Origin of the sequence: Pseudomonas psychrophila HA-4 (assembly GCF_000282975.1) — a bacterium.
Taxonomy (GTDB): domain Bacteria; phylum Pseudomonadota; class Gammaproteobacteria; order Pseudomonadales; family Pseudomonadaceae; genus Aquipseudomonas; species Aquipseudomonas psychrophila_A.
Genome location: NZ_ALJC01000062.1, coordinates 112,811 through 170,481, shown reverse-complemented (window position 1 = coordinate 170,481; position 57,671 = coordinate 112,811). Strand labels below are relative to the sequence as shown.

Annotated in this window: 52 protein-coding genes and 1 pseudogene (2 of these 53 running past the window's edge); 40 read left to right on the top strand and 13 right to left on the bottom strand. The window is 55.8% G+C overall.

What is annotated here, in order from left to right:
• From rpmH to glmS, 22 genes are all read left to right on the top strand, one after another.
• A protein-coding gene (rpmH, locus tag B347_RS24750) for a 50S ribosomal protein L34 (protein ID WP_003213577.1) crosses the window boundary here: on the top strand, positions 1 to 72 show its 3' portion. Its footprint begins 63 nt before the window's first position; 72 of the gene's 135 nt are visible here — the last part of the coding sequence; the start codon falls outside the window, past its left edge; it ends in the stop codon at positions 70 to 72.
• A 16-nt stretch (positions 73 to 88) separates the two neighbouring features.
• The gene (rnpA, locus tag B347_RS0107735; RefSeq protein WP_026014053.1) at positions 89 to 490 is read left to right on the top strand and encodes a ribonuclease P protein component; all 402 of its coding nucleotides are present in this window, start codon (positions 89 to 91) and stop codon (positions 488 to 490) included.
• Positions 483 to 716: a membrane protein insertion efficiency factor YidD gene (gene yidD / locus B347_RS25830; protein ID WP_081498269.1), complete on the top strand. Its 234-nt coding sequence runs from the start codon at positions 483 to 485 to the stop codon at positions 714 to 716. Before rnpA ends, yidD begins: the two co-directional genes overlap by 8 nt.
• A gap of 13 nt (positions 717 to 729) precedes the next feature.
• Positions 730 to 2,412 carry a membrane protein insertase YidC gene (gene yidC, locus B347_RS0107730; RefSeq protein WP_019409129.1) on the top strand — a complete coding sequence of 561 codons (1,683 nt, stop codon included), beginning with the start codon at positions 730 to 732 and terminating at the stop codon, positions 2,410 to 2,412.
• An 82-nt stretch (positions 2,413 to 2,494) separates the two neighbouring features.
• Complete coding sequence (gene mnmE, locus B347_RS0107725) at positions 2,495 to 3,862, top strand: tRNA uridine-5-carboxymethylaminomethyl(34) synthesis GTPase MnmE (RefSeq protein ID WP_019409128.1); 1,368 nt, start codon at positions 2,495 to 2,497, stop codon at positions 3,860 to 3,862.
• 180 nt (positions 3,863 to 4,042) lie between these two features.
• Entirely contained in the window at positions 4,043 to 5,659 is a 1,617-nt protein-coding gene (locus B347_RS0107720; RefSeq protein WP_019409127.1) for an ABC-F family ATP-binding cassette domain-containing protein, read from the top strand.
• 504 nt (positions 5,660 to 6,163) lie between these two features.
• Positions 6,164 to 8,056, top strand: coding sequence for a tRNA uridine-5-carboxymethylaminomethyl(34) synthesis enzyme MnmG (gene mnmG / locus B347_RS0107715; RefSeq protein WP_026014052.1), 1,893 nt, complete (start codon positions 6,164 to 6,166; stop codon positions 8,054 to 8,056).
• Positions 8,053 to 8,697, top strand: coding sequence for a 16S rRNA (guanine(527)-N(7))-methyltransferase RsmG (rsmG, locus tag B347_RS0107710; RefSeq protein WP_019409125.1), 645 nt, complete (start codon positions 8,053 to 8,055; stop codon positions 8,695 to 8,697). The genes mnmG and rsmG overlap by 4 nt, the downstream gene beginning before the upstream one ends.
• An 18-nt stretch (positions 8,698 to 8,715) precedes the next feature.
• Complete coding sequence (locus B347_RS0107705) at positions 8,716 to 9,507, top strand: ParA family protein (RefSeq protein WP_019409124.1); 792 nt, start codon at positions 8,716 to 8,718, stop codon at positions 9,505 to 9,507.
• A 9-nt stretch (positions 9,508 to 9,516) separates the two neighbouring features.
• A complete protein-coding gene (locus tag B347_RS0107700) occupies positions 9,517 to 10,389 on the top strand; it encodes a ParB/RepB/Spo0J family partition protein (protein WP_019409123.1) in 873 nt (290 codons plus the stop codon).
• Positions 10,390 to 10,536: 147 nt separating this feature from the next.
• Positions 10,537 to 10,944: a F0F1 ATP synthase subunit I gene (locus B347_RS0107695; RefSeq protein WP_019409122.1), complete on the top strand. Its 408-nt coding sequence runs from the start codon at positions 10,537 to 10,539 to the stop codon at positions 10,942 to 10,944.
• Between the two features lie 16 nt (positions 10,945 to 10,960).
• On the top strand, positions 10,961 to 11,830 hold the full coding sequence (atpB, locus tag B347_RS0107690) for a F0F1 ATP synthase subunit A (RefSeq protein WP_019409121.1): 870 nt from the start codon (positions 10,961 to 10,963) through the stop codon (positions 11,828 to 11,830).
• Between the two features lie 120 nt (positions 11,831 to 11,950).
• Positions 11,951 to 12,208: a F0F1 ATP synthase subunit C gene (gene atpE, locus B347_RS0107685; protein ID WP_002555987.1), complete on the top strand. Its 258-nt coding sequence runs from the start codon at positions 11,951 to 11,953 to the stop codon at positions 12,206 to 12,208.
• A 57-nt stretch (positions 12,209 to 12,265) separates the two neighbouring features.
• Positions 12,266 to 12,736, top strand: a complete 471-nt coding sequence (locus B347_RS0107680) for a F0F1 ATP synthase subunit B (RefSeq protein ID WP_019409120.1) — start codon at positions 12,266 to 12,268, stop codon at positions 12,734 to 12,736.
• Between the two features lie 12 nt (positions 12,737 to 12,748).
• The gene (locus B347_RS0107675) at positions 12,749 to 13,285 is read left to right on the top strand and encodes a F0F1 ATP synthase subunit delta (RefSeq protein WP_019409119.1); all 537 of its coding nucleotides are present in this window, start codon (positions 12,749 to 12,751) and stop codon (positions 13,283 to 13,285) included.
• Between the two features lie 21 nt (positions 13,286 to 13,306).
• Positions 13,307 to 14,851: a F0F1 ATP synthase subunit alpha gene (atpA, locus tag B347_RS0107670; protein ID WP_019409118.1), complete on the top strand. Its 1,545-nt coding sequence runs from the start codon at positions 13,307 to 13,309 to the stop codon at positions 14,849 to 14,851.
• 50 nt (positions 14,852 to 14,901) lie between these two features.
• Positions 14,902 to 15,762 (top strand): F0F1 ATP synthase subunit gamma, encoded by an 861-nt coding sequence (gene atpG / locus B347_RS0107665; protein ID WP_019409117.1) that lies wholly within the window; start codon positions 14,902 to 14,904, stop codon positions 15,760 to 15,762.
• Between the two features lie 27 nt (positions 15,763 to 15,789).
• A complete protein-coding gene (gene atpD, locus B347_RS0107660; protein ID WP_019409116.1) occupies positions 15,790 to 17,169 on the top strand; it encodes a F0F1 ATP synthase subunit beta in 1,380 nt (459 codons plus the stop codon).
• Positions 17,170 to 17,222: 53 nt separating this feature from the next.
• Positions 17,223 to 17,642: a F0F1 ATP synthase subunit epsilon gene (locus B347_RS0107655; protein WP_402865679.1), complete on the top strand. Its 420-nt coding sequence runs from the start codon at positions 17,223 to 17,225 to the stop codon at positions 17,640 to 17,642.
• 115 nt (positions 17,643 to 17,757) lie between these two features.
• Positions 17,758 to 19,125: a bifunctional UDP-N-acetylglucosamine diphosphorylase/glucosamine-1-phosphate N-acetyltransferase GlmU gene (gene glmU / locus B347_RS0107650; protein ID WP_019409114.1), complete on the top strand. Its 1,368-nt coding sequence runs from the start codon at positions 17,758 to 17,760 to the stop codon at positions 19,123 to 19,125.
• Positions 19,126 to 19,454: 329 nt separating this feature from the next.
• Complete coding sequence (locus B347_RS0107645) at positions 19,455 to 20,222, top strand: DeoR/GlpR family DNA-binding transcription regulator (RefSeq protein ID WP_019409113.1); 768 nt, start codon at positions 19,455 to 19,457, stop codon at positions 20,220 to 20,222.
• Positions 20,223 to 20,231: 9 nt separating this feature from the next.
• Positions 20,232 to 22,067, top strand: coding sequence for a glutamine--fructose-6-phosphate transaminase (isomerizing) (glmS, locus tag B347_RS0107640; RefSeq protein ID WP_019409112.1), 1,836 nt, complete (start codon positions 20,232 to 20,234; stop codon positions 22,065 to 22,067).
• Between the two features lie 13 nt (positions 22,068 to 22,080).
• On the opposite strand, the gene B347_RS0107635 is transcribed toward glmS, so the two are convergent.
• Both B347_RS0107635 and B347_RS0107625 read right to left on the bottom strand, forming a co-directional pair.
• Positions 22,081 to 23,043, bottom strand: a complete 963-nt coding sequence (locus tag B347_RS0107635; protein WP_026014051.1) for a bifunctional GNAT family N-acetyltransferase/nucleoside diphosphate kinase regulator — start codon at positions 23,041 to 23,043, stop codon at positions 22,081 to 22,083.
• Positions 23,044 to 23,375: 332 nt separating this feature from the next.
• Positions 23,376 to 23,942 carry a hypothetical protein gene (locus B347_RS0107625; protein WP_019409109.1) on the bottom strand — a complete coding sequence of 189 codons (567 nt, stop codon included), beginning with the start codon at positions 23,940 to 23,942 and terminating at the stop codon, positions 23,376 to 23,378.
• 184 nt (positions 23,943 to 24,126) lie between these two features.
• Here B347_RS0107625 and B347_RS0107620 point away from each other — a divergent pair, with 184 nt between their 5' ends.
• The 8 genes from B347_RS0107620 (at position 24,127) to cfaB (ending at position 33,884) form a co-directional block, all read left to right on the top strand.
• Positions 24,127 to 24,549, top strand: coding sequence for a RidA family protein (locus tag B347_RS0107620; RefSeq protein WP_019409108.1), 423 nt, complete (start codon positions 24,127 to 24,129; stop codon positions 24,547 to 24,549).
• A 1-nt stretch (position 24,550) separates the two neighbouring features.
• Positions 24,551 to 24,916: a hypothetical protein gene (locus B347_RS0107615; RefSeq protein WP_026014050.1), complete on the top strand. Its 366-nt coding sequence runs from the start codon at positions 24,551 to 24,553 to the stop codon at positions 24,914 to 24,916.
• Between the two features lie 163 nt (positions 24,917 to 25,079).
• Positions 25,080 to 26,414, top strand: coding sequence for a serine hydrolase domain-containing protein (locus B347_RS0107610; protein WP_019409106.1), 1,335 nt, complete (start codon positions 25,080 to 25,082; stop codon positions 26,412 to 26,414).
• 240 nt (positions 26,415 to 26,654) lie between these two features.
• Positions 26,655 to 28,592: a protease modulator HflK gene (gene hflK, locus B347_RS0107605; protein ID WP_019409105.1), complete on the top strand. Its 1,938-nt coding sequence runs from the start codon at positions 26,655 to 26,657 to the stop codon at positions 28,590 to 28,592.
• A gap of 11 nt (positions 28,593 to 28,603) precedes the next feature.
• Complete coding sequence (gene hflC, locus B347_RS0107600; RefSeq protein WP_026014049.1) at positions 28,604 to 29,617, top strand: protease modulator HflC; 1,014 nt, start codon at positions 28,604 to 28,606, stop codon at positions 29,615 to 29,617.
• Positions 29,614 to 30,672 carry a protease modulator HflK gene (gene hflK / locus B347_RS0107595; protein ID WP_019409103.1) on the top strand — a complete coding sequence of 353 codons (1,059 nt, stop codon included), beginning with the start codon at positions 29,614 to 29,616 and terminating at the stop codon, positions 30,670 to 30,672. The genes hflC and hflK (B347_RS0107595) overlap by 4 nt, the downstream gene beginning before the upstream one ends.
• Complete coding sequence (locus B347_RS0107590) at positions 30,669 to 32,615, top strand: cation-translocating P-type ATPase (protein ID WP_019409102.1); 1,947 nt, start codon at positions 30,669 to 30,671, stop codon at positions 32,613 to 32,615. The genes hflK (B347_RS0107595) and B347_RS0107590 overlap by 4 nt, the downstream gene beginning before the upstream one ends.
• Before the next feature lie 87 nt (positions 32,616 to 32,702).
• Entirely contained in the window at positions 32,703 to 33,884 is a 1,182-nt protein-coding gene (cfaB, locus tag B347_RS0107585) for a C17 cyclopropane fatty acid synthase CfaB (RefSeq protein WP_026014048.1), read from the top strand.
• A gap of 63 nt (positions 33,885 to 33,947) precedes the next feature.
• On the opposite strand, the gene cls is transcribed toward cfaB, so the two are convergent.
• Positions 33,948 to 35,387: a cardiolipin synthase gene (gene cls, locus B347_RS0107580; protein ID WP_019409100.1), complete on the bottom strand. Its 1,440-nt coding sequence runs from the start codon at positions 35,385 to 35,387 to the stop codon at positions 33,948 to 33,950.
• A 136-nt stretch (positions 35,388 to 35,523) separates the two neighbouring features.
• Here cls and B347_RS0107575 point away from each other — a divergent pair, with 136 nt between their 5' ends.
• Positions 35,524 to 36,042, top strand: coding sequence for a DUF3617 domain-containing protein (locus B347_RS0107575; protein ID WP_019409099.1), 519 nt, complete (start codon positions 35,524 to 35,526; stop codon positions 36,040 to 36,042).
• A 103-nt stretch (positions 36,043 to 36,145) separates the two neighbouring features.
• Here B347_RS0107575 and folE2 read toward each other — a convergent pair whose 3' ends face one another.
• The gene (gene folE2 / locus B347_RS0107570; protein ID WP_026014047.1) at positions 36,146 to 37,042 is read right to left on the bottom strand and encodes a GTP cyclohydrolase FolE2; all 897 of its coding nucleotides are present in this window, start codon (positions 37,040 to 37,042) and stop codon (positions 36,146 to 36,148) included.
• A gap of 151 nt (positions 37,043 to 37,193) precedes the next feature.
• On the opposite strand from folE2, the gene zigA reads away from it, so the two are divergent.
• Genes zigA through B347_RS0107555 form a run of 3 tightly spaced genes read left to right on the top strand, consistent with a single transcriptional unit; the run spans position 37,194 to position 40,064 of the window.
• Positions 37,194 to 38,402 carry a zinc metallochaperone GTPase ZigA gene (gene zigA, locus B347_RS0107565; protein ID WP_019409097.1) on the top strand — a complete coding sequence of 403 codons (1,209 nt, stop codon included), beginning with the start codon at positions 37,194 to 37,196 and terminating at the stop codon, positions 38,400 to 38,402.
• The gene (locus B347_RS0107560) at positions 38,399 to 39,049 is read left to right on the top strand and encodes a DUF1826 domain-containing protein (protein ID WP_026014046.1); all 651 of its coding nucleotides are present in this window, start codon (positions 38,399 to 38,401) and stop codon (positions 39,047 to 39,049) included. The genes zigA and B347_RS0107560 overlap by 4 nt, the downstream gene beginning before the upstream one ends.
• A 40-nt stretch (positions 39,050 to 39,089) precedes the next feature.
• The gene (locus B347_RS0107555) at positions 39,090 to 40,064 is read left to right on the top strand and encodes a CobW family GTP-binding protein (RefSeq protein ID WP_026014045.1); all 975 of its coding nucleotides are present in this window, start codon (positions 39,090 to 39,092) and stop codon (positions 40,062 to 40,064) included.
• A 248-nt stretch (positions 40,065 to 40,312) separates the two neighbouring features.
• Here B347_RS0107555 and B347_RS0107545 read toward each other — a convergent pair whose 3' ends face one another.
• On the bottom strand, positions 40,313 to 40,720 hold the full coding sequence (locus B347_RS0107545) for a DUF3301 domain-containing protein (RefSeq protein WP_019409093.1): 408 nt from the start codon (positions 40,718 to 40,720) through the stop codon (positions 40,313 to 40,315).
• A gap of 113 nt (positions 40,721 to 40,833) precedes the next feature.
• On the opposite strand from B347_RS0107545, the gene pdxY reads away from it, so the two are divergent.
• Positions 40,834 to 41,706 (top strand): pyridoxal kinase PdxY, encoded by an 873-nt coding sequence (gene pdxY, locus B347_RS0107540; RefSeq protein WP_019409092.1) that lies wholly within the window; start codon positions 40,834 to 40,836, stop codon positions 41,704 to 41,706.
• 27 nt (positions 41,707 to 41,733) lie between these two features.
• Here the strand turns inward: pdxY and B347_RS0107535 are convergent, their stop codons facing one another.
• Entirely contained in the window at positions 41,734 to 42,219 is a 486-nt protein-coding gene (locus B347_RS0107535) for an acyl-CoA thioesterase (protein WP_026014044.1), read from the bottom strand.
• 287 nt (positions 42,220 to 42,506) lie between these two features.
• On the opposite strand from B347_RS0107535, the gene B347_RS0107530 reads away from it, so the two are divergent.
• On the top strand, positions 42,507 to 44,267 hold the full coding sequence (locus B347_RS0107530) for a cation:proton antiporter (RefSeq protein WP_019409090.1): 1,761 nt from the start codon (positions 42,507 to 42,509) through the stop codon (positions 44,265 to 44,267).
• 72 nt (positions 44,268 to 44,339) lie between these two features.
• Here the strand turns inward: B347_RS0107530 and B347_RS0107525 are convergent, their stop codons facing one another.
• The 4 genes from B347_RS0107525 to uvrD all read right to left on the bottom strand — a co-directional run bounded on the left by B347_RS0107525 (position 44,340) and on the right by uvrD (position 48,616).
• Positions 44,340 to 44,747, bottom strand: a complete 408-nt coding sequence (locus B347_RS0107525) for an SMI1/KNR4 family protein (RefSeq protein WP_017739032.1) — start codon at positions 44,745 to 44,747, stop codon at positions 44,340 to 44,342.
• Positions 44,748 to 44,881: 134 nt separating this feature from the next.
• Positions 44,882 to 45,751: a Tim44 domain-containing protein gene (locus B347_RS0107520; protein ID WP_019409089.1), complete on the bottom strand. Its 870-nt coding sequence runs from the start codon at positions 45,749 to 45,751 to the stop codon at positions 44,882 to 44,884.
• Between the two features lie 202 nt (positions 45,752 to 45,953).
• Positions 45,954 to 46,394 (bottom strand): EamA family transporter, encoded by a 441-nt coding sequence (locus tag B347_RS0107515; RefSeq protein WP_019409088.1) that lies wholly within the window; start codon positions 46,392 to 46,394, stop codon positions 45,954 to 45,956.
• Positions 46,395 to 46,432: 38 nt separating this feature from the next.
• Positions 46,433 to 48,616 carry a DNA helicase II gene (gene uvrD / locus B347_RS0107510; protein ID WP_019409087.1) on the bottom strand — a complete coding sequence of 728 codons (2,184 nt, stop codon included), beginning with the start codon at positions 48,614 to 48,616 and terminating at the stop codon, positions 46,433 to 46,435.
• A 455-nt stretch (positions 48,617 to 49,071) separates the two neighbouring features.
• On the opposite strand from uvrD, the pseudogene B347_RS24745 reads away from it, so the two are divergent.
• The 3 genes and pseudogenes from B347_RS24745 to B347_RS0107495 all read left to right on the top strand — a co-directional run.
• Positions 49,072 to 50,751 (top strand): annotated as a pseudogene (locus B347_RS24745) (putative bifunctional diguanylate cyclase/phosphodiesterase); the annotation flags it as partial.
• Between the two features lie 157 nt (positions 50,752 to 50,908).
• A complete protein-coding gene (hexR, locus tag B347_RS0107500) occupies positions 50,909 to 51,775 on the top strand; it encodes a transcriptional regulator HexR (protein WP_019409086.1) in 867 nt (288 codons plus the stop codon).
• A 283-nt stretch (positions 51,776 to 52,058) separates the two neighbouring features.
• Complete coding sequence (locus tag B347_RS0107495; RefSeq protein ID WP_019409085.1) at positions 52,059 to 52,988, top strand: IS110 family transposase; 930 nt, start codon at positions 52,059 to 52,061, stop codon at positions 52,986 to 52,988.
• A gap of 88 nt (positions 52,989 to 53,076) precedes the next feature.
• Here B347_RS0107495 and B347_RS0107490 read toward each other — a convergent pair whose 3' ends face one another.
• The 3 genes from B347_RS0107490 to B347_RS0107480 all read right to left on the bottom strand — a co-directional run bounded on the left by B347_RS0107490 (position 53,077) and on the right by B347_RS0107480 (position 57,055).
• Complete coding sequence (locus B347_RS0107490) at positions 53,077 to 54,885, bottom strand: ABC transporter ATP-binding protein (protein ID WP_026014043.1); 1,809 nt, start codon at positions 54,883 to 54,885, stop codon at positions 53,077 to 53,079.
• A 120-nt stretch (positions 54,886 to 55,005) separates the two neighbouring features.
• Positions 55,006 to 56,394, bottom strand: a complete 1,389-nt coding sequence (locus tag B347_RS0107485; protein WP_019409083.1) for a sensor histidine kinase — start codon at positions 56,392 to 56,394, stop codon at positions 55,006 to 55,008.
• Positions 56,372 to 57,055: a response regulator transcription factor gene (locus tag B347_RS0107480; protein ID WP_019409082.1), complete on the bottom strand. Its 684-nt coding sequence runs from the start codon at positions 57,053 to 57,055 to the stop codon at positions 56,372 to 56,374. Before B347_RS0107480 ends, B347_RS0107485 begins: the two co-directional genes overlap by 23 nt.
• A 188-nt stretch (positions 57,056 to 57,243) precedes the next feature.
• Here B347_RS0107480 and B347_RS0107475 point away from each other — a divergent pair, with 188 nt between their 5' ends.
• Positions 57,244 to 57,671 carry the 5' portion of an MATE family efflux transporter gene (locus B347_RS0107475; RefSeq protein ID WP_019409081.1) on the top strand. It continues 928 nt past the right edge of the window, so the window shows 428 of its 1,356 coding nt (coding positions 1-428); it begins with the start codon at positions 57,244 to 57,246; the stop codon falls past the right edge of the window.

Below are 57,671 nucleotides of genomic sequence, written 5' to 3'. Positions count from 1 at the left end.
ATGGCTACTAAAAACGGCCGTGCAGTCCTGTCGCGTCGCCGCGCCAAAGGCCGTGCGCGTCTGGCAGTTTGATAATCAGACAATGGTGGTGAGTCAGGACTTCAGTCGGGAAAAGCGGTTACTCACTCCCCGACATTTCAAGGCAGTCTTTGACTCCCCCACCGGCAAGGTTCCGGGGAAAAATCTCCTGCTCCTTGCGCGCAGCAACGATCTTGATCACCCCCGCCTGGGGTTAGTGATCGGGAAAAAGAGCGTAAAGCTCTCCGTTCAGCGCAATCGCCTTAAGCGTTTGATGCGTGAATCGTTTCGTCTCCACCAGGATCAACTGGTCGGTTGGGATATCGTTATCGTCGCGCGCAAAGGTTTGGGTGACGTAGAGAACCCCGAATTGATTCAGCATTTCGGCAAACTCTGGAAACGCCTGGCCCGTAACACGCCAGTTCCAGCGGTTAAAACCGAAACTGTAGGGGTAGGCAGTCCTGATGCGTAAACTGGCGATCCTTCCGATCCAGTTTTATCGTTATGCCATTAGTCCTTTGATGGCCAGCCACTGCCGTTTCTACCCCAGTTGTTCCTGCTACGCGATGGAAGCCATCGAAAATCATGGCGTTCTTCGCGGCGGCTGGCTGACCTTTCGTCGTTTAGGTCGCTGTCACCCGTGGAATCCCGGTGGTTACGACCCGGTTCCACCTATCCCTACCTCCCGTTCTTCTTGATGGCCGAGTAATCATGGATATTAAACGCACGATCCTGATCGTCGCTCTAGCAGTCGTGTCCTACGTTATGGTTCTGAAATGGAACCAGGATTACGGCCAAGCTGCCCTGCCGACTCAGAATGTTGCCGCCAGCTCCACTCCACAGGCTTTGCCTGATACGGTGCCAGGTAACAACGCTTCGAACAGTGCCGATGTACCCAGCGCCAATACTGATAGCAGCACACCAACTGAAGCACCGGTTGCTGCCAGCAAAGACCTCATCCACGTAAAAACGGATGTTCTGGACATCGCGATTGATCCACAGGGTGGTGACATTGCCCAACTGCGTCTGCCGCTTTATCCACGTCGCCAAGACCACCCGGATGTTCCTTTCCAGCTGTTCGATAACGGCGGTGAGCGTACCTATCTGGCACAAAGTGGCCTGACTGGCGTTGACGGACCGGATGCTCGGACTGCCGGTCGTCCGGTTTTCAGTGCAGACAAAAAGACGTTTGAACTGGCTCCAGGCCAGGATCAGTTGGTCGTTGACCTGAAATTCAGCGAAAACGGCGTCAACTACATCAAACGTTTCACGCTTAAGCGTGGCCTGTACGATGTTCAAGTCAGCTATTTGATTGATAACGAGAGCAGCAAGCCGTGGACCGGTAACCTGTTCGCGCAATTGAAACGCGACGCCAGCTCTGATCCTTCTTCCAGCACCGCCACCGGCACTGCGACTTACCTGGGCGCAGCCCTGTGGACAAGTGCAGAACCGTACAAAAAAGTGTCGATGAAAGATATCGACAAGGGCCAACTGAAAGAAACCGTTCAAGGTGGCTGGGTTGCTTGGCTGCAACACTACTTTGTGACTGCGTGGATTCCTCAGAAAGGCGATAACAACGTCGTTCAGACCCGCAAAGATAGCCAAGGCAACTACATCATCGGTTTTACTGGCCCAACCTTGACCGTTGAGCCAGGCAAAACTGCTGAAACCAGCGCTACGTTGTACGCAGGTCCAAAAAGCCAGGGTGTACTCAAAGAGTTATCCCCAGGTCTGGAGCTGACTGTCGACTACGGCATTCTGTGGTTCATTGCTCAGCCAATTTTCTGGTTGCTGCAACATATCCACAGCTTGGTGGGTAACTGGGGTTGGTCGATTATCTTCCTGACCATGCTGATCAAAGGGATTTTCTTCCCATTGTCGGCCGCCAGCTACAAATCGATGGCACGCATGCGCGCTGTGGCACCAAAACTGGCCGCTCTGAAAGAGCAGTTCGGTGATGATCGCCAAAAAATGTCGCAAGCGATGATGGAGCTGTACAAGAAAGAGAAGATCAATCCACTGGGCGGCTGCTTGCCGATTCTGGTGCAGATGCCGGTGTTCCTGTCCTTGTACTGGGTACTTCTGGAAAGTGTTGAAATGCGCCAGGCGCCGTTCATGCTCTGGATTACCGACTTGTCGATCAAAGACCCGTTCTTCATTCTGCCGATCATCATGGGCGCAACCATGTTCATCCAGCAGCGTCTGAACCCGACTCCTCCGGATCCGATGCAGGCCAAGGTAATGAAGCTGATGCCAATCATCTTCACCTTCTTCTTCCTGTGGTTCCCGGCTGGTCTGGTGCTGTACTGGGTTGTGAACAACTGCCTGTCCATCGCTCAACAGTGGTACATCACACGTAAGGTTGAAGCCGCTACCAAAAAAGCAGCTGCTTAACTTACTCTGTTGATCACCACTCAAAACGCCCCCTAGTGGGGCGTTTTGCTATCTGTCACTTTTGTTTTTGAGGCCTGTCTTTATGAGTGTTCCGGCACAAACTATTGCTGCTGTGGCGACTGCCCAAGGCCGAGGCGGTGTGGGGATCGTGCGTATTTCCGGGCCACTCGCCAGTATCGCCGCACACGCCTTCACTGAGCGCGAACTGAAACCGCGCTATGCCCATTACGGGCCGTTTTATGGTGAAAACAGTGAAGTGCTGGACGAAGGCATCGCGCTTTATTTCCCGGGGCCAAACTCGTTTACTGGCGAAGACGTGCTGGAGTTGCAAGGTCACGGTGGCCCGATCGTTCTCGATATGTTGCTGCAACGCTGTATTCAACTGGGTTGCCGCTTGGCCCGCCCAGGCGAATTCAGTGAACGTGCATTTTTGAATGACAAACTCGATCTGGCGCAAGCCGAGGCGATTGCCGACCTTATCGAAGCCAGTTCTGCACAAGCGGCACGCAACGCATTGCGCTCCTTGCAGGGCGCTTTCTCCCAACGTGTGCATAAGTTGACCGAGCAACTGATCAGTTTGCGCATCTATGTCGAAGCAGCGATTGACTTCCCTGAGGAAGAGATCGACTTTTTGGCTGATGGCCATGTATTGGGCATGCTCGACAACGTGCGCGAAGAGTTATCCACCGTTAAGCGCGAAGCGGGTCAGGGCGCATTGCTGCGCGATGGCATGACGGTGGTGATTGCCGGCCGTCCCAATGCCGGTAAATCCAGCTTGCTCAACGCGCTGGCCGGACGTGAAGCGGCCATCGTGACGGAGATCGCCGGTACTACCCGCGACGTGCTGCGTGAACATATCCACATCGACGGCATGCCGCTGCACGTGGTCGACACTGCTGGCTTGCGCGACACCGACGACCAGGTCGAGAAAATCGGTGTGCAGCGGGCGCTCAAAGCCATTGGTGAAGCGGATCGCGTGTTGCTGGTGGTGGATGCGACAGCACCGGAAGCTGATGATCCTTTCGCGTTATGGCCCGAGTTTTTGGAACAGCGCCCGGACCCCGCCAACGTCACCTTGATTCGTAACAAGGCGGACCTTAGCGGTGAAGCGGTGAGCCTTGAAGTCAGCGCCGATGGCCATGTAACGATCAGCCTCAGTGCCCGATCAACGGAGGGTCTGGATTTACTGCGTGAGCACCTTAAGGCCTGCATGGGCTACGAGCAGACTTCCGAGAGCAGCTTCAGCGCACGTCGTCGTCACCTAGAGGCGTTGCAGCACGCCAGCGATGCCCTTGAGCATGGGCGTGCACAGCTGACGCTGGCGGGCGCCGGAGAGTTACTGGCCGAAGATTTACGTATGGCGCAGCAATCGTTGGGCGAGATTACGGGGGCATTCAGTTCGGATGACCTGCTGGGGCGGATCTTCTCCAGCTTCTGTATCGGTAAATAATGCCCCGCAACCTGTAAGGACAAGCTTGCCTCGCGATCTTTTGATCTGTTAAAAGATCGCGACACCAGCCTTTTCCTACAGGTACTAGTCCAATGCGCCATTGATGCCGCCGCAATTTTTGCGGCCAGTTCTTAATTCCCCTGCAACAGGGGGGTAGATCTGTGCATCTCTGGAGTGCGTATGACTCACGCTACCTGTGTCACGCTGGAAGGCGTTTCCTATCAGTTGCCTGATGGCAGCTCGCTATTTTCTGACCTCAACCTACATCTCGATCAACGCCATACCGGCCTGGTCGGGCGTAATGGTGTGGGTAAAAGTGTATTGGCCCGTCTGATTGCCGGGGATATTTCTCCTACCGCTGGGCGTTGCCTGCGTACCGAGAAGGTGTATTACCTGACGCAGCACATCACCCATGCACCGGGGCAGACAGTCGCCGATCTGGCCGGCGTACGACCTCTCATCAACGCGCTGGAACGCATTGAACAAGGCAGTACTGCACAAGCGGACTTTGACGCTGTAGGCGAGCAATGGAACATTCGTCAGCTGTTACTCGACCAATTGGCGCACAACAACCTCGAGCACCTCATGCCTTCAACCCCAACCTCACGGCTCAGTGGGGGCGAAGCCATGCGTGTCGCACTGATGGGGGCGTTTATGACACAGGCCGATCTGCTGATTCTGGATGAACCGACCAATCATCTGGACCGTGAGCAGCGTTTGGTACTGCAGGCGCAACTCAGCCATTGGCCCAAGGCGTTGCTGGTGATCAGCCATGACCGTGAGTTACTGGAGCCCATGACGCGCATCCTCGAACTCTCAGCCTTGGGGCTGGCCAGCTACGGCGGTGGTTATTCGTTTTATGCACAGGCCAAAGCGCAGCAAAAAACCGTCGCCGAGCAGCAACTGGCCCACGCAAAACTTGAACGAAATCGACAAGAACAACGGTTGCGCGAGCAGGCGGAACAGCTTGAACGCAGACGGTCACGGGGCAGCAAGTCCGCCAGCACCGGTAATCAGGCGAAGATTTTGCTGGGCCGGCAAAAGGAGCGAAGTCAAAACAGCAACGGCAAATGGCAGCAGCATCAGCAAGCCGCGCGCGAAGCGCTATCGGTGCGCGTCCGGCAGGCTGCCAGCCAGGTTGAAGGGCAGCAGCCCGTGTTTGTCTATGCCCCCACAGCGAGCCAGCACAGCGCTGCCCATATCGCTGAGTTGGTTGAAGCACGCCTGCCTTGTGGCGTCGAACCGCTGCGCACACTCAGCCTGACGCTTAGTCGGGGCCAGCGGGTTGCCTTGCTCGGACCCAATGGCTGTGGCAAATCAACGGTACTCAAGGTATTGGCTGGCCAGGTACCGATCCTGGCAGGGCTGGCGGATATCCGTGTTAAAACGACCTATCTCGATCAGCATCTGGCATTGCTGAACCTTGAATCTTCAGTTCTGGAGCAGTTGCAGGCACTCAATCGGCAATTCACGGAGAGTGAATTGCGTACCCGGTTGGCGCAACTAGGGCTTGGTGCAGAGCATGTTAATCGTCCCTGTGCACAACTCAGTGGCGGCGAACGGCTAAAGGCTGCAATGGCCTGTGTGTTCTATGCCGAGCAGCCTGCGCAGTTGTTACTGCTGGATGAACCCGTCAATCACCTCGATCTCGCGTCTGTGCAGGCGCTAGAAAGCATGCTCAACCAATACCCCGGTACCTTGGTCGTGACCTCACACGACGAAAATTTTTTAGATGCGATTGGAATTACCCACAGGCTCTCTGCATCTCCCCAAGGGTGGTCGATCGAACCTATTTAAGCCTCACTCAGACTGCCGTTCATCACATTAATCCCTTCCCGATCGACTGACCGCCTGATGAATGACTCATGCAGACGGCTTTCGGCTGCCTGTTTAACGAGCAACAACTGCTAATTTACTCAAATAAGCCCTGTGTATAACTGGCCATCAGCTCAGTGGGTAAGTAGGCCTTAAAACTGATGATAACCACCCCTGTGGATAAGCGCCTGTTTTACCCACAGGCTTAAACCACTTATTCACGGCCCTTATTGGCACATGACCACAGACTTTTGAATCTCTGTACAGTACGTAAAATAAGGCTTTCAGAAATCTATCCACAGAAAGCTGCCTGCATAGAAATAAACATAAAAACAAAGCTTTAAATATTTCTTCTCTATTTATTTATCTATCTTGCCTTATCCACAAGCTGGTTAAATTTTGTGCAGAGGGTTCTTTAAGAAGGGCGAAGTCCCTATACTTCGCGGTCTATCCAAAAAACCCCTAGTAACAGGCACGAGGTGCGTGGTGAATTTCCCTTCCCGTTTTGCAGTGATCGTCATCGGTGGCGGTCACGCCGGAACCGAGGCTGCACTTGCTTCAGCACGTATGGGCGTAAAAACCCTACTGCTGACCCACAACGTGGAAACCCTCGGGCAAATGAGCTGCAATCCTGCAATTGGCGGGATTGGTAAAAGCCATCTGGTTAAAGAAATCGACGCCCTCGGCGGCGCGATGGCCATTGCTACCGACAAAGGCGGAATCCAGTTCCGCGTACTCAATGGGCGTAAAGGCCCAGCCGTGCGAGCAACACGTGCACAGGCAGATCGCATCCTCTACAAAGCGGCCGTACGCGAAATCCTGGAAAACCAGCCCAACCTGTGGATATTTCAACAAGCGGCTGATGACCTGATCGTTGAACAGGATCAAGTACGCGGTGTGGTTACACAGATGGGCCTGCGTTTCATGGCCGATGCCGTGGTTTTGACCACTGGCACGTTCTTGGGTGGACTTATCCACATCGGCTTACAAAACTACTCAGGCGGACGAGCTGGTGATCCACCTTCAATTGCCCTAGCACACCGTCTGCGTGAACTGCCTTTGCGTGTGGGTCGCCTAAAAACCGGCACTCCACCGCGTATTGATGGCCGTTCGGTTGATTTTTCAGTCATGACAGAACAACCCGGCGACACGCCTATCCCGGTCATGTCGTTTATGGGCAACAAAGAACAGCACCCACAACAAGTGAGCTGCTGGATCACCCATACCAATGCCCGTACTCACGAAATCATTGCTGCCAACCTTGATCGTTCACCGATGTACTCGGGTGTCATTGAAGGGATTGGCCCACGTTACTGCCCTTCGATTGAAGACAAGATTCATCGTTTTGCTGACAAGGAAAGCCACCAGGTGTTTATCGAACCGGAAGGTTTGACCACCCATGAGCTGTATCCGAACGGCATTTCGACCTCGTTGCCTTTCGATGTGCAGTTGCAAATCGTGCAATCGATTCGCGGTATGGAAAATGCCCACATCGTGCGTCCAGGCTATGCCATCGAATACGATTATTTCGACCCTCGTGACTTGAAATACAGCCTCGAAACCAAGGTGATTGGGGGGTTGTTCTTTGCTGGACAAATCAACGGCACCACCGGTTACGAAGAAGCGGGCGCGCAAGGTTTGCTCGCGGGTTCCAACGCCGCTTTGCTCGCACAGGGCAAAGACAGCTGGTGCCCGCGTCGCGATGAGGCGTACATCGGCGTGTTGGTTGATGACCTGATTACCTTGGGGACCCAAGAACCGTATCGGATGTTCACCTCTCGCGCCGAATACCGTTTGATCCTGCGCGAAGACAACGCGGACATGCGTTTGACCGAAAAAGGTCGCGAGCTTGGTTTGGTCGATGACGCCCGTTGGGCAGCGTTTTGCACCAAACGCGAAAGCATTGCCCTTGAAGAACAGCGTCTGAAAAGCACATGGGTTCGTCCAGGCACAGAGCAAGGTGAAGCGATTGCGGCTAAATTTGGCACGCCGTTGACCCATGAATACAATTTATTGAATTTGTTGACCCGTCCAGAAATCGATTACGCCGGTTTGGTTGAAGTGACCGGGCAGGGCGCAAGCGATCCGCTGGTCGCTGAACAGGTCGAAATCAAGACCAAGTACGCGGGTTACATTGATCGTCAACAGGATGAGATCGCTCGTTTGCGGGCCAGTGAAAATACCAAACTGCCTGTGGATATCGATTACACGAACATCTCCGGGCTCTCGAAAGAGATTCAGAGCAAGCTCGGCGCCACCCGTCCAGAGACACTTGGTCAGGCTTCACGCATCCCCGGCGTTACCCCGGCTGCGATTTCCCTGTTGATGATTCACCTGAAAAAACGCGGCGCTGGCCGCAAGTTGGAGCAAAACGCTTGAGTTCGCTGGTCATTGCACAACACGCCGAAGAATTATCCACAGGCGCACGCCAATTGGGCGTCAACCTGACTGAATTTCAGCACCAGCAACTGCTGGGTTATCTAGCGCTGTTGATCAAATGGAACAAGGCCTACAACCTCACGGCTGTGCGTAACCCCGACGAGATGGTGTCGCGTCACCTGCTCGACAGTCTGAGTGTGATGCCCTTCATCGAAAACGGTCGTTGGCTGGATGTGGGCAGTGGTGGAGGAATGCCCGGCATTCCTTTGGCCATCCTGTTTCCTGAGTCACAGGTGACGTGCTTGGACAGCAACGGCAAGAAGACCCGCTTCCTGACTCAGGTCAAACTCGAGCTCAAACTGGACAACCTGCAAGTTATCCACAGTCGCGTCGAAGAGTTTCAGCCGGCGCTGCCGTTTACCGGAATTGTTTCCAGGGCTTTCAGCAGCATGGAGAACTTCAGCAACTGGACGCGCCACCTAGGCAACAGTGAAACACGCTGGTTGGCAATGAAGGGCGTCCATCCGGCCGATGAGCTGGTAGCATTGCCGTCTGATTTTCGTCTAGATAGCGAACACGCCTTGACTGTTCCAGGTTGCCAAGGCCAACGCCATCTGCTGATACTGCGCCGAACGGCATGATTGGGAACGCAAGCAAGAATGGCTAAGGTATTCGCAATAGCGAACCAAAAAGGTGGTGTGGGTAAAACCACCACCTGTATCAACCTCGCAGCATCGCTGGTCGCGACCAAGCGCCGCGTACTGCTGATCGACCTTGATCCACAGGGCAACGCCACCATGGGTAGCGGTGTGGATAAACATGGCCTTGAGAATTCGGTTTACGACTTGTTGATCGGTGAATGCGATTTGGCTCAGGCCATGCACGTCTCCGAGCACGGTGGTTACCAGTTGTTGCCAGCTAACCGCGATCTGACGGCAGCCGAGGTTGTGCTGCTAGAAATGCAGATGAAAGAAAGCCGTCTGCGGACTGCGCTGGCGCCGGTTCGTGAAAGCTACGATTACATCCTGATCGATTGCCCGCCGTCTCTGTCGATGTTGACCTTGAACGCACTGGTTGCAGCCGATGGGGTGATTATCCCCATGCAGTGTGAGTACTTCGCCCTTGAAGGCTTGAGCGACCTTGTGGATAACATCAAGCGCATCGCCGAGTTGCTGAACCCGAACCTGAAAATCGAAGGCCTGCTGCGGACTATGTACGACCCGCGTCTGAGCCTGATGAACGATGTGTCGGCCCAGCTCAAAGAGCACTTTGGTGAGCAGCTCTACGACACAGTGATTCCGCGCAACATTCGTCTGGCCGAGGCACCGAGTTACGGTATGCCTGCACTGGCCTATGATAAAAATTCCCGTGGCGCGATTGCTTACCTTGCCTTGGCCGGTGAGCTGGTTCGTCGTCAGCGTCGCTCCTCCCGCACTGCTCAGCCAACTTAAGGAAATTCCATGGCCGTCAAGAAACGAGGTCTAGGACGCGGACTGGATGCACTCCTGAGCGGTCCTACGGTCAGCTCGCTGGAAGAGCAGGCTGTCAAGGTCGATCAAAGCGAACTGCAGCATTTGCCACTGGACCTGATTCAACGCGGCAAATATCAGCCTCGTCGTGACATGGACCCGCAAGCGCTCGAAGAGCTGGCGAACTCGATCAAGGCCCAGGGTGTGATGCAACCGATCGTGGTGCGTCCGATCGCGGGTGACCGTTTTGAGATCATCGCCGGTGAGCGCCGTTGGCGCGCCAGCCAACAGGCTGGCAAAGACACCATCCCGGCGATGGTCAAAGATGTACCCGATGAAACCGCCATCGCGATGGCGCTGATCGAAAACATCCAGCGCGAAGACCTCAATCCGATTGAAGAAGCCATTGCCTTGCAGCGTTTGCAGCAAGAATTTCAACTGACTCAACAACAAGTAGCCGATGCTGTGGGTAAGTCCCGCGTGTCTGTGGCTAACCTGTTGCGGCTTATTTCTTTGCCGGAAGTGATCAAGACCATGCTGTCGCACGGTGACTTGGAAATGGGTCATGCGCGTGCATTGCTCGGTTTACCCGAAAATCAGCAGGTTGAGGGGGCGCGACATGTTGTCGCACGCGGCCTGACTGTCCGTCAGACCGAAGCCCTGGTTCGCCAGTGGTTGAGCGGTAAACAAGAGCCTGCTGAACCGGTTAAAGCAGACCCGGATATTACTCGTCTCGAGCAGCGTCTGGCCGAACGCCTAGGCTCTGCGGTGCAGATCCGGCACGGAAAGAAAGGAAAAGGCCAATTAGTCATTGGTTATAACTCCTTGGATGAGCTTCAAGGAGTGCTTGCTCACATTCGCTGAAACATTTCCTTATGTAGCGCGCAGTCGGAAATCACTACCTGACAGTTGAATAGGGGCTTAAGCGCCCCTATACTCTGCGCGCATTTTGTCGGCACAATTTATGCCAAGTTTTATTGTTTGGTAGCCGACCTTTGAGGAGCAATTGTGATGGAGACACGCACGCCAAACCGCTTGCCGTTCCATCGCTTGGTGGTTTTCCCGGTTTTGCTGGCTCAATTTGTCGTTTTATTGCTGGCTGCTTTGGCGCTCTGGCAATGGCATGGAGTCGTAGCCGGATATTCAGGACTCTGCGGAGGCCTGATAGCTTTGCTACCCAATGTGTATTTTGCTCACAGGGCTTTTCGGTTTACCGGTGCCCGAGCAGCGCAAGCCATCGTCCGGTCGTTTTACGCCGGTGAGGCAGGCAAATTAATTTTGACGGCAGTGCTGTTCGCGCTGACGTTTGCAGGTGTGAAGCCATTGGCGCCGCTAGCTGTATTCGGCGTCTTCGTGCTGACCCAACTGGTCAGCTGGTTCGCTCCCCTGCTAATGAGAACAACACTTTCGAGACCTTAGGGCGTTTGAGGCAACCATGGCAGAAACAACCGCTTCGGGCTATATCCAGCACCACTTACAGAACCTGACCTTCGGGCAGCTACCTGATGGCGGCTGGGGCTTTGCTCACACCGTTGCAGAAGCTAAAGCAATGGGCTTTTGGGCATTCCACGTCGATACCCTCGGCTGGTCGCTGTTTGTCGGCCTGATCTTTATCCTCATTTTCCGCATGGCGGCCAAGAAGGCGACTTCCGGTCAACCAGGTGCTCTGCAGAACTTTGTTGAAGTGCTGGTGGAATTCGTTGATGGCAGCGTAAAAGACAGCTTCCATGGCCGCAGCGCCGTGATCGCTCCTTTGGCACTGACCATTTTCGTCTGGGTGTTCTTGATGAACGCCATCGACTTGATCCCGGTTGACTGGATTCCTCAGTTGGCCATCTTGATCACTGGCGATGAGCACTTCCCATTCCGTGCCGTACCGACGACTGATCCTAACGCCACCATGGGCATGGCCCTGTCGGTATTCGCGTTGATCATCTTCTACAGCATCAAAATCAAGGGTATCGGCGGCTTCATCGGCGAACTGACCCTGCACCCATTCGGCAGCAAGAACATTTTTGTTCAAGCGCTGCTGATTCCGGTGAACTTCCTGCTCGAATTCGTGACGTTGATTGCCAAGCCAATCTCGCTGGCACTGCGTCTATTCGGCAACATGTACGCTGGCGAACTGGTATTTATCCTGATCGCCGTAATGTTCGGCAGCGGCCTGCTTTGGCTTAGCGGTCTGGGCGTGGTGCTGCAATGGGCGTGGGCTGTATTCCACATCCTGATCATCACCTTGCAAGCGTTCATCTTCATGATGTTGACCATCGTTTACTTGTCGATGGCGCACGAAGAGAACCACTAAGACCCGTCTCGGCGAGTCTGGTGCCCCTCTTGCCTCGGTAAGAGGGTGTCGCAAAATGATTTTGTTTTACCGCTTTAATCTAAAAACCTAAACCATACGACGTAAAAGTCGGGAGGAAAGATGGAAACTGTAGTTGGTCTAACCGCTATCGCTGTTGCACTGTTGATCGGCCTGGGCGCACTGGGTACCGCAATTGGTTTCGGCCTGTTGGGCGGCAAGTTCCTGGAAGGCGCAGCGCGTCAACCAGAAATGGTTCCAATGCTGCAAGTTAAAATGTTCATCGTTGCCGGTCTGCTCGACGCCGTAACCATGATCGGTGTTGGTATCGCACTGTTCTTCACCTTCGCTAATCCCTTCGTTGGTCAACTCGCTGGCTAATCACTCGAATTTTCGAGTTGATTAGAGTGATGGACAACGAACGAGCGAGGTGTTGGCGTGAACATTAATGCAACCCTGATTGGCCAGTCCGTTGCGTTCTTCATTTTTGTACTGTTTTGCATGAAGTTCGTGTGGCCTCCGGTCATCGCGGCATTGCAAGAACGTCAGAAGAAGATTGCGGCTGGACTGGACGCTGCTAACCGAGCAGCTCGTGACCTGGAGTTGGCCCAAGATAAAGCGGGTCAGCAACTGCGCGAAGCTAAGGCTCAAGCAGCTGAAATCATTGAGCAAGCCAAGAAACGCGGTAATCAGATCGTAGACGAGGCCCGTGAATTGGCTCGCGTTGAAGCTGACCGTGTGAAGGCTCAGGCTCAGGCCGAGATCGAACAGGAACTGAACAGCGTTAAAGACGCCCTGCGTGCCCAATTGGGTGGCTTGGCTGTTGAAGGCGCAGAGAAGATCCTGGGTGCCACAATCGATCAAAACGCGCACGCGGAGCTGGTTAATAAACTGGCTGCTGAAATTTAAGCGAGGGCGATCATGGCAGAATTGACCACGTTGGCCCGACCTTACGCTAAGGCAGCCTTCGAGCACGCCCAGGCCCACCAGCAACTGGCCTCTTGGTCAGCCATGCTCGGCCTGGCTGCAGCAGTGTCGCAAGACGACACTATGCAGCGCGTGCTCAAGGCCCCGCGACTGACGAGCGCAGAAAAGGCCGCCACGTTTATTGACGTGTGCGGCGACAAGTTCGATGTAAAAGTACAGAACTTCATTCATGTTGTAGCCGAAAACGACCGTCTCCCGCTGTTGCCGGAGATCGCCGCTCTGTTTGACCTGTACAAGGCCGAACGAGAGAAATCGGTAGACGTTGAAGTGACCAGTGCTTTTGCATTGAACCAAGAACAGCAAGACAAACTCGCCAAGGTTCTCAGTGCACGACTCGACCGGGAAGTGCGCCTGCAAGTTGCGGAGGATGCCAGCCTTATAGGTGGTGTCATCATCCGCGCCGGCGACCTGGTTATCGATGGCTCGGTTCGCGGGAAACTCGCAAACCTTGCCGAAGCATTGAAATCTTGAGTTTGAAGGGGCAGCAGAGCAATGCAGCAACTCAATCCTTCCGAAATAAGTGAAATTATCAAGGGCCGCATCGAAAAACTCGATGTGACCTCTCAAGCCCGCAACGAAGGCACTGTCGTCAGCGTATCTGACGGCATTGTGCGGATTCACGGTCTGGCCGACGTAATGTACGGCGAAATGATCGAGTTTCCGGGCAGCGTCTTCGGCATGGCTCTCAACCTGGAGCAAGACTCTGTAGGTGCCGTAGTACTGGGCGCATACACGACTCTGGCTGAAGGCATGAGCGCCAAGTGCACTGGCCGTATCCTGGAAGTTCCGGTGGGTAAGGAACTGCTGGGTCGCGTTGTCGACGCACTGGGTAACCCAGTTGATGGCAAAGGTCCGCTGAACAACACCGAGACTGATGCAGTCGAGAAAGTTGCTCCAGGCGTGATCTGGCGTAAGTCGGTAGACCAGCCTGTACAGACTGGCTACAAGGCTGTCGATGCCATGATCCCTGTCGGCCGTGGCCAGCGTGAGCTGATCATCGGTGACCGTCAGATCGGTAAAACCGCTCTGGCGATCGACGCGATCATCAACCAGAAGAACAGCGGCATTTTCTGTGTATACGTAGCGATCGGTCAGAAACAATCGACTATCGCCAACGTGGTTCGCAAGCTGGAAGAAAACGGCGCGTTGGCTAACACCATCGTCGTTGCTGCCAGTGCTTCCGAATCAGCAGCGCTGCAGTTCCTGGCACCGTACTCCGGTTGCACCATGGGCGAATACTTCCGCGACCGCGGTGAAGACGCGCTGATCGTTTATGACGATCTGTCCAAGCAAGCAGTGGCTTACCGCCAGATTTCCCTGCTGCTGCGCCGTCCACCAGGCCGTGAAGCTTACCCAGGCGACGTGTTCTATCTCCACTCCCGTCTTCTGGAGCGCGCATCCCGCGTATCCGAAGAGTACGTAGAGAAGTTCACCAACGGCGCAGTGACCGGCAAAACCGGTTCCCTGACCGCACTGCCGATCATCGAAACTCAAGCTGGCGACGTTTCCGCGTTCGTTCCGACCAACGTGATTTCCATCACCGACGGTCAGATCTTCCTGGAATCGGCCATGTTCAACTCCGGGATCCGTCCTGCTGTGAACGCCGGTGTTTCGGTATCCCGTGTGGGTGGTGCCGCTCAGACCAAGATCATCAAGAAGCTGTCCGGTGGTATCCGTACCGCTCTGGCTCAGTACCGTGAACTGGCGGCATTCGCCCAGTTCGCTTCTGACCTGGACGAAGCGACCCGTAAGCAACTTGAGCATGGTCAGCGCGTTACTGAGCTGATGAAGCAGAAGCAATACGCACCAATGTCGATCGCTGACATGGCGCTGTCGCTGTATGCCGCTGAGCGTGGGTTCCTGACTGACGTCGAAATCACCAAAATTGGCAGCTTTGAACAAGCGCTGATTGCTTACTTCAACCGCGATCACGCCGAATTGATGGCGAAGATCAACGTTAAAGGTGACTTCAATGACGACATCGATTCTGGCATCAAAGCCGGTATCGAGAAGTTCAAGGCCACCCAAACCTGGTAAGCCGCAGCGGGAGCCGCAAGGCTCCCGCTTGCTAACCTGATAGGTGTTACATGGCAGGCGCAAAAGAGATTCGCAGTAAGATTGCGAGCATCAAAAGCACGCAAAAAATTACCAGCGCCATGGAAAAAGTGGCGGTCAGCAAAATGCGCAAGGCACAAATGCGCATGGCTGCTAGCCGTCCTTATGCGGAGCGTATCCGCCAGGTTATTGGGCATTTGGCCAACGCCAACCCGGAATACCGCCACCCGTTCATGATCGACCGCCCAGTTAAGCGCGTTGGTTATGTGGTTGTGAGCAGTGACCGTGGTTTGTGCGGTGGTTTGAATACCAACCTGTTCAAGGCTTTGGTCAAGGACATGGCGGTAAACCGCGAAAACGGCGCCGAGATTGATCTGTGCGTGGTAGGTAGCAAAGGTGCGGCTTTTTTCCGTAACTTCGGCGGTAACGTCGTCGCTGCCATCAGCCATCTGGGTGAAGAACCGTCGATCAATGATTTGATCGGCAGCGTTAAGGTGATGCTGGATGCATACCTGGAAGGCCGTATTGACCGCCTGTCCGTGGTATCCAACAAGTTCATCAACACCATGACGCAACAGCCGACTGTGGAGCAATTGATTCCACTGGTGGCGACCCCGGATCAAGAACTCAAGCACCACTGGGACTACCTCTACGAACCAGATGCCAAAGAGCTGCTTGACGGCTTGATGGTGCGTTACGTGGAGTCGCAGGTGTACCAGGCGGTGGTCGAGAACAGTGCAGCTGAACAAGCTGCCCGGATGATCGCAATGAAGAACGCCACTGACAACGCCGGTGATTTGATCAGCGATTTGCAGCTGATCTACAACAAGGCGCGTCAGGCTGCGATCACCCAAGAGATCTCGGAAATCGTCGGCGGCGCTGCCGCGGTTTAACGGTTCAAATATTCAGAGGATCCAGCTATGAGTAGCGGACGTATCGTTCAAATCATCGGCGCCGTTATCGACGTGGAATTTCCACGCGACAGCGTACCGAGCATCTACAACGCGCTGAAAGTACAAAGCGCGGCCGGAACCACTCTGGAAGTTCAGCAGCAGCTGGGCGACGGCGTGGTTCGTACCATTGCGATGGGTTCCACCGAGGGCTTGAAGCGCGGTCTGGAAGTCACCGACTCTGGCGCAGCCATCTCCGTACCAGTCGGTAAAGCGACTCTGGGCCGGATCATGGACGTTCTGGGCAACCCGATCGACGAAGCTGGCCCGATTGACACCGAAGAGCGTTGGGGCATTCACCGCCCAGCACCGTCCTTCGCTGAGCAAGCAGGCGGCAACGACCTTCTGGAAACCGGCATCAAGGTTATCGACCTGATCTGCCCGTTTGCTAAAGGCGGTAAGGTTGGTCTGTTCGGTGGTGCCGGTGTAGGCAAAACCGTAAACATGATGGAATTGATCCGTAACATCGCCATGGAACACAGCGGTTATTCCGTGTTCGCTGGTGTGGGTGAGCGTACTCGTGAGGGTAACGACTTCTACCACGAGATGAAGGATTCCAGCGTACTGGACAAAGTGGCACTGGTTTACGGTCAGATGAACGAGCCGCCGGGTAACCGTCTGCGCGTAGCACTGACTGGCCTGACCATGGCCGAGAAGTTCCGTGACGAAGGTAACGACGTACTGTTGTTTGTTGACAACATCTACCGTTACACCTTGGCCGGTACTGAAGTATCCGCACTGCTGGGCCGTATGCCTTCAGCAGTAGGTTACCAGCCGACTCTGGCTGAAGAGATGGGTACTCTGCAAGAGCGCATCACTTCGACCAAAAACGGTTCGATCACGTCGATCCAAGCGGTATACGTACCTGCGGATGACTTGACTGACCCGTCGCCTGCGACCACATTCGCCCACTTGGACGCCACCGTTGTACTGTCCCGTGACATCGCCTCCCTGGGTATCTACCCAGCGGTTGATCCACTGGACTCGACTTCGCGCCAACTGGACCCGAACGTAATCGGCCAGGAACACTACGACACCGCTCGTGGCGTTCAATATGTGTTGCAGCGTTACAAAGAACTGAAGGACATCATTGCGATCTTGGGTATGGACGAGCTGTCGGAAACCGACAAGCAGTTGGTATCCCGCGCTCGTAAGATCCAGCGTTTCTTGTCTCAGCCGTTCTTCGTGGCTGAAGTCTTCACTGGCGCTTCGGGTAAATACGTTTCCCTGAAAGACACCATTGCTGGCTTCAAAGGCATCCTCAACGGTGACTACGACCACCTGCCAGAACAAGCGTTCTACATGGTCGGCGGCATCGAAGAAGCGATCGAGAAAGCCAAGAAACTGTAATTCGGGCGCCCGGAAACGGGCGCTAATCAGGTTGAGGCAATCAGATGGCTAATATGACAGTCCATTGCGATATCGTCAGCGCGGAAGGAGAAATCTTTTCCGGTCTGGTTGAGATGGTGATTGCGCACGGTGCACTGGGTGATCTTGGTATCGCTCTGGGCCACGCTCCGCTGATCACTAGTCTGAACCCAGGTCCGATCCGCCTGATCAAACAGGGTGGCGAAGCCGAGGTGTTTTACATCTCCGGTGGTTTCCTCGAGGTTCAGCCGAACATGGTCAAGGTACTTGCCGACACCGTGCAACGCGCTGCCGACCTGGATGAAGCCTCCGCTCAAGCAGCTGTTAAAGCTGCCGAGAAGGCCCTGAACGAAAAAGGCGCAGATTTCGATTACGGATCTGCTGCTGCACGTCTGGCCGAGGCCGCAGCTCAGCTGCGCACCGTCCAGCAAATCCGCAAGAAGTTCGGCGGTTAAGCGTCCTGCTTCATTGTGCGATTGATTAAAAAGGGTAGCCTCGGCTACCCTTTTTCTTTTTCCGCGAATTACTTTTTGGTCACAACCGCTGACCACCCAGGATTGGTAGCCAGTCATGTCTCTCGATATCGTTATTCTCGCCGCAGGTCAGGGCACCCGCATGCGTTCGGCCCTGCCCAAAGTTCTGCACCCCGTGGCCGGCAACTCCATGCTCGGGCATGTTATCCACAGCGCCCGCCAGCTTAAGCCGACCGGTATTCACGTTGTTATCGGCCATGGTGCGGAACAGGTCCGCGAACGCCTGGCCGCTGATGACCTGAACTTTGTGCTTCAAGACAAGCAACTGGGTACCGGTCACGCGGTGGCCCAGGCTTTGCCATTTCTGACGGCAGAAAATGTCTTGATCCTGTACGGCGATGTGCCTCTGATCGAAGTGGATACCTTGCAGCGCTTGCTCAAACAGGTTGCTCCCGAACAACTGGGCTTGCTGACCGTCAACCTGGCAGACCCGACCGGGTATGGTCGGATCGTGCGCGATGCTGGCGGCAATGTCAGCGCCATCGTCGAGCATAAAGATGCAACCGATGAGCAACGTGCTATCACCGAAGGCAACACCGGGATTTTGGCGTTACCGACGGCACGCTTGGCTGATTGGATGAGCCGCCTTTCAAACAACAACGCCCAAGGCGAGTATTACCTGACCGACGTGATCGCGATGGCGGTTAACGATGGTTTGGTCGTGGCCACCGAGCACGCCCATGACCCCATGGAAGTGCAGGGCGCCAATGACCGTAAACAGCTCAGCGAACTGGAGCGTCATTACCAGCTTCGCGAAGGTCGTCGACTGATGGCCTTGGGTGTGACCTTGCGCGATCCGGCGCGTTTTGATGTACGCGGCGAAGTGACCGTTGGTCGTGATGTGCTGATCGACATTAACGTGATTCTTGAAGGTCGCGTGGTGATCGAAGACGACGTGGTGATTGGTCCTAACTGCGTGATCAAAGACAGTACCTTGCGCAAAGGCGTCGTGGTCAAAGCCAATAGCCATCTCGACGGTGCAGTCATGGGCGAGGGCAGCGATGCCGGACCTTTCGCACGCTTGCGTCCGGGCAGCGTGCTTGATGCGCGTGCCCATGTGGGTAACTTTGTCGAATTGAAAAATGCCCACCTCGGCGAAGATGCCAAGTGCGGACACCTGACGTACCTAGGCGACGCCGAAGTCGGGGCTCGCACCAACATAGGCGCGGGCACCATCACCTGCAACTACGATGGCGCCAACAAGTGGAAGACTGTGCTGGGCGCAGACGTGTTCATCGGTTCCAACAATTCGTTGGTAGCGCCTGTGGATATCTCCAATGGAGCGACCACCGCCGCCGGTTCGACCATCAACCAAAACGTGTCAGCGGAGCAACTGGCCGTGGGCCGGGCGCGCCAGCGCAACATAGATGGCTGGAAACGCCCGGTTAAACTCTCAACGCCGTAACGTCATCGCCTCTGTAGCAACGAGCTTAGCTCGCGATCTTTTGATCTTAAAAGATCGCGAGCTACACGTTATCCACAAGCGAGCATTGTATTTAGTTACACTTTTAAGTCATCGTATAACTGTTTTAAATCAGTATGTTACGAAAACAAGCATCAACGACCTGTGGATAAGATTCCCTTTTATTGTCCATCAATGACCGAGCAATACCCCGGCAAATGGGGACAACAGTGAGTTATTCACAAAAATAAACCGCAACAATTTCTTGACGACTATTTCGAGATAGGGTTTTATTGCTTTCGTTATCTTTCGAATCGAAACTTAGAGTCGTCATGTCTAAACGCAACACGCCCCAGCGCAGACACAACATCTTGGCCTTGCTCGCAGAGTTGGGTGAAGTCAGCGTGGATGAATTGGCCAAACGCTTCGAAACCTCCGAGGTTACGATTCGCAAGGATCTGGCGGCACTCGAAAGTAATGGCTTATTGCTGCGTCGTTACGGCGGCGCCATCACCATGCCGCAAGAACTGGTGAGCGATGTCCCTCAGCCCGTTTCTCTTTATAAACAAGCCATTGCCCGTGCGGCCGTCGGTCTGATTAAAGAACATGCGCGCATCATTATCGACAGCGGCAGCACCACCGCTTCGATGATTCCACAACTGGGCCTGCAACCAGGCTTGGTGGTGATGACCAACTCCTTACACGTGGCCAACGCGCTCAGTGAACTAGAGCATGAACCTGTGCTGTTGATGACCGGTGGCACGTGGGACCCTCATTCCGAGTCCTTTCAGGGACAGGTTGCCGAACAGGTGCTGCGTTCTTACGACTTCGATCAATTGTTTATCGGCGCTGACGGGATCGACCTGCAGCGGGGCACGACAACGTTTAATGAGTTGTTGGGCCTGAGCCGGGTCATGGCCGACGTCGCGCGTGAAGTGATTGTGATGGTCGAGTCCGACAAGATCGGACGCAAAATACCCAACTTGGAACTGCCTTGGAGCAGCGTCCATACCCTTATTACAGATGATCGCTTGCCGCTTGAGGCACGCGAACAGATTCAGGCCCGGGGCATAACGCTGTTATGCGCGGCCCTAAGCTAGGAGACTCTTATGTGTGGAATTGTAGGCGCAGTCGCTGAACGCAATATCACGGCCATTCTGCTCGAAGGCCTGAAACGTCTTGAATACCGCGGCTATGACAGCGCCGGTGTGGCCGTATTTACCAACAACGGCACACTGGAGCGCGTACGTCGCAACGGTAAAGTAGCTGAGTTGGAACAAGCACTGGCCGGTGAGCCATTGGTGGGTCGCCTAGGTATTGCGCACACCCGTTGGGCTACTCACGGCGCGCCATGCGAGCGCAATGCTCACCCGCATTTTTCGAGCGCTGATCTGGCTGTTGTGCACAACGGCATCATCGAAAACCACGAAGCGTTGCGCGCACAGCTCAAAGGCCTGGGTTATGTGTTCACCTCGGACACCGACACCGAAGTGATCGCCCACCTGCTGCACCACAAACTTAAAGAGCAAAGCGACCTCACCGAAGCCTTGAAGGCCACGGTTAAAGAGTTGCACGGTGCTTACGGTCTGGCCGTTATCAATGCCAAACAACCGGATCGCTTGGTCGCCGCTCGCAGTGGCAGCCCGCTGGTGATCGGTTTGGGCCTGGGTGAAAACTTCTTGGCGTCCGACCAATTGGCCCTGCGCCAAGTGACTGACCGCTTCATGTACCTGGAAGAAGGCGACATTGCGGAAATTCGCCGTGACAGCGTGCAAATCTGGGACGTAAACGGCCAAACCGTTCAGCGCGAAGCTGTGCAATACCGCGACGGTGCCGAAGCTGCCGACAAAGGCGAGTTCCGTCACTACATGCTCAAAGAAATTCACGAGCAACCAAGCGTGGTGCAACGCACCCTGGAAAACCGTCTGGGCCAGGACCACGTACTGGTTCAGGCATTTGGCCCACAGGCCGCAGAACTGTTCGCCAAAGTGCGCAATGTTCAGATCGTCGCCTGCGGTACCAGCTACCACGCCGGGATGGTTGCCCGTTACTGGCTTGAAGCGCTGGCCGGTATTCCGTGCCAGGTCGAAGTGGCCAGCGAGTTCCGCTACCGCAAGGTGGTCGTCCAGCCAGACACCCTGTTCGTATCGATTTCACAATCGGGCGAAACCGCTGACACCCTAGCAGCACTGCGTAACGCAAAAGAGCTGGGCTTCCTCGGCAGCTTGGCGATTTGTAACGTCGGCATCAGCTCGCTGGTGCGTGAATCTGACCTGACCCTGCTGACCCAGGCCGGTCGTGAAATTGGCGTGGCATCGACCAAAGCCTTCACCACTCAGTTGGTGGGCTTGCTGTTACTGACCCTGTCCCTGGGCCAAGTTCGCGGCACGCTGGAAGCCGGTGTTGAAGCGCAACTGGTTGAAGAACTGCGTCGCCTGCCAGCCCGTTTGGGTGAAGCACTGGCGATGGACGCCACCGTAGAAAAAGTTGCCGAGCTGTTTGCCGACAAACACCACACCTTGTTCCTGGGCCGTGGAGCTCAGTTCCCGGTGGCGATGGAAGGTGCGCTCAAGCTTAAAGAAATTTCGTACATCCACGCCGAAGCGTACCCAGCCGGTGAGCTGAAACACGGCCCACTGGCGCTTGTGGATAACGACATGCCGGTAGTGACCGTTGCGCCGAACAATGAACTGTTGGAAAAACTGAAATCCAACCTGCAAGAAGTTCGCGCCCGTGGCGGTGAGTTGATCGTGTTTGCAGACGAGCAAGCTGGCATGAGCAATGGCGAAGGCACGCACGTGATCAACATGCCGCACATCCACGATGTGCTGGCCCCAATCCTCTACACCATCCCGCTGCAACTGCTGTCGTACTACGTTGCCGTGCTCAAAGGCACCGACGTAGATCAGCCGCGCAACTTGGCGAAATCGGTCACCGTGGAATAACGTCTGTCGTGACTTACAGATGGAAATCGCCCGCAGCCTCTGGCTGGTAGAGCACTTTCCTGATCTCAATGCGGCGGGTTCGATCTGAAATTCGCCAGTCGATGGCGTCCCCCTCCTGGTAGCCCAGGATGGCGGCGCCAATGTCGGAATACACGGAATGCTTCCCTGCGTTGCTGTCCGCGTCTTCTGGGTAGACCAAGGCCACTTCGATTTCTTCGTCGTCCAGTTGCAGCAAGGCCCTAGAGTTCATCGTGACGACATTGCGCGCCACCTGCTGCGGCTTGACGACAATGGCTCGCTCAAGTTCATGTTCGAGTTCAACCACGGCCGGACCTTGCTCGATCGCGATAAGAATCTCGAGCCTGGCCTTGTCGATTTCAGTGATGTAAATCTTGGTGGAGTCGCCAACGGCACCTTCGCGCAAGAGCTGGAGATAGCGCCCCGCCGTCATGGAAAATGACTTCAATGTCGGCGTTTCGCTCTCAAGCACAAAGCCGCTGCGCAGAAAGGCTTTCAGCGAGCGCGCGTTGTCCGGGTGGATCTTGGCGATGAGCTTCTTGGCTCGCATGTCGAGGAAGGCCAGTTTCATGCCTTCGCGGATCGTGCGGGCGCCAAGGTTTCGGCCCCATTTATCGCTGTCTCCGATGACCAGGACTATCTCGCAATTGGCACCAGTTTTGATTAAACGGACAAAGCCCACCGGGGCATCATGCCTGTCAAAGGCCATGAAGAACCGGCCGCCCTGGTTGAAAAGATGAGTCAGAATCGGCAATTGAGTCCGATCAATGGCGTGTTCAATAGTGCGCGAGACATCACGCGAATCGCTCAGATAGCAGGTGACGCGCTCATCCTCCAACCACTCCATTAACGTCAGCGCGTGCGCACGAGTAACTTCAGGGCACAGAGAAATAAAAGGCTTGTTCATCTTAACCACACTTAAATGCAAAGGATGGAAGCCCTTCATGGCTGTGGTCATGACGGTTCTTCGGCAACCGGCTATTTTAAGACATATCGTGAGTAATGCCGAACAGCCTGAAGAGTTCGAGGAAACCATCGTTTTGCCAAACCCGAACCAGTAAAACGGTCAAGCCTCCATGAAGCCCAGTACCAGTCAGAATGATCAGCGCTTGGCCCAGCTTCATAATCAAGACAATAAAACCTTATTTGAGACTAATTTGACTCATTAGAGAATTATAGGTATCTTTTGATCTGCTTTATTAGGCTTTGATGGTGTAACCAGCTTTTTATCGCAGTGTGTCTTCGTCTATCAGGCTCTTTTTATCAATCTTGCGCTCGACAGCGGTGGGTCTACTTGCCGGATTTTGCACTGGCGGCGCCGTGTAAAAACATTTGTTCCAACACATTGATGGAGTGGGCGCTTGCCGCCCGTCCACGCCGCTCTGCATCGACCATTGCGAAGATCATGGTTGTAAACAGTTCTGAGAAAACGGCGGCCGTGATGTCTATTCGAAAAGCCCCCAATTGCTGCCCGTACAGGAAAAACGCATCCAGCGCATTTATGTAGGAGAGCCAGCGATCACTTTTACCTCCAGTACCTACCGTGTCGGAGCGGTATTGAAACAGTAAGAACGCCAGCAGTTCGCGATGCTCAAGATGCTCGCTGATTAGGTTGCGGAATGTCGCATTGGAATCGGCACTGTTCATATCAATCCTATTAACTACCTGGTTCAGCGCAGCCTCGCCATGCGCCTCCAAGATGTGCACGAGGTTATCGCGCGTGCCGCAAAAACGATGGAGGGTTGCCTTGCTAACGCCAGCAGCTTCAGCAAGGTCTTTGAGGGTTGCTCGTGGACGATCAACGATGCCTCGAGCCAATGCTCTGATCAGTCGTTCGTCTTGGGGGATCGGATCCATGGATTAACCTTTGTGCCCGGAGAAAAGACACTCATGGTGCAGGAAAAAATATCAGCGTCAACGGAATCTGAGGTGAAAAGATTTCAAATGAATCTAATTAAATCCAGAAATGCCCATAGGGCTTAACCTGATCCTATTTAAAACCCCCGATTATTTTTTCAACCGCGCACAAGGAAACCTTGTTATGACAAGTTCTATTCAAACGAAGGTGATTACCTGCATCAATCCATCGACATTGCTTGATACGTCCGCCTATGGATTTTCGCAAGTCGTTGTGGTGCCTAACGCTGGACACACGGTGTACCTCTCGGGTCAGTCCAGTAGCGATACGCAGGGCAACATCGTCGGCAAGACCATGGCTGAACAAGTTGCGAAGGCGTTCAACAATCTGAAGTGTGCCATCAAGGCATCTGGCGCCCGACCGGAACACGTTGTGAAGGTCCAGCTTCTGGTGGTTGACCATCAGGAAGAGTATGTGGGTTGCATCCAATCCGAGCTCAAACAGTTGTTTGGCGACCACCTACCGGCCAGCACATTGATCCCGGTTCCGCGTCTTGCCTTGGATGCCATGCAGTTCGAAATCGATGCCACGCTGGTCATTCTTTAGGATGGACAGTCCTTATCCTCAAATCAGCGAGCGTATGAACAATCGCCGCTTTGCCGTCGCGCAAAACGCTCACGGGCTGTCCGATGCCAGCACCGTGTTTCACTACCACGTTGAGGGTAATGCCCTATCAGGCACCTACCAAGGCGGTCATATTCGTCAGGGGCATTTGGTCGGACGCGCCACCGGTCCCGACACCATCGAACTGCTTTATCAGTGCATCACCACTGAAGGTGAGCTGCTTTCCGGCTGGTCCCGTGGAACGGTCGGCGTTGATCACGCTGGGCGCACCACGCTGGCTTTCGTATGGGGCTGGCTGTCAGGCGCGACCGGAGGCGGGGAGTCGAGTTACCTCGAGGTGGGCGCGTAAAAAAGCCTTACAACAGGCACTCATCCTGCCGTTGCGTATTTATCGGCGATGGCGTCAATACACGCTAACCTCTCTAGCGCTGGGTAACGCACGGTCTAGAACTGAAATGGAACATTCAGTTCTGTCGTTGAGCCGGGTCTCGTTCCTTTACTGAGGCGTTTGTATGTTTAAGCTTTTTTTTAAACCGGGCTGCACCGGCGCGGTTTTTTTACTGTCTTGCCTGGCTGCTTCCATCGCTTGCGCCACCGATAAAACCACCTACCCCGATGCCGCCGCCAGCGATCCCAAGACGATGGTCTGGATGGTCGGCGCGCCACCGCCACCGGATCGCATCGTGCGCTTTGCCGATGGCAGTTATTTCCAGTTTCCGGCCATGCGCTGGAGTGTTTCCAACTTCCGCCAATTGATGCCCACCACCAATGTGTCCCGCGGGCTCGGCGCTCCGGTACCGCTGGCGCGAGCCTTGCGCACAGACATCGACGCCCTGACTTTTACGCCGCTGGGCGCCAGCCAACCGATGACGTGGGAGCAATCGCTGGCGGCCAACTACACCGACGGTATTGTAGTGCTGCACCGCGGAAAAATTATTTATGAGCGTTATTTTGGTGTGTTGACCCCCCAAGGTCAGCACGGCGCCATGTCGATGACCAAATCGGTAGTGGGCACGATGGGTGCCATGCTGGTGGCGGATGGCACCTTGGATGCGACTAAAAAAGTGGCTGATTATGTGCCGGAATTAGCTAAGTCAGCTTTTGGCAGCGCGACCCTGCGTCAGGTGCTGGACATGACCACCGGGCTCAACTACAGCGAAGATTATGCCGACCCGAATGCTGAAGTCTGGAAGCATGCACAGGCGGGTAATCCACTGCCAAAACCCAAGGATTACACCGGGCCGCAGAGTTACATGGAGTACTTACAGACGGTTCAGCCCGAAGGGGAGCACGGTCAGGCCTTCGCCTATAAAACGGTGAACACCGATGTGCTGGGCTGGGTGATTGCGCGGGTCACGGGCAAGAATGTGGCGCAGTTGTTGTCGGAAAAAATCTGGCAGCGCCTCGGCGCAGAACAAGATGCGTACTTTAGCGTCGACTCAATCGGCACGCCGTTCGCAGGCGGTGGGTTGAACACTGGGTTGCGGGATATGGCGCGGTTTGGCGAGATGATCCGCAACAACGGCCAGTTCCTGGGCGAGCAAATTGTGCCCAAAGCGGTGGTCGATGATATTCGTGCTGGCGGCGACAAGGCCGCGTTTGCCAAGGCGGGTTACGACTTGCTCAAAGGCGGCAGTTATCGCGACATGTGGTGGGTGACCCACAACCCGGATGGCGCATTCATGGCGCGGGGTGTTTACGGTCAGCGTACCTACATCGACCCTAAAGCCGAGATGGTTATCGTGCGTTATGCGTCAAACCCGATTGCCAGCAACTCGGCGAACGACCCGGTGACCATTCCGGCATTTGAGGCTTTGGCTAAACAGCTGATCGCGCACCCCGAGTAACCCTCACAGGGTCGAAAAATAGGCTTTTCCGTACGATGTATCGAGCTTGTCTCGCGATCTTTTAAACAACCAAAAGATCGCGAGGCAGCTGTAGTGGGCCAGTTTATTGGACCACTCGGTAGACGTTTTTCGTCCCTCTACTACGCCCCGCTCACGCCAAGATGAAGATCGCTGGCGGCCCGCAGAAGTTTCACATTATTTGTTATATCGTAACTATATATTTCAGAATGTGGAGCTTCCATGCGTGTCGATTTAGATGCCGAGGAGGGTGGCCTTGAGTCGTTGTCTCGCTTTCAAAGCGCCTCCGTTCAGGCACGGCAACTTTTCCAGCTAGGCGTTGTGCTCGCCGCCCTCGCAATCATGGCGTGGACGGTGGCGTTTTTCATCGGCTTGTTTGCCTCTGATTCGTTATGGCCTGCGTTGCTTGATAACACTGCGGCGGCGTTGTTGGTGCTGGCGGCGGGTGCGCAATCGGCTTTTTGGGTGGCCAACTGGCGCAACGCAGCGTTAAACCCGCCAGCCGCTGTGAGCATTGAGCAACAACCCGCCGCATCTTTAAGTGCTTATGAACGCTTCTGCCGAAAGCTGAGCGCCGGGTCATATCGGTTGTTAAGCAGTATTGGCGCGCCAGCCTTGTGGCTTGCGGGTGTCAGCGGCCTGGCCGTGTGGTGTGTGCAGCACAATTGGAACCTCTCATTACCCGGTACCGCCCTGGGCACATGGGGCCGCATTGCGGCCGGGGTAGCCGTGTTACTGGCGTTTGCGCTGTTGGTGTTTGAGCGTTATCTGGCGCAACAACCCGATGCCAGATGGCCAGAAGCCCGGTTGCTCGCGCCGCTGGTGCGGGTGCCGATCATTACGTTTCTGTTGAGCGCGCTCTGTCTGCTATTTAGCCGCGACGATTCTGTGTGGCCCGCGCGTGTTGCGGTGTTAACGGGCGTGTTGCCAGCGGCCGTAGCGATTGAGTTAATCCTGCGGGCAGTGGCGTCGGTGTTCAGCCCGCAGCGCGATAAGCGTGAACCACGCATGATCGCGCAGAGTTTTATTGCCGGGATGTTGCGCTGGCCGCCGCAACCGTTGCTGGCGTTACAACACGAATTGCACAACCGGTTTGGTATCGACCTGCGACAAATCTGGGCGTTCAGTTACATGCGCAAGGCGTTCTTCCCGGTGCTGGCAGTGATCGTTGCGGTGGGTTGGGCGCTGAGCGGCGTGAATGAAGTCCCGCTGCAAGGCCGTGGCATTTATGAACGCTTTGGTAAGCCGGTCGACGTCCTCGGTCCGGGATTACACGTAGGCTTGCCGTGGCCATTGGGCCGGGTGCTGGCGGTCGAAAACGGCGTGGTGCATGAGCTGGCCACCAGCACCGAATCGGCCGCTGACCCGGTACTGGCATCGGCGGATGGCCTGCCGCCACTAACGGCCAATCGCTTGTGGGACGCCACCCATGTGAATGACAAATCCCAAGTCATTGCCAGTGGCACAGGCGACAAGCAGGGCTTTCAGATCGTCAACATGGACGTGCGCTTTGTGTACCGCATAGGCCTGAGCGATCAAGCGGCGATTGCCGCGACCTATCACAGTGCCGATGTGCCGACGCTGATCCGCAGTACGGCCAGCCGCATTCTGGTGCACGACTTTGCGTCTCGTACATTGGATGGACTGTTGGGCGAACAGCGTACGGCGTTGGCTGCTGACATTGGGCATGCGGTGCAGGCCGATCTGGATGCGTTGGACAGCGGGGTCGAAATTCTCGCCACCGTGGTCGAGGCCATTCACCCGCCGGCGGGTGCGGCGAATGCTTATCACGCGGTGCAGGCGGCGCAAATTAGCGCGCAGGCATTGATCGCACGTGAACGGGGTGCGGCCAGCGAACAGGCGAACGTCGCGCAATTGCAAGCCAGCATAGCTCTGGACCAAGCCAGCGCGGCAGCGCGGGAAGTGAACGCGACCGCGCAGACTTCAGACCTGCGTTTTGGCGCTGAACAAAAAGCCTATGCCGAGGCCGGTCACGCCTTTGTGCTGGAGCAGTACTTAACCCAGCTTAGCCAAGGCATGAACAACGCCAAATTGTTGATCCTCGACCACCGCCTTGGGGGCAGCAACGCGCCAACCCTCGATCTGCGTTCTTTCACGCTGCCGGCCGATCCTGTCGCGCCGCGTAAAGCTGTTCAGTAAGGAGTCTTGTTTTGAGCCACTCACACGATCATCACGCGCACGGCGGCCATCATCACGGCCACCATCATCACCATCAGTGTGATGACCATGAGCCGAGCCCGTTTCCTTGGCGACGCATGGGCTGGGCCGCCTTGTTGGTGTTGTTCGCGGTTGCCGCCGCGAGCCTGGTGCAAGTCCGTTCGGGCGAAGCGACCGTCATCACTCGTTTTGGCAATCCGGCCCGCGTGCTGCTTGAACCCGGTCTGGGCTGGCGCTGGCCCGCGCCCTTTGAAGTCAGCGTGCCGGTGGACTTGCGCCTGCGCACTACATCCAGTGGTCTGCAAGATGTCGGCACGCGCGACGGTCTGCGCATTATCGTGCAGGCCTACGTGGCCTGGCAGGTGCAGGGCGACGCCGAAAACGTACAGCGTTTTATGCGTGCCGTGCAGAACCAGCCGGACGAAGCGGCCCGACAGATCCGCACCTTTGTTGGCTCGGCGCTGGAAACCACAGCGGCCAGTTTTGACCTGTCGAGCCTGGTGAACACCGATGCCAGCCACGTCAAAATTGCCGACTTTGAAGCGCAACTGCGTCAACAAATCGAACAACAATTGCTCAGTACCTATGGTGTGCGCGTGCTGCAAGTGGGCATTGAGCGCCTGACACTGCCGTCGGTCACGCTCACTGCCACGGTCGATCGCATGCGCGCCGAGCGTGAAACCATCGCCACTGAACGCACGGCTGTAGGTAAGCGTGAAGCGGCGCAAATTCGTTCGGCGGCCGAGCGCGATGCCCGCATTCTGCAAGCCGATGCCAGCGTTAAAGCGGCTGACATCGAGGCTAAGTCGCGGGTCGAAGCTGCGCAGATTTATGGGCAGGCATACGCCCGTTCGCCAGAGTTGTACAACCTGCTGCGTTCGCTCGATACGTTGGGGACGATGGTAAATCCAGGCACCAAAATTATTCTGCGCACGGATGCGGCACCGTTTCGGGTCCTGGTCGACGGACCGCCCTCATTGGACAGCAAGGCTGGAGCGCGTCCATGAGCCTCGACTCTGAAGACACCCCAGGTGTCAGCAGCCCGTGGCAACAAGCCGGGCGCTTGGCATTTTTGGGGTTATATGCGGTGACGGTATTTGCCGCCGTGGCGTGGGGTGTTTCCAATGTGCGGCAAATTGATCCGCAGAACCGGGCTGTGGTGTTGCGCTTTGGCGCCCTAGATCGCATCCACAATGCCGGTTTGTTGTGGGCCTGGCCGCAGCCGTTTGAGCAAGTGGTGATCGTGCCCGCCGCCGACCGTGTGAGTGAGCGACGGATCGAAAACCTGCTGCGTTCGGACAGCGCCTTGCAGGCCGACCGAGTTGCAACGTTTGCCACGCCGATCAACGATGCGCTGGCCGGCTCCGGGTATTTGCTGACCGGTGATGCGGGCGTTGTGCAATTGGATGTGCGGGTGTTTTACAACGTCACCGACCCTTATGCCTTCGTGCTGCAAGGTGAGCATGTGTTGCCCGCGCTGGATCGGCTGGTCACACGCAGTGCGGTGGCGCTGACCGCGGCCCGGGATTTGGATACCATTCTGGTGGCGCGTCCTGAGTTGATTGGCAGCGACAAACAGGCGGCTGAGCGCCGCGAGCGTTTGCGCGGTGATTTGGTGCAAGGCATCAATCAGCAATTGGCGGCATTGAGCGCCACGGGACAGGGCTTGGGTGTGCAAGTGGTGCGGGTTGACGTGCAATCGAGTTTGCCGGGCCCGGCAGTGAATGCGTTTAACGCCGTGCTCACCGCCAGCCAGCAAGCCGAAAAAGCGGTAGCCAATGCGCGTAACGACGCGGCCAAAGTGACTCAGGCGGCAACTCAGCAAGCCGACCGTAGCGTGGAACAAGCGCACGCTCAAGCCAGTGAGCGATTGGCTCAAGCGCAGTCGGACACGGCAGGCATCGTCAACTTGGCCAAGGTGCAACAGGCAGGCAATGACCCCGGTTTGTTGCTGCGTTTGTATCGCGAACGGATGCCGAAAATTTTGGGGCAGGCCGGTTCTGTCACCACCGTTGACCCCAAAGACGATTCCCGTCTGATTATTCAGGGAGCCGAACAATGAGTACGCCTGCAACCCAACCCGCCGTCAATTTGCTGAGCAGCGCCGAGCAACGCAGCGCCGCCCGCCAACTGACCTTGGCGATGCTGGCGCTGGGCTTATTAGCGCTTGGTTTGGCGTGGCGCTGGTGGATGCCACTGCAAGTGGGCACCAGTCAGTTGTTGCTGGGGTTTGCCTCGTTGTTGGTGGCGGTGCCGGTCATGCGTTCGGCCTGGTACAGCCTGCGTTATCCAAGCCTGCACGGCATCACTGACCAACTGATTGCCCTGGCGATGTTGGGTGCATGGGCCACCGGCGATTTACTGACCGCCGCATTGCTGCCGATCATCATGATCTTTGGCCACGTGCTCGAAGAGCGCAGCGTGATCGGTTCGCAAGAAGCCATTCACGCACTTGCCAAACTGACCCGCAGCCAAGCGCGTTTGTTTGATGCAGATGGCAGCTTGCGCGAAGTCGACAACAGCACACTCCGCCCAGGAGACCACGTTGAAGTGCGCGCGGGCGATCGGGTACCGGCTGATGGCGTGGTGTTATCAGGGCAAGCTAGCCTCGACACGGCGTCGATTACCGGGGAGTCAGTACCGCTGGAAGTCAGTGTCGGGATGCCCATTTTTGGTGGCGCAATCAACCTCGACGGCTTGCTGCGGGTAGAGGTAACGCGCACAGGTGAGGAATCGACACTGGGCAAAGTCATCGCCCTGATGCAGAACGCCGAGCGCGCTAAACCCCCTATCACCCGTTTGCTTGAACGGTACGCGGGCGGTTACATGGTGCTGGTGTTGATGATCGCGGCGGTGACCTGGTTTATCACCAATGATGCGCAAGCCATGCTCGCGGTGTTGGTGGCTGCGTGCCCCTGCGCGTTGGTGTTGTCGGCACCGGCCACGGCCATTGCCGGAATCGCGGTGGCTGCGCGCCACGGCATTTTGATCCGCAGTTCGGCGTTTCTTGAAGAACTGGCTGACTTAACGTCATTGGTTGTGGATAAAACCGGAACCCTGACCTATGGCACTTTGCGTCTGCACGCGGTTGAAACCGAGCACGCTGACCACCCACGGCTGTTGCAACTGGCCGCCAGTCTGGGCGCTGCCAGCAGCCATCCGGTGAGCCGTGCCTTGGCGGGTTTGGTAAGTCACGCGCACATGCTTGAGCTGAGCGATGTTCGCGAGCGTCAAGGATTGGGAGTGGTGGCCAACACCGAGCAAGGCGAAGCGGCCTTGGGTCGGCCTGAACTATTCGACCAATTGGCTATTACCACCACGCCAGTGCCGGAACATGATGGTCCTATTGCGGGGCTTTCGCTTGATGGGCAATTCCTCGGTTGGTTGCTACTGGCAGACAGCGTCAAGCCAGAAGCCCAAGAGGCGTTGAGTGAATTGCGTGAGTTGGGGCTTGGGCGTCAGGTCTTGTTGACGGGTGACCGTCAGAGCGTGGCCGAACATATGGCGCGGATGGTGGGCATCAGCGACGTGCAGGCTCAGGCATTGCCAGAAGACAAATTGAAGCGTGTACTGAGTGAAATCGACAGCGGCTTCAGGCCGATGGTCGTGGGTGACGGGATCAATGATTCGCTGGCGCTCAAGGCGGGTGTGGTCGGCGTGGCGATGGGCGCAGGGGGAGCAGACATTGCATTGGCCTCCTCAGACATCGTGCTGATCGGCAGTGATCTGCGCCGTTTGGGTACGTGCGTGCGATTGAGCCGCGAGTGTCGGCAGACGTTGCAGGTTAATGTGTTTATCGGCCTTGGCTGGACACTGGCCATTGTTGCCGCCGCCGCGTTTGGTTGGCTGGGTGCTGCTGGCGCGATGATTGCCGCCTTGCTGCACAACCTCAGCACGCTGTTGGTATTGGGCAATGCTGGACGCTTGCTGCGTTTTCATGAACCACTGGAGGTACCTGCCAACGTGGCTCACTCCCAGCCCGAGAACTTACCGCACCGGCTCTAGACTCCGCCTTTCGGCTCCTGGAGCTGAAAGTTTCCGCTAATCGTCTAACCTATAGATTCGTTGTTCTGAATGAAGGGGGACTCACTGATGCTTGCGCAACTGCCACCAGCTTTACAGAAACTTCAGCTTCCATTACGGCTAAAACTTTGGGACGGACACGAGTTTAATTTGGGGCCGGAGCCCAGCGTCACGATTGTGGTCAAGGACCCGCAGCTCGTTGCGGAGTTTACGCACCCCAGTCTTGATCTATTGGGCAGCGCATTTGTCGAGGGCAAGCTTGAGCTTGAGGGTTCCATCAGCGAAGTGATTCGCCTCTGTGATGAGTTAAGCCAAGCGCTGGTGTCCGAAGATGTCACTCAGCCTTCGCGCGTACACCACGACAAAGAAACCGATGCGGCATCTATCTCTTACCACTACGACCTGTCCAACGACTTTTATCAGTTGTGGCTTGATCGCGATATGGCCTATTCGTGCGGTTATTTTGAAACGGGTGACGAGACCCTTGATGAAGCCCAGCAAGCCAAGTTTCGTCTGCTGTGTCGCAAGTTGCGGCTAAAGCCGGGCGAATATTTATTGGACGTTGGCTGCGGTTGGGGGGGGCTGGCGCGCTTCGCGGCTCGAGAGTACGGGGTCAAAGTATTTGGCATTACCCTGAGTAAAGAACAACTGGCATTGGGGCTTGAGCGCGTTAAAGCCGAAGGCCTGCAAGACAAAGTTGACCTGCAATTGCTGGACTACCGTGATCTGCCGCAAGACGGCCGTTTCGACAAAATTGTCAGCGTGGGCATGTTTGAGCATGTGGGTCACGCCAACCTGCGTGAGTACTGCGAAATCCTCTCGAACGCGGTACGCGAAGGCGGCCTGGTGATGAACCATGGCATCACCGCCAAGCACACAGACGGGCGTCCGGTGGGTCGTGGGGCGGGGGATTTTATCGATCGCTATGTCTTCCCGAATGGCGAGCTGCCGCATCTTTCGATGATCACCGCCGAGATCAGTGAAGCCGGTTTGGAGGTGGTCGACGTCGAAAGCCTGCGCCTGCATTACGCCCGTACTTTGGAGCATTGGAGCCAGCGTCTGGAAAACAATCTAGAGGTTGCTGCCAAGATGGTGCCTGAAAAAGCCTTGCGTATCTGGCGCCTGTACCTGGCGGGTTGTGCTTACGCCTTTACCCATGGCTGGATCAACATCGATCAAATTCTGGCGACCAAACCCCATGCCGATGGCTCAATCGAATTGCCACCGACGCGTGCGGATATTTATCGCTGAGCGCAGAGTTTGAACATTCCTAAGCCGTGCCGCTGCCTGCGACACGGCTTTTTTTTTGCTTTTTTACAAGATGGGCGACACCAGTCGGGCGACGCGCATACCCAGTTGTTGTAAGCGATGCGTGGCCTTGATGTCCTCATTGGTCACTTCGTGCGCCAGGGCGAAGTCATCCAGCAGCATGTGTTCAACCTCGGTCGCAAACGCCTCGTCCACCGTCAACAACATCACCTCGAAATTGAGACGGAATGAACGGTTATCCATGTTGGCGCTGCCAATGGCGCTGATTTCGTTGTCGACCAACACCACTTTCTGATGCACGAAGCCGGGTTGATAACGGAAGATCCGCACGCCTGCACGCACCGCTTCGAAGGCATACAAGCTGGAGGCTGCGAAGACAATTTTATGGTCGGGCCGGGACGGGATCAGGATACGCACATCCACCCCACGCAAAACGGCGAGGCGCAATGCCGAGAACACCGCTTCATCCGGTACAAAGTAGGGCGTGGTTATCCACACCCGCTGATTGGCGGCGTGAATGGCCTCAACGAAAAACAGTGAGCAGGTCTCGTAGGGATCCGCTGGGCCGCTGGCCATAAATTGGCAGAGCATGCCGTTTTCGGGATAACTCTGTGGCAGGATCAGCGGCGGCAATTGCCGTGATGCCCAGAACCAGTCCTCAGCAAAAGACTCTTGCAGGCAAGCCACCACCGGGCCACTGACTTCGACATGGGTATCGCGCCACGGTGAGAGTGGCGGCTTGGCCCCTAGGTATTCGTCGCCCACGTTATGCCCGCCGACAAAGCCTTTCACGCCATCCACCACGACCACTTTTCGGTGGTTGCGAAAGTTCACCTGGAAGCGACTGATCCAGCCTCCGCGTGTAGCAAATGCGTAGATTTGGACACCGCCAGCACGCAGGCTTTCACCGTAGCTTTTGGGTAGGGTGTGGCTACCGATGCTGTCGTACAGCACATGCACTGCAACCCCTTCAGCGGCTTTTTCCAGCAGGAGGGCGTGTAACTGCATCCCGAGCTTGTCGTTGTGGATGATAAAGAACTGAACCAGCACCACTTTTTTGGCTGAACGAATGGCGCTAAATATCGCCTCGAAGGTCGCGGTGCCATTGATCAGCAAGCGTACGCTGTTGTTCGCAAGACACGGCATGCGACCCAACTTGGGCATGGCGCGCAGCGATGTATAGGCTTTGGAGTTTCGAGCAGCGAGCGCTTCTTCAACCCATGGTCGCCAGTTTAGGTCGGTGATGGCTTCGCGCATTTCTTGATTGGCGTCGCGTCGGGCGCGTATGTAATCGTCAAACGTGCTGCGACCAAATATCAGGTACGGGATGAGTGTTAAGTAGGGAATGAAGAACAGTGACATGGCCCATGCAATCGCCCCCTGAGCTGTTCGCACGGTTAATACCGCGTGTACCGCTGCAATCAAGCCTAAGCTGTGGATCAATAAAATCAGATAACCAATAACGTGTGGGCCTAAATAATCCATGCGTATCCTTACTCCTGAATGTCCAACGCCTAAGTACAACAGACCGTGTTTTAGTGCGAATGTGCTATTTGGGTTTCCGTGCAACACCCGCTTATTTTTGACGTCTAACGCGGACAATTCCGTAGGAGTGACATTGATGAATGTTCGTCTGCTTGGGCTGTTTGTAGCCTGTGGTTTATCCATCTCTGTGGCCCAAGCCCAAATGCTGCAACCGGGTCTTTGGGAAGTGACCTCCAGCAATATGCAGGTGGATGGTCAACAGCTTCCAGACCTGCAGGTAATGTTAGGTCAGTTTCAGAACATGATGACCCCCGAGATGAAAGCTCAGTTGGAAAGCCAGGGGTTAAGCATGGGTGGTAAAGGGATTCGGGTTTGCCTCACGCCCGAGCAAGTGAAGACGGATGATATTCCGTTGACCGACCCCAAGTCCGGTTGTAATCAGCAGATCACTGAGCGTAGTGGAAATCTGTGGAAGTTCCGGTTTAGTTGCCCAAAAGCCCAAGGTGCCGGCGTAGCAAAATTCGCCAGCGATCGTGAATTTACCACTCAGGTGATTGGCACTTTCAATGCCACCGGTGTTCAGCAAAAGGGCAGCATGGACACGCGTGCTCTTTGGCTTGGACAAGACTGTGGAACCGTTAAACCGCGTTCTTAAAAAACAGAACGTGTAGGAGCGAGCTTTTGATCTTTTAAAAGATCGCCAACAAGCTCGTTTCTACAATCAGCTGTGCCGCACAAACCCAATCGCTTACTGCCGATCACCGAGCCCTCCAGTTCCAGCGACTCTCAGCCACCGCATCATGGCTGTGCAAACTTTCGGCGTGGACCACTTTCACGTTGAAGCCATTCACGCCCGGCACTGTCTTCAAAACGACATTCAACCGCCGCGCTGCATCCTCGCAAAACATCAAGTTCTGACCATTGGCCAACGCAAAGGCTTGCTCATCGGCGCGCTTTACTGCGGTTTGCACGGCGGTTCCCAACGCTCTTTCTGCCTCATCAATGAGCATCTTGATGGGGAACTGCTGCACTTCGGAACTGATCAGCGTCTGCAAAGAAGCGGTACTTCGTTGGCTGTGAGGTGTTGCCACAATTCCCTGCGAACTGCCAAGCCACGTTAAAACTTCAGCGTGCTGCAATGGCTTATTGGCAAAGTCACTTACGAACTGCTGCTGAATAAGTTGCCGGGCTAAGGCCGCTGAGCATGGGCAAGTCGATGAATAGTTCACCTCTACTTTTAGTTCCACGTGGAACATTCCGTTTTTCAGAGAGGCGTCGATGCTCACCGGGTAACTCTTCCAGCCACTCAATGGGCTGACGAGCGCCGGGCGCTTTAGCAGCATCTGTGTGCGGATTCGCAGGAAGGCGCAGATCGATAAATCATCGTGACTGTCGAGAAATTGCTGCAAAATTTTTTTCAAAAGTAGCGGGTTCAAGTCCTGCGACTCTAGTACTTCGAGCGCTAGATAAAGTCGGGACATGTGAATTCCACGGGCTTCACCGTCATCTAGGCTTACACCCGCATCGGCTGTGGCGGTGAGTTGTTGGCCCTCAATCACAATCGGCAGGGCAATGCCGCACATCCCCACCCATTCCAGAGGAACAATTTGTCGAGCGTTTTGCGAAGCAATATCAGGAAGGGTTAGCGCGTTCATAAAAGGAGTTTCCGTCGGGAAAATGGGAGTGGTGTTACAAGATAACAATTTCCGTGATTTGTATTGTTATAATGTATCATTACCGGCAGACCTGAAAGGGCCTAGCCAACAAGCGGGCGCTTTGACCTGCCAACCCTGATGAGGAACTTCCATGCGTAAACGCCTACCAGTGACCGTGTTGTCTGGTTTTCTCGGTGCAGGAAAAAGCACCCTCTTGAATTACATTTTGCGTAACCGCGAAAACTTGCGCGTGGCCGTGATCGTCAACGACATGAGTGAAATCAATATCGATGGCGGTGAAGTGCAGCGTGACGTCAGCCTCAATCGCGCCGAAGAAAAATTGGTCGAAATGAGCAACGGCTGTATCTGCTGCACCCTGCGCGAAGACTTATTGGAAGAGGTCAGCAAATTGGCCAAAGACGGGCGGTTTGATTATTTATTGATCGAGTCGACGGGTATTTCAGAACCGTTGCCCGTCGCAGAAACATTCACCTTTCGCGATGAATCGGGCCAAAGCCTGGCCGATATTGCCCGCCTGGACACGATGGTCACGGTGGTGGATGGACTGAATTTCTTGCAGGACTATCAAGCCGCAGACAGTTTGGCCTCGCGTGGCGAGACGTTGGGTGAGGACGATGAGCGTTCGATCACGGACCTGTTGATTGAACAAATAGAGTTCGCGGACGTTATTTTGATCAGCAAGATCGACCTCATCAGCAGTGTCGAACGTTTGGAGTTAATCGCCATTCTTGAGCGTCTGAACGCGCAGGCCGACATCATCCCAATGGTGATGGGCGAAGTCCCACTGAAAAAAATCCTCGATACCGGTCGTTTTGACTTTGAGCGAGCCGCCCAGGCGCCGGGCTGGTTACAAGAACTACGTGGTGAGCATGTGCCAGAAACCGAGGAGTACGGCATTGCTTCCACGGCCTATCGCGCACGGCGGCCGTTTCACCCCGAACGGTTTTTTAATTTTATTGATCGCCCATGGACCAACGGCAAATTGCTGCGCTCCAAAGGCTTTTTCTGGCTAGCCAGCAAGTACCAAGAAGCCGGTAGTTGGTCTCAGGCGGGCGGGTTGATGCGTTATGGGTTTGCGGGGCGCTGGTGGCGTTTTGTGCCCCGCGACCAATGGCCGCAAGACCCGGAAAGCAACGCTGAAATTCTTAAAAAATGGCTCCCCAATACCGCTGATTGTCGTCAAGAACTGGTCTTTATCGGCCAGCACATCGACTTTGGCCTGCTCTCGGCCGAGTTGGACGCGTGCTTGCTCAATGACCAAGAAATGGCCCTCGGTATTGAGGGCTGGAAGCAGTTGAATGACCCCTTTGGTGAGTGGCACGAAGAGGTGGCGGCATGATGAATCTGGCCCGTACTGCGCAACCATTAGTCGGTCACGTATGTGGGACAACGCCGGATGTTATGGCGCGAGTCTTGGACGATGACATCAATCTGGCGATTTGGCAGCGTCAGTTGCCGCTGCATATCAGCGATTTTTCGGTTTTATTGCTCTCACTCGACGAGCCGCTGGCCGACGCGCTGGTGCTCGAAATGACCGATGAAAAAGCCCAGCCCAACCTGACAGGGCTGGCTGCCAGGTTCAACGACTTAGAAGGCTATGAGGGCTTCATTGCGGATATTTCCTGGCTCGTCAGTGCCTACGCCTGCTTGTTGGGCGCCAAGCGCGTGGGACTGCGCCTCAGGGCCTTGGATAAAGCGATGTGCCCACGGTTTCACGTTGACCACGTGCCTGTCAGGCTAATTACCACGTACGCGGGAGTTGGCAGTCAGTGGTTGCAGGAAGGCGTGATGGAACGGCGTCATTTAGGCCAGGTGCTCGCAGAGCCAACCGACCCTTCGCACATTGAACACATACACACCGGTGAAGTGGCCTTGCTCAAGGGCGAGAGATGGCAGGGCAACGAGGGCGCGGGCTTGATCCATCGTTCTCCAGCCTTGGCGGATGCAGAGCGACGGCTAATTTTGACCCTGGATTGGTTGGCCTGAGGCATATTGCTTCTTTCGATCAAAACAGAAGCCGGCGATGATCTTGCAGAACATTCCTACCCACGTAATTGCCGGGCCACTAGGCGCCGGCAAAACCAGTGTGATTCAGCACCTGATGACGCAAAAGCCTGAGCACGAACGTTGGGCGGTACTGGTCAATGAGTTCGGTCAAATCGGGCTGGATGCAGCGCTGATGAACGCTGGAAGTGATGCGATCGCCATTGCAGAAGTCGCTGGCGGCTGCGTGTGTTGCGTCAACGGGGCACCTTTTCAAATTGGTTTGAGCCGTCTTTTGCGTAAGGCCCGGCCTGATCGGTTGTTTATAGAACCGTCTGGATTGGGGCATCCCGCGCAAATCTTAAAACAGTTAAGCCAAGCACCTTGGCGGGGTGTTTTGGCCTTGCAACCCTGCGTCATGGTGCTCGATGCACACGCCATGGCCCAAGGAAAACCACTGCCTGAAACCCAGCAAACGGCCTTGGAAGCGGCCGGATTAGTGGTTATGAATAAATCTAATAGTGTGCAAAATGAGCAACGTGAGCAGATTGCATACGGCCTGCCAAAGTGCCCTGTTTTATGGGTTGAGCAGGGCCGAATCCCTTTAAATTCGCTGCCTTCAGGCTGTATGAATAATATTCATCCTGTGGATAAGTCATTGATTTATAAGGGTATTAATTCTATTAACAGCGTTTTTACCGACCCCAAAATCCCGATTCAACGGGCTCAGCTTCAACCCGAAGGGTGGAGTGTCGGTTGGCGTTGGCATGCCTCCCAGCAATTTGAGTTGAGCGGGCTTGAGCGCTGGCTAAAAAGCCTGAATTGGCGTCGTGCCAAGCTGGTTATCCGCGCTTCAGAGGGCTGGTTTTCAAGTAATTCTGTGGATAACTCTCTTCAACAGTGGGCATCCAGCGAGTGGCGCCAGGATTCACGTGTTGAATTGATATTTGAGGGGCAACAAGACCTGGAATTGCTCCGTTCCGGTCTGGAAAACTGCCTGATAAAGGAAGATGGGTGAGCTGTAAGGGCGAGAAACCCAGCAATTACGGCGATTTTGTGCTGGTAAAATTGTCCTACGATTTGAATTGTGTGCAGCCGTTTTCTGTCAAAAAAATCTGCTTTAGGTGTCTAAACCAAGGGTTTCAGCGGAGTTATCCACAGGCGACGATTGGGTCGAGCTTGCTCGCGATCCTCTAAAGATCAAAAGATCGCGAGCAATCGAGCGTCGACCGGCTGGTCCTACAAATATTGGTGTTGTGAGGCAGGTCAGTGGCGTGTCTTGCTGTGGTCTTGGCGCCATTGGCTGAGTTCAATCACCTGGGCGCTGGGAACAACGCTTGGCTCAGGTTGGTCCTCAGTCTTGACCGGGTAGGGCGGCAGGTCGATTTTGGCGCTGTGGGCGCCGAACTGGGTGATGGTTCCGGTATGGCGTTGATCGCCGGTGACTGTGAACTCGAAGTTATACACACGGGCCAAGCGTTTCTGGCCCTTGGCATCGGCAATAAAGCCGATTCTCTTGAGCGCTACGTTTTCATCCAACAGTTCAATATCGAGTTTTTTGCAGTGCTGTTTGACCCGCTCCAACGCCCGTTCTCGCAGGCCGTGGTTGTGCCACAGCCAGGCAGCGCCTGTTGCCAGTAGCATCAGCACAAACATATTTCCAAGGGTCAGCATTAAGTGCGCTCCAACAGATTAGGGTCAGCTTAACTGCGACTTCAGTCTGTCGTACAGGTTGTGTTTAGTCGCATACTGCGTGGCTCGAATCCACCCGCAGTCTGGAATCCGGCATGAAACGTACACCTCATCTCCTCGCCATCCAATCCCACGTGGTTTTCGGCCATGCCGGCAACAGCGCAGCAGTTTTTCCTATGCAGCGTGTGGGTGTGAATGTCTGGCCTTTGAACACCGTGCAGTTCTCTAACCACACTCAGTATGGTCAGTGGGCGGGCGAAGTGTTGGCCCCAGCGCAAATTCCTGCGTTGGTCGAAGGCATTGCCGCCATTGGTGAGCTAGGCAACTGTGATGCCGTGCTATCCGGCTATTTGGGTAGCGCCGCGCAAGGTCGGGCGATTCTCAGTGGTGTGGCACGTATTAAGGCGGCAAACCCTAACGCGTTGTACTTGTGCGACCCGGTGATGGGACACCCGGAGAAAGGCTGCATCGTGCCCCAAGAAGTCAGTGATTTTCTGCTCGACGAGGCGGCTGCCGTTGCAGATTTTTTGTGTCCCAACCAGTTAGAGCTGGACAGCTTCTGTGGTCGCCAGCCGCAATCGCTGCTTGATTGCCTGGCAATGGCGCGCAGCCTGTTGGCTCGTGGCCCGAAAGCGGTGTTGGTCAAGCACGTGTCTTATCCCGGCAAGCCTGTTGAAAGCTTTGAGATGCTGCTGGTGACGGCCGAGGGCAATTGGCACCTGCGCCGCCCGCTGTTGGCCTTCCCGCGTCAGCCGGTGGGCGTGGGCGATTTGACCTCGGGGTTATTCTTGGCGCGCGTGTTGCTGGGGGACAGCTTGGTGGCGGCGTTTGAGTTCACCGCGTCGGCCGTGCATGAAGTGCTGCTCGAAACCCAGGCCTGCACCAGCTACGAATTGCAACTGGTGCGTGCCCAAGACCGCATTGCTCACCCGCGTGTGCGGTTTGAGGCGACACCGATCAATTTGTAAGCGGCCACCTACAGGCGGGCGGTGTGTTTACAGCGTTTCGTCTTTCAATTCGCGGTAGCGTTGTTCCAGTTCCTGGCGGATCTGGCGACGTTGCTTGCCCTGGATAAAGCGGCGCTTGTCTTCGCTGTTCAGCGGCTGCAAAGGCGGTACAGAAGCCGGTTTACGGTCGTCGTCCACCGCCACCATGGTGAAGAAGCAACTATTGGTGTGGCGCACTGAGCGTTCACGGATATTTTCGGTGACGACTTTGATCCCGACTTCCATCGAGGTATTGCCGGTGTAGTTGACTGATGCCAAGAAGGTCACCAGTTCGCCGACATGAATCGGCTCACGGAAAATAACCTGATCCACCGATAAGGTGACGACATAACGTCCTGCGTAACGGCTGGCGCAGGCGTAGGCCACTTCGTCGAGGTACTTGAGCAGGGTTCCGCCGTGAACATTGCCAGAAAAATTGGCCATGTCCGGGGTCATCAAGACCGTCATCGATAGTTGGGAGTTTCCGGGTTCCATAGCAGCAGGCTCGTGGTTGTGTTGCAGCAGTGAAATGGGTATCTCTGCGGATACTTTGCGATTTTTTGAAACAGTTATTAACGGGACGTTGCCGTTTTGGCTGCCGTCACGCACTTACGTATCTGTTTCCATATATTGCACCGCCTTTCTGTCGGAAGTCGCGGTGTTAACCTGCAAAAGTCCTTCAATCGGACAATTCCTACATTTAAAACAAACGATATGCACGGCTGGCTAGGCTGTGTCTGTCGTTCTGGTGCTGGATAAAAATCAAAAAGGAGCGTCACGCCATGCATGCCATCAGCTTTATCCAAGATTTGGCAGTCATCATGCTGGTCGCAGGCGTGGTGACTATTCTGTTCCACCGGTTCAAGCAGCCTGTGGTACTGGGTTACATCGTTGCGGGTTTTATTATCGGCCCGCACACCCCGCCTTTTGGCCTGATCCACGATGAAGAAACGATCAAAACCCTAGCCGAGCTGGGGGTGATTTTTTTGATGTTCTGCCTCGGGCTGGAATTCAGCCTGCGTAAGTTGTTCAAGGTCGGGGCCACGGCGTTTATCGCAGCGTTCATGGAAATTACGCTGATGATCTGGATCGGCTATGAAATTGGCCGCTGGTTTGACTGGAACACCATGGACTCGCTGTTCTTGGGCGCCATTCTGGCGATTTCCTCGACCACGATCATCGTCAAAGCACTTAACGACCTGAAGATGAAAAATGAGCGTTTTGCGCAGCTTATTTTTGGCGTACTGATCGTTGAAGACATCCTAGGCATCGGGATTATTGCCTTGCTGTCGAGCATTGCCGTCAGTGGCAGTGTGAGCCCCGAAGAAGTCTTTTCGACGGTCGGCAAACTGTCGTTGTTCATGATTGTGGCGCTGGTCATTGGCATCCTGCTGGTGCCGCGGGTGCTGGCGTATGTGGCCCGGTTTGAAAGTAATGAAATGCTGCTGATCACCGTGCTGGGGCTGTGCTTTGGTTTCTGCCTGCTGGTGGTCAAGTTGGAATACAGCATGGTGCTGGGCGCATTTTTGATCGGTGCAATCATGGCCGAATCGCGTCAGTTGCTGAAAATAGAACGCCTGATCGAGCCCGTACGTGATCTGTTCAGCGCGATCTTTTTTGTCGCCATCGGGCTGATGCTCGACCCTGCCATTTTGATGGAGTACGCGTTGCCCATTGTGGTGATTACCGTCGCCGTAGTCCTAGGAAAGATGCTTTCCTGCGGGCTAGGAGCCTTTATCGCAGGCAATGACGGACGCACCTCACTGCGTGTTGGGATGGGGCTTTCACAGATTGGGGAATTTTCTTTCATCATTGCGGCGTTGGGAATGACCTTGCAGGTCACCAGCAGCTTTCTCTACCCCGTGGCGGTCGCGGTATCGGTGCTGACCACATTGATGACGCCTTACCTGATTCGGGCCGCAGACCCGCTCTCGCTGAAGCTGGCGCAGGTTGTACCCAACCGGGTTTCGCGAGTTTTTGGATTGTATGGCGAGTGGTTGCGCAGCATTCAGCCGCAGGGAGAGGGCGCTTTACTCGCGGCCATGATTCGAAAAATATTGCTGCAGGTGGGCGTTAACTTGGCGCTGGTCATCGCTATTTTCTTTGCGGGCGGTTATTTCGCCCCCCGAATCGGCCAGTATTTGCAGGGCTGGATTTTGGAGCCGAGCTGGCAGAAAGCGATGATCTGGGGCTTGGCCTTGCTGCTGTCGCTGCCATTTTTAATCGCGGCGTATCGCAAGCTTAAGGCGCTCTCGATGCTGCTGGCGGAGATGGGCGTTAAGCCTGAAGTGGCGGGGCGGCACACGCAGCGTGTGCGTCGGGTGATCTCAGAAGTGATCCCGATTTTGTCGCTATTGGTGATTTTTCTGCTGTTGTCGGCGTTGTCGGCGAGCATTCTGCCCACTAATGAGCTGCTCATCGTGATTGCGGTGGTGGCGGCGGGGGTTGCGGCGCTGTTGTGGCGCTGGTTTATCCGCATCCATACGCGCATGCAGGTCGCGCTGCTAGAGACGCTGGATAACCACAAAGAGGCGGGTCACTGAGTCACCGGTAAAAGCGAACTTGCCTCGCGATCTTTTGATCTTTTAAACGATCGCGAGGCAAGCTGCTGTGCATCAGCTTTCGAGCCAGACGTCCCGTGCCCAGTGCCAGACCGATTCCCAGGTCTCTTCAGTCACGAGCTCTTCTTCGCCCGACCACAGCACCACGGTGCCGTCTTCTTCGACGCAGTAGTAGTCGTCGCCGTCCTGACAGATGGGGATCATGCTGCGGTCAACGCCAGCGTCCCAAGCGTTTGCGGCCACATCCGGCAGGTAAGTGTGCGACTGCGGGTCGGTCACAGTGACCGGCTCCAGGCTGCCGTACACGACATCGCTGACGGTCAGTAAAAATTCTCTGAAGACAAAAGGAATGTCGATGAACAATTGTTCTTCGATTTCTACCAGTTGGTCTTCGTCAGGCAGTTCCAGAGGAACCGGCACAGGCTCATTGGCTTCACGCAATTGTTCGATGATTTCTTCCACGACCTCAATCCTCATGCTCTATGGCGCGGTTTATATGACGGGCTTTATACAGTAGCTCGTTATAAGTGCAATCGTGAAATGCAAAGCCCCGGACAAGTCCGGGGCTTTGGTTACAACGTGTAGTGCCTGAGGAATCAGCCGTTTTGGCGGATACCGGCAACCAGCCAAGGCTGATTTTCGCCTTGTGGACGTTCCATGTTCCAGCTTTCGCTGAACACTTCGCCTTGGTCGAAACGCGAGGTTTTCGACACGCCGCTGAAGGTCAGGGTCGCGATAGTCTTGTCGGCGCGATCATCCACACCTTCAAGCTGTACACGCAGGTCGTCGATGTAAGTCGACTGGAAGGCGTCGCCCAATTCGGCACGTTCGCGCTTGAGGAACTCCAGCAGTTGTGGGGTCACGAACTCGGCGATTTTGTCCATTTCGTTGGCGTCCCAATGTTGCTGCAGGGACTGGAAGTGGTTGCGCGCAGCTTCAACGAAGCGTTCTTCGTTGAACCAAGCCGGAGCATTGATCACCGGACGGGCAGCAGCAGGAGCAGCCGAACCGCCAAAGATCGCGCCCATGGCAGGCTTTTGCTCGAACACTTCACGCTGCATAGGAGCGCCAGCCGGAGCCATGCCTTCTTGCTGCTTGCGACGGCGAGCGGCAATGAAGCGGAAGATCACAAAGGCGATGACCGCCATGATCAGGATGTCGAAGAACTGCATGCCCTGGAAGCCGCCGCCCATGAACATGGACGCCAGCAGACCGCCGGCAGCGATACCGGCCAGAGGGCCTAACCAGCGCGAAGCACCGCCGGCTTTGGCAGCCGCGCCTGCGGCACCGGCAGCACCTGCGGTGGCAGCAGCCCCGCCAGCACCCGCTGAAGGGGCCATTTGGCTAGTCTGGTGGCTCGGCGCGGCGCCGGAGCTTTTGCCGCCGCCGAAGCGTTTGGCGTTCGCGTCGAGGCTCATCGTCAAACCGATGCACAACGCCATGGCGATGCTAAGAAAACGTTTCATAAAGGGAATTCCCATTTGTGGATGACACGCGCGCCATGTTGCACAGGTGAGGTGTGACTGGCTAGCAGTGATATGTTTCGGGCTTTTGCCTAATTAGTAGTAGGACTGGTCCCTAAGTTTCGTAATCTCTGTAGGAGCGAGCTTGCTCGCGATCTTTTATAAGATCAAAAGATCGCGAGCAAGCTCGCTTCTACAGATGTACTTACCGTTTTAACACCAGCATCACCACGCCGGCAGTAATCAAACCAATCCCGCCCCATTGGCGCAGGTCGAGTTTCTCACCCAGCAGCAATACACCCATGATAGCCACCAGCACCACGCTGAGTTTGTCTACCGGGGCAACCAGCGACGCAGGCCCTAGTTTCAAGGCGCGGAAGTAGCAGATCCACGAAGCACCGGTGGCTAACCCCGACAGCAGCAAAAATACGTAACTGCGGGGCGAGATCGAACTCAGGGACTGGTATTGCCCAGTGGCATAGAGAATCAGCGCTAGGCTCACCAGCACCACAAAGGTGCGTAGCAAGGTCGCAAAGTCAGAGTTGACGTTCTCGATGCCCACTTTGGCAAAAATGGCTGTCAGCGCCGCAAAGGTGGCTGACAACAGAGCCCAGAATGTCCAGGAAGAAAAAAAACCTGAGCCCATGTTGCCTACCTTATCGCTGGATCGCTGTCGGGTTGCTGTCAGACGGCCTCAAGCTTGGCGTAGCCCATCATCAGCCACTTACTGCCTTCGGAGAAGTTCACCTGTACGCGGGCCTGTGCGCCAGCGCCCTCGAAATTGAGGATGACGCCTTCGCCAAAGACCGCGTGCTTGACCAGTTGGCCCAGTTTGAATTCGGTTTCCGGGATCTCCGAACCGCCAAACAGCGTGCTCGCGCTTTGCTTTTGACCGCCGCCGAAAGGACGGCTGACGCTGTTGGATAACCGAACTTCTTGAATCAGACCTTTTGGCACTTCACGTACGAAGCGTGAAACCTTGTTGTAGGTTTCGGCGCCGTACAAGCGTCGTGTCTCAGCATAGGTCATGACCAGGTTGTGCATCGCCCGGGTGATGCCCACGTAGGCCAAGCGGCGTTCTTCCTCAAGACGGCCCGGTTCTTCGAGGCTCATCTTGTGCGGGAACAAACCTTCTTCCATCCCGACCAAGAACACATACGGGAACTCCAAGCCTTTGGCGCTGTGCAGCGTCATCAACTGGATACCGTCTTCGTGCTCCTCGGCCTGCGTGTCACCCGCCTCCAGTGAAGCGTGGCCCAGGAACGCCGCCAGCGGCGAGAGTTCTTCGTCTTCTTCAGTGTTTTCGAAGTTGCGCGCCGCGCTCACCAGTTCCTCAAGGTTTTCTACCCGGGCCTGGCCTTTCTCGCCTTTTTCCGCTTCATGGTAGGCAATCAGCCCGGTTTGCTCGATGACGGTTTGGGTCATCAGGTGCAGCGGCATATCCATGGCTTTGGCGGCGAGGCTCTCGATCAGTTCGACAAAGCCTGCGATGGCGCCAGAGGCTCGACCAGGCAAGGCTTTATTGGCGATCAACTGGCGCATGGCCTCCCACATCGACACATCGCTGTGGCGCGCGTGCTCGCGAATGGCTTCGACGGTTTTTTCGCCGATGCCGCGTGTTGGGACGTTGATCACCCGCTCCAGTGCCGCATCGTTGCCGCGGCCTTCGAGCAAGCGCAGGTACGCCATGGCGTTTTTGATTTCAGCGCGTTCGAAGAAGCGCTGACCACCATAGATGCGGTACGGGATACGTTCACGCAGCAACGCTTCTTCAAGCACCCGCGACTGGGCGTTGGAGCGGTACAAAATGGCGATGTCGCTGTGGGCAAGGCCTGTTTTCAAGGCGCTTTCGATGGTTTCGACCACGTAGCGCGCTTCGTCGTGTTCGTTAAAGGCGGCGTACAAATTGATCGCTTCGCCTTCGCCGCCGTCGGTCCATAACTCTTTGCCCATGCGCCCGCTGTTGTTGGCAATCAGGGCGTTGGCCGCTTTGAGGATGCCCGCCGTGGAGCGGTAGTTTTGCTCCAAGCGAATGGTTTCGGCGTCAGGGAAGTCGGTCGAGTACTGGTAAATGTTTTCAATCTTGGCGCCGCGCCAGCCATAAATCGACTGATCGTCATCGCCCACCACCATCAAGCTGTCGCCGCCTTTGGCCAGTAAACGCAGCCAGGCGTATTGAACGGCGTTGGTGTCTTGAAATTCATCGACCAAAATATGCCGGAAGCGTTTCTGGTAATGCGCAAGCAAGCCGGGGTTGTCGCGCCACAGGTCGAGTGCGCGCAACAGCAGCTCAGAGAAGTCGATCACGCCTGCGCGCTGGCACGCGGCCTCGTAGGCCTCATAAATGTTGCGCATGGTGGCCAGGAACAGATCGCCGCTGGCTTGAATGTGTTGTGGGCGCAGGCCTTCGTCTTTCTGGCCGTTGATAAACCATTGCGCCTGACGCACCGGCCAGCGCTGTTCATCCAGCCCCAGCTCACGCATCACGCGTTTGACCAAGCGTTGCTGGTCATCGCTGTCGAGGATCTGGAAGGTCTGGCTCAAGCCAGCCTCTTGCCAGTGTGCCCGCAGCAAGCGGTGGGCCAGCCCGTGGAACGTGCCCACCCACATGCCGGCTGGGTTGATACCCATTAGCTGCTCGATGCGATGGCGCATCTCGGCAGCGGCCTTGTTGGTGAAGGTCACCGACAGCACGGAGTGCGGGGACGCGTTCTCGACCTGGATCAACCAGGCGATACGATGCACCAGCACACGGGTTTTGCCGGAACCTGCGCCGGCCAGAACCAACTGACGCCCGATACTGGCCGAGACGGCCTGACGTTGGGCATCGTTGAGGGAATTTAATAAGAGAGAGAGGTCTTCGCGCATCGGGGCATTCTAGGGTGCTGTGCCCAACCGGGCAAACCCCAATCCTGTTCTATGTGCAGGTCTACTTGGCCGTCCGTCCCATTGCTGGACCGAGTGTCAAAAATGAGCGCATATAGCGTGTTAAACAGGCGGATTAGTTCACTGGCTCTATTTCGTCTATTTTTTGACGTTTCACCGTTTGGTCGCGGGCACGGCTTGTGTATGCTCGGGCGACGTTTAGGCTCATCCACTTTATAAGAACGCTGCCGATGAATCAGAGTTTTACCTCACTGGGAATGTATTCCGGTTTAGGGTTCGGGCTTTTTCTGGCGCTGTTGGGTACGTGTGCCTGGCAAATCAATCTGGTTAATCAACGTCGCCAAGTACGTCGCCAGCACCACCAGGGATTGTTCGAAGACCTTCAACAAGCCAATGTTCGTAGTGAACAGTTGAACTCGGAGCTCGCCCTTGAGGTGGAGCAGCGCCGATTGGCGTCGACCGTGTTTGAAGCGGCCAGCGAAGGCATTGTGATTCTCGACCCCACGTACAAAATGCTGGCGGTCAATCAGGCGTTTAGCCGGATCAGTGGTTATGCGGTGCAAGACCTGGTTGGGTGTCGCGTCGATGAACTGGCCTGCAGCCGTGATGCCAGTCGGCATTTTCCGACCATTCGGGCCTCCCTCGACATGCAAGACAGTTGGCAGGGCGAATTGGTTGAGGCCCGCAAAAACGGCGAGCTTTACCCGCAATGGCTGCAACTCAAAGTGGTGCGCGATGCTACCGCGCAGGTCAGTCATATCGTGGCTTTTATCAGCGATCTTTCGGCGCGCCGACGTTCTGAGGCGCGGGTACGCCATCTCACGCATTTTGATGAACTGACCGGCCTGGCTAATCGGCTGTTGTTCAAAGAGCGTCTGGAAGAGGCCAATCAGCGCATTCGCCAAGGCACGTCGCGCAACCTCGCGCTGCTGCACATCGACCTCGACCGCTTCAAACTGCTCAATGACAGCTTGGGCCATGAGTTGGCCGATCAAGTGCTGCAAAAAATGGCCGAGCGCCTTACCAAGGCTTTGCCGGAGGCCGATACGATTGCGCGACTGTCCGGCGATGAGTTTGCCGTGTTGTTCGATGCTTATGGCAGCCTGACCAGTCTGGCGCGGGTGGCGACGCGGCTGCTCAGCAAGCTGGGTCGGCCGTTGGTGGTTGATGGCCACGAACTGGTGGTCAGCGCATCAATAGGCATCAGCTTGTTGCCGGACAGCGCCCGCGACATTGCGCTGTTGGTCAGTCAGGCCAGCAAAGCCATGCACCAGGCCAAACACGTCGGCGGCAGCACGTTCCAGTTTTTCAGTCACAGCTTGCAACACGGCAACCTTGAGCGCTTGCAGTTGGAGAATCAACTGCGTAAAGCCATCGCCGATCGCCAGCTCAGTGTTTTCTACCAACCCAAGTTGTGCCTGAAAACCGGGCGGATGCAGGCCGTCGAAGCGCTGGTGCGCTGGGACCATCCGCAGTTGGGCAGCGTCTCGCCGAGCGACTTTATCGCGCTGGCCGAGGAAACGGGGCTGATCGATGCGATTGGCGAGTTTGTATTACGCGAAGCCTGCCACCAGGCCAGTGAGTGGAGGCGTGCGGGGCTGGCGCCAATACGGGTGTCAGTGAACCTGTCGGGCCATCAATTGCGCCAAGGCAACCTGGTCAGTCTGGTGCGTCAGGTACTCGAAGACACCGGGCTGGCGCCGCACTGTCTGGAGCTTGAGCTCACTGAAAGCCAGTTGCTTGAGAATGTTGAATACGTGATTGCGACCTTCCAGCAACTGAACGAACTGGGCGTGAAGCTGGCGATCGACGACTTTGGCACGGGGTACTCATCACTCAGCTACCTCAAGCGGTTTGCAGTGGATTACGTGAAGATTGATCAAACCTTTATTCGTGGCGTTGGCACCTGTGCCGAGGACGATGCCATCACTAAAGCAATCATCGTCATGGCTCACAGCCTGGAGTTGAAAGTGGTGGCCGAAGGCGTTGAAAACGAGGTGCAACTGGCTTTTCTCAGGGCGCACCAGTGCGACGAAGTGCAGGGATATTTGATCAGCAGCCCCATCAATGCAGCGGCGCTAGGTGACTTATTACGCGTCGGTGTCGTACTTTTGTAGTGTCCCTAAAGGCTACAGAGTGCCGTGAATACTGTGTTTAGCGGCTTAGATTAGGGATGTGGCGACGTATTGGGTGGGCAAAAAACGAATTCTTGTAGTATAACTACAAGATTGCTACATCCCCGGCGCCCGCCGCTTATAGACCGAGTCCTGCCCTTTGAACCTGCTGCAACATATCGCCCAGTCACGCCACTTGTTACGTAAATCGGAACTCAAGGTCGCCGATCACGTGCTGCTTGATCCCGCGGCTGTAATGCACAGTTCCATGGCCGACCTTGCTCACAGCGTCGGTATCAGCGAACCCACCATCGTGCGTTTTTGCCGGGCGATTGGGTGCTCCGGGTTTCAGGACTTAAAACTCAAGCTGGCGCAAAGCTTGGCGGCGGGGGCCAGTTTTGGTCAGTTCGCGATCCATGAAGATGACTCGGTTGCTGACTACAGCCTGAAAATTTTCGACACCACGCTGCACACCTTGATGGACGTGCGCGAAAAGCTCGACCCGGTTGCGTTGCAGCGTGCCGTGACCGCCATGTCGCAAGCGCAGCGGGTTGAGTTCTATGGGTTTGGCGCGTCGGGCGCCGTGGCGGCAGATGCCCAGCACAAGTTTTTCCGCTTGTTGCTGACAGCCGCGGCGTACTCCGACCCGCACATGCAAGCCATGTCGGCCGTGACCTTAAAGCCCACTGACGTCGCAATTTGCATCTCGCAGTCCGGGCGCTCCAAGGACTTGCTGATCACCGCCAACCTGGTACGTGAAACGGGCGCGACCTTGATCACCTTATGCCCTAGCCAAACGCCGCTGGCTGAACTGGCTACCGTCAACCTGGCAATCGACGTGCACGAAGACACCGAAATCTATACGCCGCTGACCTCGCGCATCGCCCACCTGGTGGTGATCGACGTGTTGGCGATGGGCGTTGCCATGGCCCGTGGCCCGAGCCTGGTTAACCACCTTAAAAGCGTCAAACGCAGCCTTCGCAGCTTGCGCCTGTCGCCAAAATCGCTGAAAAACCACGACGATTAAGGGCGAAAAACCCACTGTAGGAGCGAGCTTGCTCGCGATCTTTTGATCTTTTAAAAGATCGCGAGCAAGCTCGCTTGTGTCTTCGTTAGAGGTAAGGTGTTAGGTGAGAGGGGTGGACGGCAAGCTGCTAGCTCGCGGTGCCATGAGCACGGGTAGGAGCCGAGCTGCCGTCCACTCTTCTCGCTCTGGCTCAAGCTCGAACAGTTGACTGAGTCCGACCTCGAACAACAAGCGTGAGCCAGGCCAGAGCGACCTCTCATCTCCTAGACTAGAGGCTTTACTCATGTCTGCCTACGCCGGAATCGATGTATCCAAAGCCACCTTACAAGTGGCGCTGTATCCCGAAGTCTCCGAGCTTTGCGTGACCAATGACGCTGCTGGGCTCGAAGCTATCGCTAGGTATCTCAAAGACCACGCGGTCGAACGTGTGTTGGTCGAAGCCACCGGCGGTTATGAAAGGCTGTCGGTCAGGCTGCTGGCCAAGGCCGGTTTGAAAGTGCAACGGATCAATCCCGTTCGGGCGCGTCAATTCGCCCTAGCCATGGGCAAGCGGGCCAAGACTGATCCTATTGATGCACGGATGCTGGCCATGTTTGCCTCTGCCTTGGAGGACAAGCATTTCGTTGTGCCCGACGTTGCTCGCGAGGACCTGACCGAGTTGGTCAACCAGCGTGACAGCTTGGTCCAGCAGCGCGATGACAATCGTCGCCGTATGAAGCAGGCCACGCTGCCTGTTGTGTTAGAGCACTACAAAACGCTCGAATCGACATTGCGCGTCTTGATCAAGGCATGCGATAAGCAGATCGCTGAGCAGAGTCGCCGTGTCGATGCAGACCTTCTTGAACGCCTGAGCGAAATCAAGGGTGTTGGCAGCGTCACTATTGCCAGCCTGTTCTGCTATCTGCCAGAACTGGGCGATCTGAGCCGTTCGCAAGTAGCTGCCCTGGCGGGCGTGGCGCCCTACAACAATGACAGCGGGACAAAGAGCGGGAAGCGCCATGTATATGGCGGCCGGGCGAAACTGCGTCGAGCGGCCTATATGTGCGCCCTGGTAATGACTCGCGTGAATCCAGACTTCAAAGCGAGGTGCGCCCGTCTGCGGGCGAGCGGCAAGCCAGCAAAAGTAGCACTGGTGGCCTGCATGCGCGTGCTGCTGGTGAGACTTAATGCCATGGTCCGTGATGGAAAACCATGGCGTGATCAGCCAGTTTGAAGTTGTATCCGGAAGGCAAACTTAGCGCCTGCCAATCCTGATATGCGCGTTGGTCGAGGAAAGCGAAAGACAGTTGGCTCCTACACGGTTAATAGACGGGTGAAGCGGGCTCGTCGATATCACTTAACAAACCCTCTGACTGGTGTTGCCACAGCCGGTAATACAAGCCTTCGCGTTCAAGTAATTGTTGATGATTGCCATCTTCAACAATGATGCCTTTATCCAGCACCACAATGCGGTCCAGGTGGGCGAGGGTAGACAGACGATGCGCCACAACCAATACAGTTTTGTCGGCCATGATGTCATCCAGGCTGCTCTGGATAAGGCTCTCGGTCTCTGAATCGAGGCTGGCCGTGGCTTCGTCCAGTACCAGAATCGGTGCGTTTTTGAGCAATGCACGGGCAATAGCAATGCGTTGGCGCTGGCCCCCCGAAAGTTTGACCCCACGCTCACCAATCAAGGCGTCGTAGCCTTCGGGCATTTGCAAGATAAAGTCATGGGCGTGGGCCCTTTGTGCTGCTTGGGTGATTTGTGTATCGCTGGCCTGCACGTCGCCGTAGCCAATGTTCTCGCGCAATGAACGGTGGAACAGGCCAGGTTCTTGGGGGATTAAAGCAATATGTTCGTGCAACGATTGCTGGGTCATGTCGAGCACATTGATGCCGTCGACTTCAATGGTTCCGCCTTGCGGGTCGTAGGCGCGCAAAAGCAGATTGAGCAAAGTCGATTTGCCAGAGCCCGACAGGCCGACAATCCCCACCCGTTGCCCGGCCAGAATGTGCAGATTGAAGTGTTTAAAGATGGTTTTTCCGGGGTTGTAGCTGAAATTCACATCGCGAAAGTGGATGGAGCCCTTATCGATAAGCGCGGGCTTGGCGCCCTTGCGATCTGGCATTTCGTGGGGTTGCAGCAGGGTGTTGATGCTGTTTTCGATGTTGCCGATGAACTCGAAAAAATGCATGAACTGCATGCTCAGAAAGCTGCACTGCGCCACGATCATCAGGCCCAGAGTGGCAACCATCACCAGCTCTCCAACACTGATTTGGCCTGCGTGCCACAGATACAGAGCCAGTGCGACCAAGCCAACGCGCAACACGATGGAGAGGCTGTCCTGCAACAGGCGGATTTTCTCTTGATAGAAGAACGAACGCTGCGCGGCCTGCTTTTCGGTGGACTGGTAGCCGCTCAAATACCCGAGCTCAAAGTCTTGGCGGGCGAACAGGCGAATGCTACTCAGGTTACTCACAGCATCGACTATTTTGCCGGTGGTGACACTGCGGGTTTTGGCGTGATTATTAGCCAGCACTTGAGCCTTACGTGACAGCACGTACGCCAGCAGCGAATAACTCACGACCCACACCAACAAGCCCAGCCCTAGCCAAGGCGAAGCCAGTGTCAGCAATACCAGACTCGTCGCCAGGACCACTAGAATCGGCAGCATTTCTACGATCAGCACCCACGTGGCATCCAGCAAACCGATGCTGCCTTCGCTGATACGCTGCGCCAGACTGCCAGCAAAATGCTCGCCGAAATAGCGCGGTGAATGCTGTTGCAGGTAAGCAAACAGATCACGGGTGATCTGCACTTTCTGTTGCGGGCGGACCATGATCATGCAGAAGGTCGCGCCACGGGCGAACACCATTTGTGCCACTGCCAGGCCGAACAGCAGCCCTAGTGCAGGGAGGCTGGCCTGGAGCACATCCGTGTGATCCCACACGCCACCGCTGACGGCGCCGGTGATACGGCCGATGGCATACGGCATGAGGGTGGCACTCATGGCGGCGCCGATTTGCAGCACGGCGATTGCCCAATACCACCCTGGGTTTTGGCGGATGTAGTGCCAGACAAAAGCCCAGGGTCGTTTAGGTGGAACTGTTATAGCGTCTAACTCAGGCATGTCTTCCCTTTTCCCTAGTCGCACAATTGCAAGCGCGATAAGCAAGAAAGAAACGTGCCAAATTATGACGAAGTCTGGAACCCGTAGCGGTTGCCGAGCTACGGGAGAGGAGGGTGTTTTTTATCCCACGTTGATCAGGCTTTGGCGGCAGTGCAGCGTCAGCTTGGCGCCGCCGCCTTCACGGCTGCCGACTTCAAGGCCAAAGCCATGCAGATTGACGATGGCGGCCACGATAGACAGGCCCAGGCCAAAGCCTGCGTGCGTGTCGTCGCTGCGATAGAAGCGTTGGAACACCGCTTTACGCTCGGCCTCGGGAATGCCGGGGCCGGTGTCGAGCACTTCAATGCGTGGGCTGCCTTCGTCATCGATCGCCCGCAACACGACTTCTCCGCCCGGCGGGGTGAACTTGATCGAGTTGCTCAGCAGGTTGGCCAGTGCTTCAAACAGCAATGCGCGGTCACCCGTCAGGCTAGGAAGTGTTGAGGGCGTGTCTAAAATCAACGTGACGTGCCCCTCCTCAGCCAGTGGCAGGTAAAAATCGTACAGCTCCTGAAGCAAGGCCAACGGTTCGAGCTGCAAGAAACCCGAACGCCGCTGATGGTCTTCCAGCTCGGAAATGCGCAATAACCCACGAAAACGTGCCATTAGGGTGTCGGTCTCGCCGATCACTTCATCCAGTTGCAACGCTTCAGGCGAGCCTTCTACTGCTTGCTGCTGAATCCGGTACAACTGCGCCCGCAAGCGGGTGAGCGGGGTACGCAGGTCGTGGGCAATGTTGTCGCACACACCTTTGACCTCATGCATCAGCCGCTCAATCCGGTCGAGCATGGCGTTGACGATGGCCGCCAGCATATCCAGTTCGTCCCGTCGATTGGACAGCGGCAAGCGGTAGGTCAGGTCACCGGCGACAATCGCCTCGGCGCTGGCCTGAATCGCCCGTATACGTTGCAGCGGGCGGCGTCGCAGCAAATGCCAGCCAGCAATGCCCGGGATGATGGTCAGCGACAAACCCCACACCAGCGCATGCAGGATGATCCGGGTCACGGCGAACAACGAGCCGTTATCACGCACCAGGACCAGCCAGCGTCCATCCAGAGTCTGGGTGGCAACCGCGTCGCAGCTGTCTTGTGGCAGATCGGGGTCGTCGGAAGCGATACACGTGGCCAACTCGTGAATCTGGCCATCCAGCGGCAGGTCGGACGGGATGCTGCGAATTGGGCCGCTGATGGGTTGCTGCTGCGAATCAAACAGCCCATAGGCATCAACTGCACGCATATCGAATGTCATGCTGGTGGCGAGGGCCTCATCCAGTTGCTCGCCATGAAAGCGCGCAAACAGATGTTGGCGCTGCATCAGCGAGTGCTTGGCCAAGCTGCCTAAATAATCCGACACCTCGTAATACAGCACCCCCATGAGGATGCAGCTCCAGGCCACGAACAAAAAACTGTACAGCGCCAGCAGTCGGCTGCTGGAAGAACGCCAGCCCTTAGAGGGGTTCGGCAATGACATAGCCCGAGCCTCGAACAGTGCGAATAAGCGGCACCAGGCCTTGTGGGTCGATTTTCTTGCGCAGGCGCCCGATGTGTACGTCGATCAAGTTGGTGCCCGGGTCGAAGTGATAGCCCCAGACTTCTTCGAAAATCATCATGCGCGAGAGGATTTGCCCGGTGTTGCGCATCAGGAATTCCAGCAGTTTGTATTCGGTAGGCAGCAGGCTCAGTTGCTGCTCAGCGCGGCTGGCTTCGCGCGTGATCAGGTTCAGCTCAAGGTCGGCCACACGCAACGAGGTTTCGTGCTTGTCGACCGGGCTTTTGCGCCGCAGCAGGACTTCAACCCGCGCGGCCATTTCATCGCTGGCAAAGGGTTTGGTTAAGTAATCATCGCCACCGGCTCGCAGACCGCGTACTCGCTCGTCCACGTCTGATAGCGCGCTGATCATCAAAATCGGCGTGCTCACCCCAATCGTGCGCAGGGTGGTCACAATGGCCAGCCCATCCAGCTCCGGAAGCATGCGGTCGAGGGTAATCAGGTCATAGTCGCCGCTCACGGCGCGCACCAGGCCCTCACGGCCATTGGCGACCCAGTCAACCTCCAACCCGTGGCTGCTCAATTCAGCCACGATCTCTTTCGCCGTTACGGCATCATCTTCGATGGTCAAAATGCGGGTCATACCGTCACCTGTGTAGGTCGCTGGAGCAGTGAGCACATTTTGCCCATAAAAAGCTGAAACGTTTCTTAATAATGTTTCATGTTCAGCCCAGCTTCAGAATAGGGTAGTCCACAGAGAGGGGGTGGTAACAAAATACGACCTGTGTGAGGTATAACGCTTAATCGTTTTTTGCTCAGGACCCCTCCGTTATGCAAACCCCCTCACAACGGCCGCTCTGGAAGATCTACCTGATTTTTCTCGCGCCGATGGTGCTGTCCAATTTTTTGCAGAGTTTTTCCGGCACGCTAAACGGTATCTATGTCGGGCAACTGTTGGGGACTCAAGCGCTGGCAGCGGTGTCGGGGATGTTTCCGATTATTTTCTTTTTTATTGCCCTAGTCATCGGCCTTGGCGCGGGGGCTTCGGTGCTGATTGGCCAAGCATGGGGGGCGCGCGAAACGGCGATGGTCAAGCAGATCACCGGTGCCACGTTGACCTTGGGAGCCTTGATCGGGCTGGCGGCTGCTGTGTTGGGCAGTCTGTTCGCTCGCCCGGCGTTGCAGGCGCTGGGTACCCCGGCTGATGTACTGGACGAGGCCGTAGGTTATGCCCGGATGATGATGCTGATCATGCCGTC

Coding starts and splice junctions, on each gene's coding strand:
- uvrD (WP_019409087.1), bottom strand. CDS start 48,616: ATGCGCGAAGACCTCTCTCTCTTATTAAATTCCCTCAACGATGCCCAA.
- atpG (WP_019409117.1), top strand. CDS start 14,902: ATGGCAGGCGCAAAAGAGATTCGCAGTAAGATTGCGAGCATCAAAAGC.
- hflK (WP_019409105.1), top strand. CDS start 26,655: ATGCGTGTCGATTTAGATGCCGAGGAGGGTGGCCTTGAGTCGTTGTCT.
- mnmE (WP_019409128.1), top strand. CDS start 2,495: ATGAGTGTTCCGGCACAAACTATTGCTGCTGTGGCGACTGCCCAAGGC.
- B347_RS0107610 (WP_019409106.1), top strand. CDS start 25,080: ATGTTTAAGCTTTTTTTTAAACCGGGCTGCACCGGCGCGGTTTTTTTA.
- yidD (WP_081498269.1), top strand. CDS start 483: ATGCGTAAACTGGCGATCCTTCCGATCCAGTTTTATCGTTATGCCATT.
- glmU (WP_019409114.1), top strand. CDS start 17,758: ATGTCTCTCGATATCGTTATTCTCGCCGCAGGTCAGGGCACCCGCATG.
- atpE (WP_002555987.1), top strand. CDS start 11,951: ATGGAAACTGTAGTTGGTCTAACCGCTATCGCTGTTGCACTGTTGATC.
- B347_RS0107625 (WP_019409109.1), bottom strand. CDS start 23,942: ATGGATCCGATCCCCCAAGACGAACGACTGATCAGAGCATTGGCTCGA.
- B347_RS0107480 (WP_019409082.1), bottom strand. CDS start 57,055: ATGACCCGCATTTTGACCATCGAAGATGATGCCGTAACGGCGAAAGAG.
- B347_RS0107535 (WP_026014044.1), bottom strand. CDS start 42,219: ATGGAACCCGGAAACTCCCAACTATCGATGACGGTCTTGATGACCCCG.
- B347_RS0107515 (WP_019409088.1), bottom strand. CDS start 46,394: ATGGGCTCAGGTTTTTTTTCTTCCTGGACATTCTGGGCTCTGTTGTCA.
- zigA (WP_019409097.1), top strand. CDS start 37,194: ATGCGTAAACGCCTACCAGTGACCGTGTTGTCTGGTTTTCTCGGTGCA.
- B347_RS0107700 (WP_019409123.1), top strand. CDS start 9,517: ATGGCCGTCAAGAAACGAGGTCTAGGACGCGGACTGGATGCACTCCTG.
- B347_RS0107560 (WP_026014046.1), top strand. CDS start 38,399: ATGATGAATCTGGCCCGTACTGCGCAACCATTAGTCGGTCACGTATGT.
- atpB (WP_019409121.1), top strand. CDS start 10,961: ATGGCAGAAACAACCGCTTCGGGCTATATCCAGCACCACTTACAGAAC.
- pdxY (WP_019409092.1), top strand. CDS start 40,834: ATGAAACGTACACCTCATCTCCTCGCCATCCAATCCCACGTGGTTTTC.
- B347_RS0107720 (WP_019409127.1), top strand. CDS start 4,043: ATGACTCACGCTACCTGTGTCACGCTGGAAGGCGTTTCCTATCAGTTG.
- B347_RS0107520 (WP_019409089.1), bottom strand. CDS start 45,751: ATGAAACGTTTTCTTAGCATCGCCATGGCGTTGTGCATCGGTTTGACG.
- B347_RS0107485 (WP_019409083.1), bottom strand. CDS start 56,394: ATGTCATTGCCGAACCCCTCTAAGGGCTGGCGTTCTTCCAGCAGCCGA.
- B347_RS0107695 (WP_019409122.1), top strand. CDS start 10,537: ATGGAGACACGCACGCCAAACCGCTTGCCGTTCCATCGCTTGGTGGTT.
- B347_RS0107705 (WP_019409124.1), top strand. CDS start 8,716: ATGGCTAAGGTATTCGCAATAGCGAACCAAAAAGGTGGTGTGGGTAAA.
- B347_RS0107645 (WP_019409113.1), top strand. CDS start 19,455: ATGTCTAAACGCAACACGCCCCAGCGCAGACACAACATCTTGGCCTTG.
- B347_RS0107675 (WP_019409119.1), top strand. CDS start 12,749: ATGGCAGAATTGACCACGTTGGCCCGACCTTACGCTAAGGCAGCCTTC.
- hflK (WP_019409103.1), top strand. CDS start 29,614: ATGAGCCTCGACTCTGAAGACACCCCAGGTGTCAGCAGCCCGTGGCAA.
- B347_RS0107620 (WP_019409108.1), top strand. CDS start 24,127: ATGACAAGTTCTATTCAAACGAAGGTGATTACCTGCATCAATCCATCG.
- atpD (WP_019409116.1), top strand. CDS start 15,790: ATGAGTAGCGGACGTATCGTTCAAATCATCGGCGCCGTTATCGACGTG.
- folE2 (WP_026014047.1), bottom strand. CDS start 37,042: ATGAACGCGCTAACCCTTCCTGATATTGCTTCGCAAAACGCTCGACAA.
- B347_RS0107590 (WP_019409102.1), top strand. CDS start 30,669: ATGAGTACGCCTGCAACCCAACCCGCCGTCAATTTGCTGAGCAGCGCC.
- glmS (WP_019409112.1), top strand. CDS start 20,232: ATGTGTGGAATTGTAGGCGCAGTCGCTGAACGCAATATCACGGCCATT.
- B347_RS0107615 (WP_026014050.1), top strand. CDS start 24,551: ATGGACAGTCCTTATCCTCAAATCAGCGAGCGTATGAACAATCGCCGC.
- B347_RS0107655 (WP_402865679.1), top strand. CDS start 17,223: ATGACAGTCCATTGCGATATCGTCAGCGCGGAAGGAGAAATCTTTTCC.
- B347_RS0107635 (WP_026014051.1), bottom strand. CDS start 23,043: ATGACCACAGCCATGAAGGGCTTCCATCCTTTGCATTTAAGTGTGGTT.
- B347_RS0107575 (WP_019409099.1), top strand. CDS start 35,524: ATGAATGTTCGTCTGCTTGGGCTGTTTGTAGCCTGTGGTTTATCCATC.
- B347_RS0107490 (WP_026014043.1), bottom strand. CDS start 54,885: ATGCCTGAGTTAGACGCTATAACAGTTCCACCTAAACGACCCTGGGCT.
- B347_RS0107530 (WP_019409090.1), top strand. CDS start 42,507: ATGCATGCCATCAGCTTTATCCAAGATTTGGCAGTCATCATGCTGGTC.
- B347_RS0107545 (WP_019409093.1), bottom strand. CDS start 40,720: ATGCTGACCCTTGGAAATATGTTTGTGCTGATGCTACTGGCAACAGGC.
- atpA (WP_019409118.1), top strand. CDS start 13,307: ATGCAGCAACTCAATCCTTCCGAAATAAGTGAAATTATCAAGGGCCGC.
- B347_RS0107495 (WP_019409085.1), top strand. CDS start 52,059: ATGTCTGCCTACGCCGGAATCGATGTATCCAAAGCCACCTTACAAGTG.
- cls (WP_019409100.1), bottom strand. CDS start 35,387: ATGGATTATTTAGGCCCACACGTTATTGGTTATCTGATTTTATTGATC.
- cfaB (WP_026014048.1), top strand. CDS start 32,703: ATGCTTGCGCAACTGCCACCAGCTTTACAGAAACTTCAGCTTCCATTA.
- yidC (WP_019409129.1), top strand. CDS start 730: ATGGATATTAAACGCACGATCCTGATCGTCGCTCTAGCAGTCGTGTCC.